Source organism: Microbulbifer maximicatervae (SeqCode), assembly GCF_052467955.1.
On sequence record NZ_CP174329.1, the window covers coordinates 2,358,768 to 2,416,438 of the forward strand.

The 57,671-nt window shown below is 46.3% G+C and carries 44 protein-coding genes and 2 pseudogenes (1 of these 46 only partly in view); 37 read left to right on the forward strand and 9 right to left on the reverse strand.

The annotated features are described in order from the left end of the window. Positions 1–210: 210 nt before the first annotated feature. From ACJJI5_RS10185 to ACJJI5_RS10200, 4 genes and pseudogenes are all read left to right on the forward strand, one after another. Positions 211–357, forward strand: a pseudogene (locus ACJJI5_RS10185) (hypothetical protein); the annotation flags it as partial. A gap of 55 nt (positions 358–412) precedes the next feature. Next, the gene (locus tag ACJJI5_RS10190; RefSeq protein ID WP_445356183.1) at positions 413–808 is read left to right on the forward strand and encodes an acyltransferase family protein; all 396 of its coding nucleotides are present in this window, start codon (positions 413–415) and stop codon (positions 806–808) included. An 18-nt stretch (positions 809–826) separates the two neighbouring features. Then, the gene (locus tag ACJJI5_RS10195) at positions 827–1,570 is read left to right on the forward strand and encodes a hypothetical protein (RefSeq protein WP_445356184.1); all 744 of its coding nucleotides are present in this window, start codon (positions 827–829) and stop codon (positions 1,568–1,570) included. Positions 1,571–2,430: 860 nt separating this feature from the next. Further along, on the forward strand, positions 2,431–3,486 hold the full coding sequence (locus tag ACJJI5_RS10200; protein WP_445356185.1) for an acyltransferase family protein: 1,056 nt from the start codon (positions 2,431–2,433) through the stop codon (positions 3,484–3,486). A gap of 528 nt (positions 3,487–4,014) precedes the next feature. Here ACJJI5_RS10200 and ACJJI5_RS10205 read toward each other — a convergent pair. The 4 genes from ACJJI5_RS10205 to putA all read right to left on the reverse strand — a co-directional run bounded on the left by ACJJI5_RS10205 (position 4,015) and on the right by putA (position 11,730). After that, on the reverse strand, positions 4,015–4,692 hold the full coding sequence (locus tag ACJJI5_RS10205) for a hypothetical protein (RefSeq protein WP_445356186.1): 678 nt from the start codon (positions 4,690–4,692) through the stop codon (positions 4,015–4,017). Between the two features lie 714 nt (positions 4,693–5,406). Next, positions 5,407–7,386 carry an alkyl/aryl-sulfatase gene (locus ACJJI5_RS10210; protein WP_445356187.1) on the reverse strand — a complete coding sequence of 660 codons (1,980 nt, stop codon included), beginning with the start codon at positions 7,384–7,386 and terminating at the stop codon, positions 5,407–5,409. Positions 7,387–7,940: 554 nt separating this feature from the next. Then, the gene (locus ACJJI5_RS10215) at positions 7,941–8,330 is read right to left on the reverse strand and encodes a hypothetical protein (protein WP_445356188.1); all 390 of its coding nucleotides are present in this window, start codon (positions 8,328–8,330) and stop codon (positions 7,941–7,943) included. Between the two features lie 253 nt (positions 8,331–8,583). Further along, positions 8,584–11,730 carry a bifunctional proline dehydrogenase/L-glutamate gamma-semialdehyde dehydrogenase PutA gene (putA, locus tag ACJJI5_RS10220; protein WP_445356189.1) on the reverse strand — a complete coding sequence of 1,049 codons (3,147 nt, stop codon included), beginning with the start codon at positions 11,728–11,730 and terminating at the stop codon, positions 8,584–8,586. Positions 11,731–11,871: 141 nt separating this feature from the next. Between putA and ACJJI5_RS10225 the strand changes: the two genes are divergently transcribed. The 5 genes from ACJJI5_RS10225 (at position 11,872) to ACJJI5_RS10245 (ending at position 18,317) form a co-directional block, all read left to right on the forward strand. Then, positions 11,872–12,381, forward strand: a complete 510-nt coding sequence (locus ACJJI5_RS10225) for an Lrp/AsnC ligand binding domain-containing protein (RefSeq protein WP_108732847.1) — start codon at positions 11,872–11,874, stop codon at positions 12,379–12,381. Positions 12,382–12,635: 254 nt separating this feature from the next. After that, a complete protein-coding gene (locus ACJJI5_RS10230) occupies positions 12,636–13,790 on the forward strand; it encodes an acyl-CoA dehydrogenase family protein (protein ID WP_413665396.1) in 1,155 nt (384 codons plus the stop codon). Between the two features lie 176 nt (positions 13,791–13,966). Beyond that, complete coding sequence (locus ACJJI5_RS10235; RefSeq protein WP_445356190.1) at positions 13,967–15,973, forward strand: alkyl/aryl-sulfatase; 2,007 nt, start codon at positions 13,967–13,969, stop codon at positions 15,971–15,973. A 407-nt stretch (positions 15,974–16,380) separates the two neighbouring features. Further along, on the forward strand, positions 16,381–17,874 hold the full coding sequence (locus ACJJI5_RS10240) for a hypothetical protein (protein WP_445356191.1): 1,494 nt from the start codon (positions 16,381–16,383) through the stop codon (positions 17,872–17,874). Between the two features lie 101 nt (positions 17,875–17,975). Continuing rightward, positions 17,976–18,317, forward strand: a complete 342-nt coding sequence (locus tag ACJJI5_RS10245) for a hypothetical protein (protein WP_445356192.1) — start codon at positions 17,976–17,978, stop codon at positions 18,315–18,317. Between the two features lie 170 nt (positions 18,318–18,487). Here ACJJI5_RS10245 and ACJJI5_RS10250 read toward each other — a convergent pair. After that, positions 18,488–19,472 (reverse strand): annotated as a pseudogene (locus ACJJI5_RS10250) (helix-turn-helix domain-containing protein). Positions 19,473–20,026: 554 nt separating this feature from the next. Here ACJJI5_RS10250 and ACJJI5_RS10255 point away from each other — a divergent pair. After that, positions 20,027–21,001: a DJ-1/PfpI family protein gene (locus ACJJI5_RS10255; RefSeq protein ID WP_445356193.1), complete on the forward strand. Its 975-nt coding sequence runs from the start codon at positions 20,027–20,029 to the stop codon at positions 20,999–21,001. Between the two features lie 643 nt (positions 21,002–21,644). Here the strand turns inward: ACJJI5_RS10255 and ACJJI5_RS10260 are convergent. Continuing rightward, on the reverse strand, positions 21,645–23,174 hold the full coding sequence (locus ACJJI5_RS10260) for a flavin-containing monooxygenase (RefSeq protein ID WP_445356194.1): 1,530 nt from the start codon (positions 23,172–23,174) through the stop codon (positions 21,645–21,647). Positions 23,175–23,289: 115 nt separating this feature from the next. On the opposite strand from ACJJI5_RS10260, the gene ACJJI5_RS10265 reads away from it, so the two are divergent. Continuing rightward, entirely contained in the window at positions 23,290–24,327 is a 1,038-nt protein-coding gene (locus tag ACJJI5_RS10265; RefSeq protein ID WP_445356195.1) for an AraC family transcriptional regulator, read from the forward strand. A 22-nt stretch (positions 24,328–24,349) separates the two neighbouring features. Here the strand turns inward: ACJJI5_RS10265 and ACJJI5_RS10270 are convergent, their stop codons facing one another. Next, positions 24,350–25,882 carry a DUF1254 domain-containing protein gene (locus tag ACJJI5_RS10270; protein ID WP_445356196.1) on the reverse strand — a complete coding sequence of 511 codons (1,533 nt, stop codon included), beginning with the start codon at positions 25,880–25,882 and terminating at the stop codon, positions 24,350–24,352. An 882-nt stretch (positions 25,883–26,764) separates the two neighbouring features. Between ACJJI5_RS10270 and ACJJI5_RS10275 the strand changes: the two genes are divergently transcribed. From ACJJI5_RS10275 to ACJJI5_RS10355, 17 genes are all read left to right on the forward strand, one after another. Continuing rightward, a complete protein-coding gene (locus ACJJI5_RS10275; protein ID WP_445356197.1) occupies positions 26,765–28,240 on the forward strand; it encodes a class I adenylate-forming enzyme family protein in 1,476 nt (491 codons plus the stop codon). A gap of 92 nt (positions 28,241–28,332) precedes the next feature. After that, a complete protein-coding gene (locus tag ACJJI5_RS10280; RefSeq protein WP_445356198.1) occupies positions 28,333–29,481 on the forward strand; it encodes a type III PLP-dependent enzyme domain-containing protein in 1,149 nt (382 codons plus the stop codon). A 3-nt stretch (positions 29,482–29,484) separates the two neighbouring features. Next, positions 29,485–30,525, forward strand: a complete 1,041-nt coding sequence (locus ACJJI5_RS10285; protein ID WP_445356199.1) for a hypothetical protein — start codon at positions 29,485–29,487, stop codon at positions 30,523–30,525. Next, complete coding sequence (locus tag ACJJI5_RS10290) at positions 30,522–31,355, forward strand: hypothetical protein (RefSeq protein ID WP_445356200.1); 834 nt, start codon at positions 30,522–30,524, stop codon at positions 31,353–31,355. Before ACJJI5_RS10285 ends, ACJJI5_RS10290 begins: the two co-directional genes overlap by 4 nt. Continuing rightward, on the forward strand, positions 31,352–31,882 hold the full coding sequence (locus ACJJI5_RS10295) for a hypothetical protein (RefSeq protein WP_445356201.1): 531 nt from the start codon (positions 31,352–31,354) through the stop codon (positions 31,880–31,882). Before ACJJI5_RS10290 ends, ACJJI5_RS10295 begins: the two co-directional genes overlap by 4 nt. Positions 31,883–31,884: 2 nt before the next feature. Further along, positions 31,885–32,904, forward strand: a complete 1,020-nt coding sequence (locus ACJJI5_RS10300) for a hypothetical protein (RefSeq protein WP_445356202.1) — start codon at positions 31,885–31,887, stop codon at positions 32,902–32,904. Then, on the forward strand, positions 32,897–34,759 hold the full coding sequence (locus ACJJI5_RS10305; protein WP_445356203.1) for an acyl-CoA dehydrogenase family protein: 1,863 nt from the start codon (positions 32,897–32,899) through the stop codon (positions 34,757–34,759). Before ACJJI5_RS10300 ends, ACJJI5_RS10305 begins: the two co-directional genes overlap by 8 nt. Next, positions 34,756–36,723 carry an NAD(P)/FAD-dependent oxidoreductase gene (locus ACJJI5_RS10310; protein ID WP_445356204.1) on the forward strand — a complete coding sequence of 656 codons (1,968 nt, stop codon included), beginning with the start codon at positions 34,756–34,758 and terminating at the stop codon, positions 36,721–36,723. Before ACJJI5_RS10305 ends, ACJJI5_RS10310 begins: the two co-directional genes overlap by 4 nt. Next, positions 36,720–37,634: an alpha/beta fold hydrolase gene (locus ACJJI5_RS10315; protein ID WP_445356205.1), complete on the forward strand. Its 915-nt coding sequence runs from the start codon at positions 36,720–36,722 to the stop codon at positions 37,632–37,634. The genes ACJJI5_RS10310 and ACJJI5_RS10315 overlap by 4 nt, the downstream gene beginning before the upstream one ends. Further along, positions 37,631–38,761, forward strand: a complete 1,131-nt coding sequence (locus ACJJI5_RS10320; RefSeq protein WP_445356206.1) for a hypothetical protein — start codon at positions 37,631–37,633, stop codon at positions 38,759–38,761. Before ACJJI5_RS10315 ends, ACJJI5_RS10320 begins: the two co-directional genes overlap by 4 nt. Before the next feature lie 2 nt (positions 38,762–38,763). Beyond that, on the forward strand, positions 38,764–39,018 hold the full coding sequence (locus tag ACJJI5_RS10325; RefSeq protein WP_282933202.1) for an acyl carrier protein: 255 nt from the start codon (positions 38,764–38,766) through the stop codon (positions 39,016–39,018). Positions 39,019–39,037: 19 nt separating this feature from the next. Continuing rightward, on the forward strand, positions 39,038–39,772 hold the full coding sequence (locus ACJJI5_RS10330; RefSeq protein ID WP_444894156.1) for a tetratricopeptide repeat protein: 735 nt from the start codon (positions 39,038–39,040) through the stop codon (positions 39,770–39,772). Further along, positions 39,772–40,476, forward strand: a complete 705-nt coding sequence (locus ACJJI5_RS10335) for an ABC transporter ATP-binding protein (RefSeq protein WP_444896901.1) — start codon at positions 39,772–39,774, stop codon at positions 40,474–40,476. Before ACJJI5_RS10330 ends, ACJJI5_RS10335 begins: the two co-directional genes overlap by 1 nt. Next, positions 40,473–41,192, forward strand: a complete 720-nt coding sequence (locus ACJJI5_RS10340) for a hypothetical protein (protein WP_445356207.1) — start codon at positions 40,473–40,475, stop codon at positions 41,190–41,192. Before ACJJI5_RS10335 ends, ACJJI5_RS10340 begins: the two co-directional genes overlap by 4 nt. 2 nt (positions 41,193–41,194) lie before the next feature. Beyond that, the gene (locus ACJJI5_RS10345) at positions 41,195–42,424 is read left to right on the forward strand and encodes an ABC transporter permease (RefSeq protein WP_445356208.1); all 1,230 of its coding nucleotides are present in this window, start codon (positions 41,195–41,197) and stop codon (positions 42,422–42,424) included. A 12-nt stretch (positions 42,425–42,436) separates the two neighbouring features. Continuing rightward, positions 42,437–43,189 (forward strand): outer membrane lipoprotein-sorting protein, encoded by a 753-nt coding sequence (locus ACJJI5_RS10350; RefSeq protein WP_445356209.1) that lies wholly within the window; start codon positions 42,437–42,439, stop codon positions 43,187–43,189. Positions 43,190–43,201: 12 nt separating this feature from the next. Continuing rightward, positions 43,202–44,545 (forward strand): hypothetical protein, encoded by a 1,344-nt coding sequence (locus ACJJI5_RS10355; RefSeq protein ID WP_445356210.1) that lies wholly within the window; start codon positions 43,202–43,204, stop codon positions 44,543–44,545. Here the strand turns inward: ACJJI5_RS10355 and ACJJI5_RS10360 are convergent. Beyond that, on the reverse strand, positions 44,542–46,806 hold the full coding sequence (locus ACJJI5_RS10360) for a tetratricopeptide repeat protein (RefSeq protein WP_445356211.1): 2,265 nt from the start codon (positions 46,804–46,806) through the stop codon (positions 44,542–44,544). The genes ACJJI5_RS10355 and ACJJI5_RS10360 overlap by 4 nt on opposite strands. A 106-nt stretch (positions 46,807–46,912) precedes the next feature. On the opposite strand from ACJJI5_RS10360, the gene ACJJI5_RS10365 reads away from it, so the two are divergent. The 3 genes from ACJJI5_RS10365 to ACJJI5_RS10375 are packed head-to-tail and all read left to right on the forward strand — an operon-like array spanning position 46,913 to position 49,935. Then, positions 46,913–47,962 (forward strand): HAD family hydrolase, encoded by a 1,050-nt coding sequence (locus ACJJI5_RS10365; protein WP_445356212.1) that lies wholly within the window; start codon positions 46,913–46,915, stop codon positions 47,960–47,962. Between the two features lie 42 nt (positions 47,963–48,004). Then, a complete protein-coding gene (locus ACJJI5_RS10370; protein WP_444894149.1) occupies positions 48,005–49,567 on the forward strand; it encodes an arylsulfatase in 1,563 nt (520 codons plus the stop codon). Between the two features lie 41 nt (positions 49,568–49,608). Next, complete coding sequence (locus ACJJI5_RS10375; protein WP_445356213.1) at positions 49,609–49,935, forward strand: VOC family protein; 327 nt, start codon at positions 49,609–49,611, stop codon at positions 49,933–49,935. Positions 49,936–49,952: 17 nt separating this feature from the next. Here ACJJI5_RS10375 and ACJJI5_RS10380 read toward each other — a convergent pair whose 3' ends face one another. Beyond that, on the reverse strand, positions 49,953–50,933 hold the full coding sequence (locus tag ACJJI5_RS10380; protein ID WP_445356214.1) for an integron integrase: 981 nt from the start codon (positions 50,931–50,933) through the stop codon (positions 49,953–49,955). A gap of 727 nt (positions 50,934–51,660) precedes the next feature. Here ACJJI5_RS10380 and ACJJI5_RS10385 point away from each other — a divergent pair. From ACJJI5_RS10385 to ACJJI5_RS10410, 6 genes are all read left to right on the forward strand, one after another. Next, complete coding sequence (locus ACJJI5_RS10385) at positions 51,661–52,047, forward strand: hypothetical protein (protein WP_445356215.1); 387 nt, start codon at positions 51,661–51,663, stop codon at positions 52,045–52,047. Positions 52,048–52,547: 500 nt separating this feature from the next. Next, positions 52,548–52,856 (forward strand): immunity 53 family protein, encoded by a 309-nt coding sequence (locus ACJJI5_RS10390; RefSeq protein WP_445356216.1) that lies wholly within the window; start codon positions 52,548–52,550, stop codon positions 52,854–52,856. Positions 52,857–54,025: 1,169 nt separating this feature from the next. Continuing rightward, complete coding sequence (locus ACJJI5_RS10395) at positions 54,026–54,373, forward strand: hypothetical protein (RefSeq protein WP_413662916.1); 348 nt, start codon at positions 54,026–54,028, stop codon at positions 54,371–54,373. Between the two features lie 546 nt (positions 54,374–54,919). After that, entirely contained in the window at positions 54,920–55,315 is a 396-nt protein-coding gene (locus tag ACJJI5_RS10400) for a hypothetical protein (RefSeq protein ID WP_445356217.1), read from the forward strand. A gap of 1,282 nt (positions 55,316–56,597) precedes the next feature. Continuing rightward, entirely contained in the window at positions 56,598–57,335 is a 738-nt protein-coding gene (locus ACJJI5_RS10405) for a DUF2971 domain-containing protein (RefSeq protein WP_445356218.1), read from the forward strand. 230 nt (positions 57,336–57,565) lie between these two features. Then, positions 57,566–57,671, forward strand: partial view of an IS4 family transposase gene (locus ACJJI5_RS10410; RefSeq protein ID WP_507018116.1) — the start only. 1,259 nt of this gene lie beyond the right edge of the window; only the first 106 of its 1,365 coding nucleotides appear in the window; its start codon is at positions 57,566–57,568; its stop codon lies beyond the right edge, outside the window.

Genomic DNA, 57,671 nt, shown 5'->3' on the forward strand with positions numbered 1-57,671 from the left:
AACAGCAGATTTGCGGATTTAAACTGTTGCCTGATAAGCAGTAAGAGTTAGGCGAGTCGTGCTCACGGATCTATGTCGCTAAGCTTATGCAATAGGAGCATAGACTAATAGTTCACTCTGACAGGGGTGTGTAATATTGTTCGGATAAATGCCAGGATCTCTTGTCTGAAAGCAAGTGTAAGCCGAGTATGAGATGCCAGGCTAAAAGTCGAGTTGGTCTATGCCGGAACACTCGAAAGCGAAGAGCAAACAAAATCTGAGGTGTTTGAATACATTGAGGTTTCCTACTATAGGATTCGTGGGCACTCTGCATTAGGCTATATGGGTTTAGTAGAGTATGGGAGTAAATGCACATAGTTAGAGTGTATACTTTTTGTGGGAAAGTCCAAAGCCAATGGAAGGTTCGGGTTAAATGAAAGAAAGAAGATATTCAGAATTAGACTGGTTAAGAGTTTTTCTAATCTTGGCCGTCTTCTTACATCATGTGTTCATGCCGTTTAATGGGGATGGTTGGCATGTGATGAATGGAAAATCAAGTAAGTTACTTGATGATATCATGGTGTATTTTGAGCAGCTAAGATTACATACTCTCTTTTTTATCGCTGGAGTAGGTAGCCTGCTTTTACTAAAAAAGATTAATACGAGAACATTTATCGTCAATAAGTTCCATCGGCTTTTTGTCCCACTAATTGTTGGCATGGTACTCATAGTGCCACCTCAAAATTACTTCGAAAACATAAATGACTACAAAAGTATAATTGATGCGTATCAGCATCTATCTCTGACATTTGAATCTAATCATCTTTGATTTATCGAGTTCCTTATTGTGTTTATGCTACTTGCCGTGCCTTTTAAGTCAGGGCTCGACAGCCAAGTGGGTAAAGCCTTTATTATCAGACTTGAGCGGCTAGCGTTATTTAAGCATGGATTGTTTTCACTTGTCCTTGTAGTTCTATTGTTGAGATGCGGCCTTAAACTTCTAATGCCTGCTCAAGATAACAGTATTGATAACTTATCTGTATCGTTGTTTTTCTTGCTGTTCTTCATGGCTGGTATGTGTTTCATGAGTAGTCCTAAAATATGGCAGTCTGTGACTAACAACCGGTCAATCAATTTAAAATGGTTCATATTCAGCACTGTTCTATTTTATGGTTACTACTTCAAACCTGATATTAGCGAATATGTACCACTAGCGGTACGTTGGCAGCTTTGGTGGTTAGTTTGTACACTTGTTTCTTGGTCTGGGCTGTTGGTATTAGTGGGGTATGCAAGTGCGTTCTTCAAGCAAACACCCAAATGGCTACATACCGCAAATGAATTGATTTATCCATTCTATATATTGCACCAAACAGTTATCGTTGCGCTTGCCTTTTATATAGTGCAATGGGATGCAAGTATTGCGGTAAAGTCAATGAGCCTATTACTTGGTGCGTCCCTTGTATGTATTTTGCTATGTTATTTTGTCGTAAAGCCTGTAGGTATTTTTCGTTATCTGTTTGGTTTAAAGTCAAAGCGTGTAGTTTATAAGAGTTTAAGTCAGCAGGGCGCTGCAAGCGATGCCTCAGTTTGAGGTGGTCATTTTTTAGATGATTTGTAGTTGCAAGCACCACTGAACACACATCTCAGAGAGTTTTTCTGGAAGCTAGCATAGCCGTTTCGTTCGAGCACCTACATTTTGAGCTAACAAGCTCCACAAGTTATCAGCGCTATTTGTCAGGGACTGTCAGGTAGTTAACTGAGAAGCAAAGTATGGTATTTTCCCTGTAAATCTATCTGACAGCGGTTAGCCAAAGGCGGTTGGCAGAGTATGTAGGTCGTTCAAAGGTCGTCAGCTGTAACCAGGCCAGGCAAGATCTCCCGCCGGAGACTAGGTTGGACAGCCTACGTTCCTCTTTGACTGCCCTTTATTGCAACGTTATATGCATAGGTAGCAAAATTGAAAAAGCGTTCTTAATCCCATTCATATTAAGCATTTCTTATTACATTTCCTGATGTATATTCAGAGCTGCTAATTTGCACTGGGATAATGGCTACAATATCCCTGGCTTTCTGATACTAATACTATCATACCCTTGGACCTTAATTACCATTTATCAGTCACCAATATTATTTATGGATAATTTTGTTGACTTTTACCCAAGAGCATTAATTTTAGATATCATTGCTAGCTTGGGTTTTAGTTCAATTTTTTACCAGTAGTTTACCTAGGTAGATTATGTGTTCGTAAAGCATATAATATGCTGGCGCATTTGAAAGCGAAGAGTAAGTAAAATCTGAAGTGTTTGAATATATTTAAATTTATACAATAAGATTGATGGGCAATTCTGCATAGGGCAATGTAAGTCCATCAGGGCATGAGCGTAAATATACATAGTTAGAATGTCTACTTTTTGTGGGCATGACTAATGTCTTTCTAGTTAGGAGTAGATTTTGGAAATTAGGAAGCTTAATACATTGCGGGGATTAGCAGCTCTAATTGTTTTTGTTACCCATTTTAGCGACATTACGAATTGGTTTGATGGCGTATTGGGTGGCGGTTCTGGAGCATACGGTGTAATGCTATTTTTCTTGCTCAGTGGCTTTTTGATGTCATATCTCTATTTGGAGAAAGACTTCACAAAAGCCAACGTCACATATTATTTTTTAGCGAGAATGGGAAGAGTTTTACCTTTATACTTGGTTGTGGTAGTTGGATCTTATTTACTATCAATTTCAGGTGACAATACTCTTTACAGTATACCTGATCTTAATGCGCTATTAGGTCATTTGCTGTTCTTGTATGGAGAGAGCATTCTATGGTCAATTCCACCAGAAATACAGTTTTATTTCATTTTTATAATTTTCTGGGCATGTGCTAGGAATCGGTCTGGTTATATTTATCTTTCTATTTTCACTTTAATGATTTTACTATTTTTCTCCAATTTCCCGAGAATATATGGTGAAGTTTATGGTATTCCATATAATGAGTTTAATGTGCTTAGGGGTTTGCCGTTTTTCTTTGTCGGCGTTATATTCGGGATGAACTATAAATCTCTCAAAGTTCCGCGGTATCTTAGAAAGCACTGGTTTATATTAGCGCTTTGTTTAATTCCTCTGATGTATCCTGATTTAACAATGATTACCTCTGATGCAAAACAGAAAATGTGGCTAAGTTACGAAGTGTTACTGGTAATGAGTTGTGTTTTCTTTTGTGTAGTGTTTTTAGTTCCGAATAATAATATTCTACTAGCTAATAGGTTTGGCGATTTTTTCGGGAAGATTTCATATTCTTTGTACTTGCTGCATATGCCAATTATTGTGCAAGTAAATAACTTAAATTTATCTGTTGAGCAAAAGTTGACACTATCTTTCTCTTTAAGTGTACTGGCTGCATACATTTCTTTTCATTTTTTTGAGAAGCCTATTGCTAAGAAAATACGAAGCATGTCATCTGACAAGTCAAAGCAAAGGGCGAAACAAGGCTGCGCCTCTGCTAAAGGAGTTTGAAACCTCTCCTTATCGAGTAGATGCTTTCCTTTTGAATAGGATAGAAGAGTGCGCATAAAATAGTAAGTGAGAAACGTGTGATTGGATACGCATCAGAGCTCAAAGTTGGAGTTGTAGCTCCAGCAGAAGATCTTCAAGTCGACATGGTTACTATTGCCAAATTAATGAGAGCGTATCCTGTGGTGATATTTACGAGGCGACAAATAACTTAAGTTATCGATACTGCCCAAATCCTAAGCATGGATAGGCAAATAAGGTTTGGCTTTCAGTTAGTAAATATATAATCAGATGACTTACTGAATGTTAGTTAACAGTTCTTGCAAAAGCTCTCAGTGCAGTTAGGTGGATTTATTTATAGCTTGCCTTGCAAATAGAATCATAGAAATATAGATGGAAACTGACAAGGGCGCTCAGTGCTTTATCTCTGCCGCCCTTGCCACTAGCGATAACTCATGCAATTAAGTTGTACTCTAATTCTTAACTGCATACCACAATGAACTCGATGTATTATTGGAGTTGTTAATTATGTTAGTCCTCAGGGGGTGGTGGTGGAGGGGGCGGCGGTGGTTCGCTAGGGCTGTGCGGTGCGAGGGTAATTAGTAGAGTAACAACGCAGATTGCCTTCATTGTGAGGCCGCCAAGCAAACAAAAAATCAAAGCAAGAGAGTCGTCGTGAAGGTAGGTTAAGACGGGAAACAGCTGTGGTCTTTCCGGTGGTCGACCTTCCTGAATAGCCTCAACTAGGCGCTTTCCTTCTTCACTAATTTCTATTCTGCTTACAAGTGCTTGTCGAAGAGTTAAGAGCCATTTCTCCGTTGTGTCATACTTTTTTAATCCCTCTTTAAGAGCTGTCGCCAATGTTTCATCGACCTCTGTATTGGCGCGTATCTTTATTAAAAGAGAATCCGCATCAAGCCTTAGAATTTCTGAAAGACTCTCCTTGAGTTGATCAAGAGATTCAAGTGCAGTCTGAGACGCTTCAATCATGCACTCAAGTGATTGAAGTATATACAACGACCAGACGTCTAATGTCCCAGAGGAAGTTAGTAACTCATCGTAGTATTTTGAATCTACCGCGAGACTATCTTCAATCCGTGTTGCTGCAAGGATTTTAGCGCGAAATGATCGATAAGACTTAAAATCCCTGACTGTCGTATCTGTTGCAGCAATCGTTGTTGCTGCCGTAAGTTCCATTATGTCTTCCATTGTCCATTTCCATTGTCCAATATGATTTAATAATGCGGTGGGGACAGTAATTATTTTATGTGGGCCAATCAAGCTGTTGTAAGGTTTTGTAATTTCCGTTGTTGACGGCTAGAAGAACTATTACGTATTTGTTGTTTGGTGCGTAATATCAATAAATAGTAATAGGTTTGATTTGTGAATGTTGTCTATTTCTATTGTGAGTAAATTGAGGGTTTTTAAGTTGGATTTAATATATGGTTGGCTTAGGTTGTGATTCTGCGGTTATAGGTTTTTATGCGTGGTTTATAGCAGATTGGCTTTTAGGGCGGAGTGAGGTGGGTGGTGAGTAATCTTATTATGTGCCGAGATTATCTTAATCACTGCAGAGGCTGTTTTAGAGACTCTTGTAAATTAATCTATCTAAGAAGTTTCCTGCAGAACTTTGCATTCTGTGTGTCATGATTTTCAATTGGGTTGAACAGTTGTTGAATGCTGATGCAGGTTTGAAATAGGCGAATGGTAGTTAGTTTGACAGATGGGTTCACGTGCTATGCGGGGTACATACTATCAATCGGTAGTATGACTTTCTTGGGTAGGGAGAATTTGGCCTTGTAAACATACAGAGCCCAAAAGGCTCTGTATTGTTTGGGTTGGTATGGGTCAGATATCTGCTGTTATCAGGCGTATTACAGTTTGTAGTTAGTTAGAATTTTACACGCTGGCCGCTTAACTTCTTCAAGGTGTTACAAGGCTAAAATTACGATCAAATTTATCAAATAACCGCCCAAATTTTATTAGGGCCAAAGGATTTCCGCTCACCTTGAGTCGGCCATCTTTGATTAGAGTAGGGGCGCCTACTAACCCGCTAAACATCATACGTAAGTCGGTACTGTTAAGAGCGAGGCTGGCAGAGGGCTCGCTACTGTGTCGGCCGGGGTAGCCGTGCAGTACCCCATTTTGTACTATGACTAAGTACTTTTCTCCAGTGTCAGTCATATCAATATTTAAGCGGATATCTGCATCTGCCGCTTTCTCACCGTTAAGGCGCACCGCCATCGCGTCGAAAAGCAGCTGGAGAGGGACTCGCGCTACTATTTCTTCATCGGGCAGTATTTCTTCACGGTATTCGATACCATGACGTAATTCCTTGGCTCCGGAGAGATAAAAATTACGCCAGATACCAGATTCTGCCTGGTAGCCGAGTTGTTCCAAGCTATCAGCCAATAGATAACGGGCTTGCTCGTTCTCAGGTTCAGCGAAAACCAAGTGCTTTAGCACCATGGCTACCCAGCGATAATTGCCCTGGGCAAAATCCTGCCGGGCCCGAGCCATAATGGCTTCTCCCCCCCCCATGTAGTCGATGTAGTGCTCTGCAGCTTCTTCCTGAGGAATAGGGTGGAGGTTTGCTGGGTTGCCATCGAAATAACCCAGATAGCGATTGTAAACTGCCTTGGCTCCAACATTGACAGTGCCGTAGTACCCTCGATTGGCCCAAGCCTGAGAAAGGTTCTCGGGCAGCTCAAGGCGCTCTGCAACCTCGACCATATCGTAACCGTGGTTAGCTAGGCGCAGTGTTTGGTCGTGGATATATTTATAAAGATCCCTTTGCTTAGCCAGGTAATCCATAGCTTCATCTTTGCCCCAGGTGGGCCAGTGGTGGCTGCTGAAAACCACCTCAGTCTTATCGCCAAATTTCTCCATGGCGTACTCAATATAGCGACTCCAGGCCTTGGCATCGCGGGTTTTCGCACCGCGCAGAGTGTAAATATTATGCAGTGTATGGTTGGCGATCTCACTCATGCAGAGTGCGTTAAATTGAGGGAAGAAAAACACAATCTCTGCGGGTGCTTCGGCCCCGGGCGTGTTAATGAAGACGATGTCCACTCCATCAACTGTCATCTCTGCACCGGTTTCAGTAATCTCTATTGTTGGCGTAGCTATTCCGTGCTCACCATCTGATACTCGGTTGCCTAAGCCGGAAGAGACGAAACCCTCCGGACTGGAGGGCAGTAAATTTCCAAATTGGTATAACGCACGGCGCTGCATCACATTCCCAGTGCGCACATTCTCGCTAATCGCCTCCTCAGCAAAACCCTCTGGTGCAATAATGTCGATAGAACCGCTCGCGAGTTGTTCTTTAGTCAGAACTCCAGTTATTCCAGCGAAATGGTCTGCGTGGCTATGGGTAAAAATAACGGCACTTACCGGTTGCTCTCCTAGTGCCTTGTTGGCCAGTGCGAGTGCTGCAGCTGCAGTCTCTGCGGAAGTGAGAGGGTCGATAACAATCCAGCCGTTTTCTCCTTGCACCAGAGTCATATTGGCCAGATCCAGCGAGCGCACCTGATAGATACCATCTACCACTTTGAACAGGCCGTTATTCAGGACGTTGAGCTGGGCCTGACGCCAAAGGCTGGGGTTGACGGTATCAGGAGGGGTGCCCTGTAAAAATTGCATCTGGGATAGCCCATAGACTTCCCGACCTTCGGTATTTTTAACTTGGGCGCCGGGAATAGATTCAATAAAGCCTCGTTTAGCCAGCAGAAAATCAGTTTCATCGCCGAAGGGGAGTTGTTTTGCCAGGGATCTATTGTGGGAAATAGTTGCCCTGGAGGCGGGTTTGATTTCGGTATTTAAATTTTCTGTGTGAGTTTTCGGTTCACTACCACAGGCAATCAAAAAGAAGGACAGCAAACACATCAGTATCAGCGAGCGCATTGAGACTCCCCAAAATCGGTGTACATGAAACTTCATTTTTATACTGGGACAGGGTTTTTATTGCCCAGAGTGGCCTTAGCTTCTCCCACCTGCGGTGGCGCGTCAAGACAAGAACTATCCCTTTGGCGGCGTAAAAGTCTTTCTGCAAGGGAAACAGTTTGATGTTACCCACTGGTTAACCAGTTTTGTCATTGGGCTTTGTATTTTCTACCAAGACAGTCACGATTGTCGGCACTGTGATGAGTGAAGAGTTTGTGGTTCTTGAATCGAAGACGCTGGATTGTCGTAGCTGATAGTTTAATCTGATCTGTTTTTATATGCCCTTAGGGATTTTATATTTAGCAGGTTTAGGAAGGTTTCTATGGTAGTGAATGGTCGTAAAGGTAAATTTATTTTTAGCTTTTTTCTGTTGGTACTAGTACCAAGCTGGCCATTCAAAATAGGGTGTCTTATTTATCAAATTCTATTTTAAAAATAAGACACCATCTATTGGAGTTTGAGCAGGTCGCCGATCAAAAATTCTTTAACTTCTATTAATCTAAGTCGAGAAGTAATTAAACGGCAGGTGATATATTTGCGCTCTTCTTAGAGAGCGTTGCGCTTAAGAATGCGAAAAATACTAGAGCTACGATATGAGGCAGGTAAAGTGTGTATTCACTGGTGTGGAAAAAATACAGAGTGGCTTCGCAGGCAATAATGGCAATTGCTGCAGTTGCCCATGGATGCAGTTTTATCAGCCTAGATGCTAAGAAAATGAGTGTGAAAACAATTAGTCCATATCCTAGTAAATGGACAACAAAAATTTCCCAAAGGACAGCCCCTTCGTCTGAAAGGAATGCTTTGAAAGCTTCGGGTATAGCGATGGCTGCAGAATATTCTGTAATTAATGGGCCTAAGTATCCGGCGACTAAGCCTATTATTATTCCAGCTATTGTATTTTTCATTGAATCCATTCAATTTTTATAGAGTTGGCCAACTATACCTTATGTGGAGCTGTAAAAGAAAATACTTGGTTGTTGCCGCAAAAGACTGCGCTTGAAATTGAACTAATTGCCATGATTCATCCGATTAATTTACAGGGGCTGAAAAATTTACGGGGAAGGGAAGTTTGGAGTTGGTACTTTGTGGGTGGTTAGCGAAATGATTCTCCACAAAAAAGCGGGCTAAAAGCCCGCTCTCTCATTGTTTTATGGGAGCTTATTGCCCCAATGTAAACAGTGCAGTGTTACCGCCAGTGGCAACAGTGTTAATAGTTTTGGTTTTCTCGCTGGCGAAACGGAATAGGTAGTGCGGGCCACCGGCTTTGGGGCCGGTGCCGGATAGGCCGTGGCCGCCGAAGGGGTTAACACCTACTACTGCACCAACCATATCGCGGTTTACATAGCAGTTGCCGACGTTGATACGCTTAAATACAGCGTGGGCACGGCCTTCGATGCGGGAGTGCAGTCCGAAGGTAAGGCCGTAGCCGGTGGCATTAATGCGGCGGATTACGTCTTCCAGCTCGTCTGCCTTGAAGCGAACTACATGTAGGAAAGGTCCGAAAGTCTCGCGCTTGAGCACGGAGAAATCTTCAATCTCTACTACCTGCGGGCCGAAGAAGGTGCCTTTGCTGGGCTTCTTCGCTTCCTCAAATGCAAATAGCGGCTTGGCTTCTCTCGCCATGCGCTCGCGGTGGGATTCCAGCATGCCGAGGGCTTTTTCGTCGATAACCGGACCGATATCGGTATCCAGTTTACCGGGATCGCCGAGGGTCAGTTCTTCACACGCGCCTTTCAGCATATTCAGCAGGTTATCGGCGATGACATCCTGTACACACAGGATACGCAGAGCGGAACAGCGCTGACCGGCACTGAGGAAGGCAGACTGAATCACATCGTCTACCACCTGCTCGGGCAGGGCGGTGGAGTCTACGACCATGACATTCTGGCCGCCGGTTTCGGCGATCAGCGGTACAATCGGGCCTTCTTTCGCTGCCAGCTGCTGGTTGATCAGGCGTGCAGTTTCGGTGGAGCCGGTGAAGGCTACACCGCCCAGGCGGGGATCTTCGATCAGCAGTTTGCCCACTGCGGCACCGGTACCTGTGATCAAGTGCAGTACTTTTGGCGGCACGCCCGCATCGAGCATCAAGCGCACGGCGTGTGCAGCAATGATGGGGGTTTGCTCTGCGGGCTTGGCCAGTACGGCATTACCGGCGGCGAGTGCGGCAACCACCTGGCCGGTAAAGATTGCCAGGGGGAAGTTCCAAGGGCTGATGCACACGAAGGTGCCACGGCCACTCAAATACAGCTGATTTTGCTCACCGGTAGGGCCTGGTAGTTCGGTGGGCTCACTGAAATGCTGGCGTGCGCCGTTGGCGTAGTAGCGGCAGAAGTCGATAGCTTCGCGCACTTCACTAATGCCATCATTTAGGGTGCGGCCCGCTTCAATGCAAATAATTGCAGCCAGTTCATTGGCTTTATCTTCGTAGAGATCAGCAATTCTGTCGAGAATATCCGCGCGGTGTTTTCCGCCCTGGCGATCCCAGTCGATCTGCGCCTCAGTGGCGGAGGCATAGGCCTGCTCAATAAGGTGCTTATCAGTATTCGCGGTGTGTCCAATTTTTTCGCCGGTTGCCGGGTTGTAAACCGGTTCTTCCGCTTCGCCCATGGTGCCGTTGACGATAGGGCCACCGAGGAAGTGCTTTTCGCGTTGCTGTTCAAGCTCTTTCAGCAGGGGATCAACGGAGAGTGGATCAGTCAGTTCGATGCCGTGTGAGTTTTTCCGTGGCAGGGCTTCTGCGCCCATATAAATATTCTCCGGGACAGGAATTTGCGGGTGACGGTAGGGGTTGCAGGCTTCGCTTTGTTCCAGGGTGTCCTGGACCAGGGCTTCAACCGGCGTTGCCTCGTCCATAAAGCGGTTAACAAAGGAGCTATTAGCTCCGTTTTCCAGCAGGCGACGAACCAGGTAGGGCAGTAAGTCACGATGTGCCCCCACGGGTGCGTAGACGCGCACGGGCACACGCTTGCCGTGTACCGCTTCAATTTGTGCGTACAGCAAGTGGCCCATGCCGTGCAGGCGCTGGAATTCAAAGTCGGTGCGGCCATTGGCTAACTCAAGAATCAGCCCGACGGTGTAGGCGTTGTGGGTGGCAAATTGCGGATAGATTGCATCGCCAGCTTCCAACAGTTTTTTCGCGCAGACCTGGTATGACAGATCGGTGTGGCATTTGCGCGTGTACACCGGGTAATCCGGCAGGCCCATCTGCTGGGAGTGTTTGATTTCACTATCCCAGTAAGCGCCTTTAACCAAGCGTACCATTAGCTTGCGGCCGGTATCGCGGCCCAGGGCAATCAGCCAGTCGGCGACATGGGGGGCGCGCTTTTGGTAGGCCTGGAGTACAAAGCCCAGTCCTTGCCAGTCTTTTATTTCGGGGTCGCGGGCGAGCGCCTCGAAGATATCCAGTGAGATATCCAGGCGGTCTGCCTCTTCTGCATCGATATTCAGGCCCATATCGTATTGGGCTGCGGCGACACAAAGACGCTTCACCTGGGGCAGCAATTCGTCCATTACGCGATCCCGCTGCAGCACACTGTAGCGGGGGTGCAGGGCAGAAAGCTTGATGGAAATACCATTGGCCTCAACCACATCCCGCTGGGTGTTGTCTTTGCCGATCTCTTCGATAGCCATCATATAGGCATCGAAGTAGCGGTGGGCGTCGGCCATGGTGCGGGCGCCTTCGCCCAGCATGTCGAAGGAAAAGCGGGTGCCCGGGAGGTTTTCTTTGGGGCCGCGTTTCAGGGCTTCCTTGATGGTGCGGCCGAGTACGTACTGGCCACCCATAATTTTCATGGCCTGCATCATGGAGGTGCGCACCATGGGCTCGCCGATACGGCTAACCAGGCGTTTCATCCAGTGGGAGGGACGCTCGGTGATATCTGGGTCCAGCTCCACCACGCTGCCGGTGAGCATCAGGCCCCAGGTTGAGGCGTTCACAAACAGGGAGTCGGACTGGCCACGATGGCTGGACCAGTTGCCGGAATGCACTTTCTCGGCGATTAGTTTGTCGGCAGTATCGGCGTCTGGTACCCGGAGCAGGGACTCTGCCAGACACATCAATGCAACCCCTTCCTTATTGGAAAGGCCGAATTGCTGAAGGAAAGCGTCCAGCGTTCCGCGCTTGCTGCGCTGCTGTCGCGAATGATGAACCAGTGCGCGCGAGGTGTTCAGAATTTTCTTGCGCATCTCGTCGCTGGGGCGTGGCGCAGCCAGCAGCTCGCTCACGCAGAGGTTTTCGTCGGCGTGCAAATACTCGCGTGCCCGGTCTCGGGCATTCTGGAGGTCTCCGGCGAAGTTTGTCGACATATCGTCTCCCAAGCTCTATATCTAGGGTCAGAATAAAAAACCGGATTATGTGCGAAAATCGTTAGAATTAATCGCCATAATGTCGCGAGTTGTGGTTAAATATCACGCCTAATTGCGTGATTACCAGTAGGGTATTTTGTAATGTCTCGACAGTTGGAAGATCTTGATCGTATTGATCGCCAAATACTGCGAATTCTGCAACGTCACGGCCGCTTGCCGAATGTGGAATTGGCGCGCCGGGTTAACCTTAGTCCCACCCCATGCCTGGAGCGAGTCAAGCGGCTCGAAAGGGAAGGATTTATTCGCGACTATGTAGCGCTACTCGACCCGCTCAAAGTTCATGCGGGCCTGGTGGTCTATATCCAGGTGACCCTGAACAATACAGCAACTGAAGCATTGGAAGCCTTTAATGAGCATGTGGCTGGACTGGAGGAGGTCCAGGAGTGCCATATGGTTGCCGGTGGTTTTGACTACCTGGTGAAAATTCGTATTAAGGATATGCTGGGTTATCGCCGCTTCCTCGGTGAAAAGCTGGCATCCGTACCGGGAGTACGGGAAACCCACACCTATGTGGTGATGGAGGAAGTGAAGACTGATACCGCTGTAGCGGTACCGGACCCAGAACCCAGTGTGAAAGGTTCGCGGCGCTAATTGAGCGCAGTCAAATATCCTGTGCGGAGTGAGAGAACTGTAGCGATTTTGCTGGTTGGCTTTTTTATGAACCTGGGTGGAAATCTGAATTCTCTCCTCAGGCCTCAATCATAGGGATTGATTGCTGATTTCATGGATGAACAGGTGGAATTGGCAACCATTGTCGGCGCGGTTTTTATTATGCTCGGCATAGCGATGCGGTACCAAGGTGGGTGCCGTGTGATTTGTCCGTAATAACTATAAGTAGGTACTGTATGGATTTTTCACTGAGCGAAGAACAGCAGATGATTCAGGATGCGGCAAAGCAATTTGCTGACAGTGAACTGAAACCCATTGCTGCCGAACTCGACAAGACCGGTAATAGAGAGCTCTTGTTGGAAAAGCTCAAGCAATTGGCAGAGCTGGGCTTTATGGGAATCAATATTGATCCCAATTACGGCGGTACTGGTGCTGGCACTGTCGCATTCTCCCTGGCGATCGCCGAGCTGGCGCGGGGCTGTGCCTCTGTTGCAACGACCACGTCCGTAACCAATATGGTGGCAGAGGTTATTCAGGCGGTAGGTTCGGAAGAGCAGCGCCAAAAATACCTCCCCAAAATCTGTAGTGGAGAATACCCGGCGGGTTCTTTTTGCCTCACCGAGCCCGGTTCCGGTTCGGATGCGGCCTCAATGCGCACCCGTGCAGAGAAGCAGGGTGATGAGTACGTTCTTAACGGCAGCAAGCTCTTTATCAGTAGCGCCGAATTTGCTGGTATTTTTGTTGTTTGGGCGGTGACAGATTCTTCCGCGCCTAAAGGCAAAGGTATTTCCTGCTTCCTGGTTGAAGCCGGCACACCTGGCCTGGTGATTGGCAAGGCCGAAGAGAAAATGGGACAGAAAGCCTCTGTTACCAATGAGGTTTCTTTCGACAATTGTCGTATTCCTGCCTCCCATCTTTTAGGTGAAGAAAATCGCGGCTTTCGCATTGCTGCAGGTGAACTCGCTGGAGGCCGAATCGGTATTGGCTCCCTGGCGCTGGGCATCGGCTTTGAAGCTTTGGATTGTGCCCGGGCCTATCTGCATGAGCGGGAGCAGTTTGGTAAAAAACTGGCGGAGTTCCAGGGGCTGCAATGGCAGCTTGCCGACAAATATACTGAGATGGAAGGTGCGCGACTCCTATTGCTGCAAGCCGCTTGGCAGAAAGATGCCGGAATGCCGTTTGGCCCTGCCGCTTCAATGGGCAAACTGTTCGCTAGTGAGAAGGCTAACGAGGCATGTTATCTAGCTCTGCAAATGCACGGTGGTGTGGGCTATACCCGTGAATATCCACTTGAACGTATGAGTCGGGATGTGAGAATCACTACAATCTACGAAGGTACCAGTGAGATCCAGCGCCTGATTATTGCCAGGCATTTACTGGATGTCAGATAATATTTAATGACACATAAGCCGGCGCTCTTCGCCGGCTTTTTTGTTTCTTTCCCCCTAAATTTGTCAGTTATTCTCCTGATGCCGGCATAAATACCCGTCCGCTTAATAGTTTCCTACCTATCCTCTACAAGGGACTCTGCCGCATCACTTTGCGAATCATGGAAAGGAAACAACTGATGAACGTTAACAAGCTGCCGCTGTTTTCGCTATTTCTAGTATTCCTTGCCTGTTCGCTAACGACCGTAAGTATCATGGCGAAAGAACCCAATCCCGCCAGTGTCGTCACAATGAAATCAAACCAGGCTGTACTGAAAGAGCTCCCCTTTGCAAATCGGAAGGACTTTGAGGATGTAAAGCGGGGGTTTATCGCTCCTCTACCAAATAATGGTGTTATTAAAAACAGCAAAGGCGATACGGTATGGAACTTGGAGCAATTTCAATTTGCTCGCGATAAAGAGGCTCCTGATAGTGCCAACCCCAGTCTGTGGCGGCAACTGCAATTAATTTCGGAGGGCGGTCTCTATGAGGTGATACCGCGAATCTACCAGGTTCGCAGTGCGGACCTCTCCAATATAACTTTTATTGAGGGCGATACCGGGGTCATTGTTATGGACCCGCTGATTTCTGCCGAGACGGCTGAAGCAGCGTTGAACCTCTATCGGCAGCATCGCGGAAACAAGCCTGTCGTTGCTGTGATCTACACCCACAGTCACGTTGACCACTATGGGGGTGTTCGCGGTGTTATCGATGAAGAAGATGTAAAATCAGGCAAGGTTAAGGTAATAGCCCCGCAAGATTTCCTAATTGAAGCTGTTAGTGAAAATGTCTTTGCAGGAAATCATATGGCGCGTCGTGCCAGTTTTATGTACGGGAACCTGATCCCTAAAGATCCCAAAGGTACCTTAGGGGCTGGCCTCGGTCTTGAAACCTCCACTGGCACCATCACACTGATAGAACCGACAGACTCCATTGTTGAGACCGGGCAAACTTTGGAACTGGATGGACTTATCTTTGAGTTTCTCTTGGCGCCGGGCTCTGAAGCGCCGGCAGAAATGCACTTCTATATTCCTCAACTCAAAGCCGTAACCGCTGCTGAGAACGCAACCCACACTTTGCACAACCTCTACACCTTGCGGGGAGCAAAGGTCCGAAATGCTCGTGACTGGTCTCGCTACCTCAATGAAACCGTGCAGCGCTGGGGTGGAAAAGCCGAAGTCCTGTTTGCACCCCATCACTGGCCAACCTGGGGGCCAGAGAATGTGGTGAATCACCTGAAAAAGCAGCGCGACCTATACAAGTACCTCAACGATCAAACCCTGAGATTAGCCAATCACGGGTACAACATGGTTCAAACGGCTGAGCTGATGGAGTTGCCTCCAGAACTCTCACAATATTGGGCCAACCGCGGCTATTACGGCAGTGTAAATCACGATACCCGTGCGGTATGGAACTACTACCTGGGGTTTTTCGATGGCAATCCCGCTCGCCTATATCCAATGCCACCGACGGCAGCGGGAATAAAGTACGTCGAGTATATGGGCGGGGCAGCCAATATTATCAAGCAGGCAAAGAAAGATTATGAGGCAGGAGAGTACCGCTGGGTTGCGGAGGTGCTCGATAAATTGGTTTCCGCAGAGCCTAATAATCGTGCAGCAAGAGACCTATTGGCAGATGCGTTAGAGCAATTGGGTTATCAGCAGGAGAATGGCACCTGGAGAAATTTTTTCTTAAGTGGTGCCAGGGAGTTGCGGGATGGTATCCAGAGATACCCTGTCCCTCTGACTGCGAGCCCGGACACTATTCGCAGTATGCCGGCTGGTTTGATTTTTGATTATCTGGGAATTCGACTCAACGGCCCAAAGGCAACTGGCAAAAAGCTCTCCATCAATATCAATATGCCGGACGTAAAAGAAAAGTATGCGCTTGTGCTTGAGAATGCGGTGTTGAACTATGGCCCCCCAGTTGAGAATCCAGGAAGCAGTGTGCAGATAAACCGCTCAGATCTCAATGATATCATCTTGGGTAGTGCATCTATCCAGGAGAAGATGGAGGATGGGAAAATCAAAATTGAGGGCGATGCGGGAGAGTTGAAGATATTACTTTCTTTAATGGACCGGTTTGATTTCTGGTGGAACCTGGTTACGCCTGAACCGATGGATAAGATGTCGACATCAGACTTCTAGGCATTAGCCTCAGGGCTTTTTAGTTTAAATGCGAAGGCAAGGTGGCCTCCTGTATAAGTGGCATTTTTAACTGTGTTTTCATGTCCGTTTAGTTGCTTCTAGTGCATATTTCAACTTCTTTGATTTATAGTTCTGAGAGTGAGTGCTAAATAAGTAGTTTCCAATGAAACTTGATGTATTTTAGTTATTGATTCCTAAGCCCGTTTGTATCTAATAGTAAAAATTTACAGTGCTGTTTTTCTCATTTTTAAGCTTCCTTATTGTGTTCATATTTTTTTAAGTTACGCACAGAATTAAATTTCGTTTCCGCTAAAATTCCGCCCACTTTTGCATTTCATGACTGTCTGGAACTTATATTTTGGACAGTACCTAACACCAAAATAAAAAACACGGCACTTAAGGCGATTATGGAAAAGTTATTCGGGCAGAAATTATTGGTACTTGCACTAACAGCGGCACTTGCAGCTTGTGGTGGAGGAGGTGGTTCGTCAGATTCTGACACCGATTCACCACCTGTGAACGATGGTGGGGATGATAATAGTGGAGGTAATCAAGGTGGAGGAAGTGGTTCAGGTGGTAGCGGAGATGACTCGTCATTGCCTGATAATGACCCATCGACTGTAACCGTTGGAGATGTGTCAACAGCTGAACTCGGGTTTGCGACAATTACCGCTACAGATATCACTTTGCCTAATGCAATGGTAAATGCTCAGGAGGTTTACCAGCTGGCCCACTATATTGGCCGTACGGACAGTGAGCAGGATGAGGAAAATATTGATATTCCTATCCGTAGCTATACGGCTTCCTGTGCAACGGATACTGACCAGCCAAAAATGTATGTATCCACAACTTTGTCAGAGGGGAATAGTGCCTCTGATACAACCTATGGGTCCGTTTACGAGCTTCAATATAACCCTGATACCATGAGCTTCGAGCAAACAGGTAACGCCACCATTCTGAATCAATGTTATGAGTCACATGGTATTACGGCCAGTTCGGATTGCTCCAGGGTAGCTGTTTTATGCAATACAGAATATAAGGCCAGTGAGCGATATGATATCGAGAAAGATCTGGTAGAGGAGTACGGTACAACCTGGATGAAGATTGAAGATAATCTTGACAGTGTTGCAGGTACCGATAATGAAGAGAAGTATAATGACCAGATCTGGCTAATGGAGTGGGATAACAAGCCTATAACAGAAACTCCAGATGCCTATGTTGTCAATAAAATGCATGGCGGCACTCATTTGGGGGCTCAGGAGCTATTGTACGTAGAGGATGATAGCCAGGGGCGCACAAGTTATGCGTTTTCCGTAACTGCTCGTGTTCTCGTTAGCGGTTCGCATTATTCGGCAGGGTTGACGGTAATCAATCGGGATGACTGGTCAATGTCTTTTTCTGGAAATGATCACCGGGGATGGTACTGGGCGTGCGGTCATGGCCATGTTCTGAATATTCGAGCTTTTTATAATCCGGGGAATGAGATGTACGGGGCTCTGTGCACCAGCGATGGAAATGATTACTACCCCTCGCCCGGCCTGCATGCAATCGCCATTAAAATGGAGGACAGTGGATCCTCTGTTTATGAAGGCACCTATAATCATTTAGTGCCCTCGACAAGTGCGATGATATCCAACGGTGGTGGCCATACAGTTGTCCCGGTCGATGCCGATACAAACCTCTCAGTTATTGTCTCTCCGAAGTATATTGAAGATGCAAACATGGATATGTTCTTACAGGACGAGCTAGGCATCGATATTAGTGGCGATGGACCCTTCGATGAGCAATGTGCTGATAACGGCATTCGCAATTGCTTCTTCTCATATATCGACAGTGGTGAATATCCCGTAATTTCCAGGCAGGGTCTCTACTCTGGAGATGCCTGGATACTACTTCTCTGACACGTGTAGGTATTGCAAAAGTTGACGGGGAAGGCAGTATTGAAGGTAATGGCATTGAATGGCTGGCAACGGATTCTGATTGCCAGATTAGTGATCCCCAGTTGGTTGATCTAAAAAATGGCCGTTACTTATTTGGTTACGCGCAGTTCCAGTGTATCTCCGATAACCTCCCGTACAATCGCAGTTACAATAAGAGTGGTGATGCGATGCGTATGCTGGTGCCAAAAGCCTACTATGTAATGGAGATTGATGCTGACTTAAATGTACTTGAGGGTCCGGTAAAACTGACTGACTACGGTTGGGGTGGTTTGGATGAGCCTATGTACTTGGGTAATGGTAAAGTTGCCTGGAGCTATATTAAGAATCCTACCCTGGATAATTATATAGGTGGCCAACAAAATGTTTGGCAGGCAATTGTCTATCATTCTGATAGTGTAAATTAATTGTGCTGATTTGGGGTAAGCTCAGGCTTGCCCCAAATTAAATTATACTTATATATTTGTAGTAGTTCAGACTTTATCCGACAGTTACAGATTTTTCAGGAAGTGCTCTTTTGGGGCAAATTTAGTTTATGAGTACTTCCCTCCAGCTATTTTTCCATCTTCAAAAATTGCTATTGAGTGGTTCGATCGCAACACATCTTACCCCGATGGCATCCCTCATTATTAGAATATGTTATCCATTCGTTCAGATCCTTTTGTAACTCTTCTATTGATACATAGATCTTGCGGCGTAATGAAGGTTGGTAGATTTCTTGTAAAATGGTCTTATGGAAGCGCTCACAGATCCTGTTAGTTTGTGGATGCCTGGCTTTTGTCTTGGAGTGTTCTATTTCGATTATACACTGATAACTGGTAGTCGTGCTGCTCTTACTTGCCACAATATTCAGTACTGCGACCGGTAAGGATACGCGGCACAGGTAGATCATGTATGGCATAAAACGGCAGTACACGGTTATTCGGAAGGTCCGCCGCAGTGACTGGAGTTTTGATGATACACAGCTTGCAGTGAGCCACCTTTGCATAGGTATCGATGTAAGTTTGTTGGTAAACACGTCCGCCGCCGTTAAATGTTCCTACATAGAAAGTATCTTACGAGCCCAAATAGCGTGGGTGTTGAGTATCAATTTCACTATAGGCTCCATCATCATGCCATTTTCTCTCTAAAGCTTGAACCTGTGATTCTGTGAGGATCAGTCCCTCCTCAGCTTCCTTGGCCTCAGGTGCTATTAATCACAATTTGAAGTTAGCTAGGTCATGCAGTGACCAGATACTCCGAACGCCACTAGGGGACACAAATACACCGCGTTTACGCAGTTCATTGGAAACTCGAACTTGTCCATGGGTAGGCTCTTAGAGGGCATAAGTTAACACTGTTTCTTCAATGATTGTTTCAACATAGTTCTTGTGGATGGGCATACGCCGGTTCTTCTCAAGAAGGGCGTCCACACCGCCACTTGAAACAGCTTCCTTGTACCGATAGAAAATGTCTCTCTATACTCTCAGCATCTTGCAAGCTTTGGATATATTGCCGAGATCTTCTGCCAGATTTAGTAATTGGATCATGTATTTGATGATGCGATCATTAGTATGGAGTATGGAGTATGGAGTATGGAGTATGGAGTATGGAGTATACTCTTGGTTTTACTTGTAGGTTTAGGCACCTTCATCAAAACCGGTAAACCCTTCTTTTTCAAGTGAATGTGTCAGATTTGGTCTGAACTAATTCATTTTAGTGTTAGTTGTTCCTCTGTGTTTTTCTCTTGCTCTTAGAAGAAATAAAATCCTGAATGCTTGTAGTGGCCGATACGGCTATTTTAATTAATTTAATTTTGGTTTGAAGATTTATTTGGATATCTCATAGGAAAAATACTCACTTTGGAAAATGTTCTTCGCTGTTGAGATATATAATGCAGTAGAAAGTGTGTAAGCATTGGCAATATCCATCTAAATATTATTTTTTAAATAAAAACTTATCTTACCTAATCGTAGATGTCTGAATTTGTCGACTTTATGTCATTTGTGACCAACTCCGCTAACTTAAACTTCTAGCTGTACCCCCTAGAAATACCTCGTCTATATGTTTGAGCTTTGCATGAGATGTCCGATAAGCATTTAAGTATGTATCTCACCAAAATAAAAAGGAAATAGCCATGCGTTCTTTAATCTGGGCTGGCCTATGCTCGCTGCTTTTTAGCAATATGGTCTGGGCCCACTCCACATCAAAAGATGCCTTTCATATTGGAATATTATTGTACGATGGTGCACAAACTATTGATTATGCCGGTCCCTATGAAGTTTTTGGGCAAGCTAATTATCGTTTGACAACGGTTTCGGAAGATGGTGGAACCATTACTTCAGCCATGGGGCTTAAAGTGGCTCCAGATACCAGCTTCGATCAGGACAATCAATTTGATGCATTAATTATCCCTGGGGGCAGTATTAATGAAGCAATGGAGAGCCCGGAAGTATTACAGTGGATTAAAGAGCAGTCCAAACAGGCTCAGTATGTTCTATCGGTATGTAACGGTGCTTTTATTTTGGCGAGTACCGGACTCCTGGATGGTAAGAAAGCAACCACCATTCGCGGAGCATTTGATTCTTTCGAGAAGAACTTCTCAGATGTTGAATTGGTAAAGAATAAAAAGTTTGTTGATAACGGCAAGTTTATTACAACAGCTGGCCTTTCATCTGGTATAGACGGCGCTTTATATCTGGTAAGCAAGGTTGATACGATTGAAAAAGCCAAAAGTGTCGCAGCGAAGATTGAGTATCTGTGGATGCCAGAGGGCGGCTATATCCGGGGGATGATGGCGGATAAAATCATGCCAAACCTTGGTGACTTGCCTGAGTCAATTAAGTTTGTTTCTAAGGAGTATAGCTATGGTAGCCTGGAAGAATGGTACACCGCGTTTCAGCTTTCCGGTGATGTGGAAACTGTAAAAGCCTGGTTTGGTGAGCAAATGAAAGGAAATCCCGAGTGGAGGAAGGGGCAGGGTAAGTTTATTGACAATAAATGGGTGTATCAGTTTTCTGATGATCGTACTGTATTGCAAGTTGACTTCGTTGCTCCCTCTGATATCAATCCTTGGGTGCTTAAGTTCAGCATATTGGATCAAGCGTCATAATTTGGTAGCTTTCGTTAAAGGTGGAGACGATAAAACCTAGAATATAGGAAAAGTATTTGCTTTCTGGTCTTCAGATTGAACATACCGTTTGCACCGCCACATCGTCATTTTTGAATTACATTGGGAAGGTTCTTCATTCCGGCGATAGCATATTTGATAGGGCTTGGAAATTGACCAGCCTCTTTTAATGTTATTAAAAGTTTGGAAATTTGTGAACGACGGGTTTTTTCCGCCAGTAACTTGAATTTGACAAATGCTGTCCCAGTTTTCTAGTTGTATACTTACAGAAGACGCCATTGAAGCTATTGATAGCGAGGACAAAATTAAAAAAATACTCACAGCTCTCACAATAAGCCATCCTGTCTGGTGACCTAATATTCGGATTTGCTACCCCATGATTATATGGTTTCGTGAAGCCCGTAACGAATTCCTAGAAGGCATCGGTGGCGGATTAATTAGAAGTGTTTGTTACTTTTTTGTGAGGCGGGACTGTTAGGTCAAATAATGTTGATTGCGGTTGTTCACTTTGGGGTTTTAGTCTGGGCTTGGAGCTAGGGATCTTGTGCAGTATCTATATCTGTCTACCTGATGAAAGGTAAAATAGAAGCGAGCCGAGGCTCGCATTCTTAATGCTGCCTGAAATTTAAATACTGCTTACTTCGATAGAGGATGTGTTGTTTTTATCTTGTGCCTTTTGAGTTTTCTCGGTGTCAATTTGGTGGGGCAAAAAAGTTAAAAATTCATCCTCAATCGCTGAATCAAGGAGTATCTTACAGTCCTCTTCATAGTTATTTAACAGGCGCCATGGATAGCGCTTACCTTGCCTGGGAAGTTCTCCATTTGCCCGTTTTACATAGCCAGAGTCCAGGCTGCTCATTACCGAACCTTGTTCAGAACTGCCTTCGCTATCTATCGCTGTACACACTTGAAAGTTATTTGTTTCCATATACTTGAATAATCGGCAAATATAGCGAGCGGTAATGTCTGCTTTAAGAGTCCAGGGAGCGTTGGTATAGCCGAATACCCATGAGATGTTAGGAACCCCCTCCATTAGCACTGCTTTGTAAGTCAGCTTTTGATTGACTGCTACCGGTGCACCATCAATACAGAGCTTGATACCTCCTAGCACTTGTAACTTTAATCCGGTCGCACTGATAACAATGTCTGCGTCTAATTGTTGCCCTGACGTAAGCAGGATACCCTTATCTGAGAAGGTTTCTATTTCACCGGTGGCAACAGAAGCTTTCCCTGAGCAGATTGAAGAGAACAGATCTCCGTCAGGTACAACGCAGAGACGTTGATCCCAGGGGTTGTAACTGGGATCGAAGTGACTGAGATCGTAATTAGCTGGAAGGCTTTTTCTTACATCTTTTAATAGTAACTTTCTAATAAAGTTAGGCCAGCGCTTAGCAGCTTTAAAAATCCAGCGCTGCAATTTGATATTGCGCCAGCGTCCTAGCTTGTGGACCCAGGGTGCTGGCAGAAATTTTGATAGTACACGAGAGATTTTATCGATAGATGGAACTGAAATGATATAGCTTGGGGAGCGTTGCAACATGGTGACATGTTGGGCGGTGGTTGCGAGCGAGGGGACCAGGGTAACAGCGGTAGCGCCGCTGCCGATCACGATAATACGCTTGCTGCGGTAGTCCAGATTTTCTGGCCACTGTTGGGGATGAATCAGTTTTCCTTGATAGTTTTCTATACCTGGATATTGCGGCAAGTAGCCCTCTTTATGGTCGTAATACCCAGTACAGGCAATCAGAAAACTACAGGTATATCTCACTGGGCTGCCAGATTCGGTGTTGTGACCTTCCAGAGTCCAAGCTCGGTCTGTACTGGACCAGTTCGCCGTAGTTAAATTAATTCCAAAGTGAATTCTCTTTTTAACGTCGTATTGCTTTGCGGTGGTTTCAATATATTTTTGGATAGATGGGCCATCCGCGAGTATTTTCTCGCCGGACCAGGGCTGGAAGTCATAGCCGAAGCTGTACATATCGGAATCAGATCGAATGCCTGGGTATTTAAAGAGGTCCCAGGTGCCGCCGACTTGTGCCCGCCGCTCGATAATGGCGAAGCTGCGCCTGGGGCATTCGCGACTCAAATGACAAGCCATTCCTACCCCTGAGAGTCCCGCGCCGATAATTAATACATCGAAATGAGTCGATTTCACAATCCCTATCCCTGCAAATTTCTATGCCTTATAGACTGGGTAGATGTGCCCATGATTTATTGTTAGATTGCGACAAATAATTGTCTTTCCGCGCCACAAAGATGGGGAGCAAGTTATGGGTAGCCTTGTACGAGTCAGTATTCTTTCCGGTTTCAGTGAATTCGTGGAGCAGCTTGGGAGCAGGGGGGAAGCCTTCTTGGCTGAGTTCGGTATGCCAGGTGATATCAGCCCGGCGGATTCCCGCTTGGTATCATTTGTTGAGGTCGCGCGCCTGCTGGAAACTGCAGCATGCCGGTTAGATCGCCCCGATTTGGGGCTATGCCTCGCATCGCGACAAGGGGTGGACCGCTTGGGTGGGATAGGTGTAGTCGCATGCAACGCGGCCACTCCACGGCAAGCCTTGCTATCCGTTAGGCGCTTTCTTTCTCTTCATAGCTCATCCCTCAGTATGCAACTGGAGCCATTAAGTGAGGGAGATGTACTACGTATTGTTTTTGACTGGCAGGACCCAGCTCTAAGTAGCTATCGCCAGATTCGGGAGCAGGTGCTGGGAAATACGCTGACGATGATACGGATGTTGGTAGAGACTGAGTGTTGCCCGCAAAACGTACTGCTGCCTCATGGTCCTCAAATGGCAGAGGGTGACTACTGCAATTACTTTGGGTGTGAGGTTCTGTTTAGCTCGGGCTATTGCGCGATGGACTTCCCAGCTGAATTTCTGGATACACCACTGAAGTCTGCCGATCCAGTGGTTGAGCGATTGGCCATTTACCATTTGGAGGAGCAGAGTGCGACGCTGCCCGTTCCTCTAACTGTAGAAATTCGACAATTACTCAGTGAAATATTGCCCAGCGGCAGATCTCAGCTCGGCACTGTGGCAGGCGCGCTGAAGCTCCACCCCAGAACTTTACAGCGCCGCCTGGCTGCGGAAGGGCTTAGGTTCGAAGAGCTATTGGATAACGTGCGGCGGGATCTGGCGACTCGATACTTATCCGATCCGAATCTGGCCTTGGGGCAGATTACGGGTTTGTTGGGGTACTCCGAGCAGAGTACATTTCAGCGAGCTTGTCGACGTTGGTTTGCGGAGACCCCCCGGAATCACCGCATACGCCTTGCAGGCAGCGCAATTGTGGGGCGGCCAGAATCTCCGTAAAAGCCTGGAGGGGTCAGTTCTTTCAATATTCAGTAGGCTCCACCTCTCCAGGACGCCAGGTTTTCTCCAGCCATGGCCCCAAGGGTCCATACAGTCTCAGGATTACGAAGAAACCTTTGTTGGGTAAGGTCTCCAGCCAGTTTTTCTCAAACCCTTTTGGCGCCTTGGGTCCAAAATAAACGTCATATGAACCATCGGAATTTTGTCTTATCCCTTTCGACTGGCTGCTTACTGCGGGAAAGGGTTGGCTGGTTTTTAACATTGAGCGCGTTTGACTGTCGTAGATATTTACTGCCCAAAAGGCATTGACCGGTACATCGGGGGGCAGGTGCAGTTTGTATTTTCTAGAGCCGTCAAAGGGTTCTTTATTTTCATCGACAAAGGCAATGGCATAATCAGAACCTTTGCCAGGTTCAATAGCAGTCATTGCTGGGCTGACACCGGTATAGGGGTAGAAGTAGCTGACCCGAGCGTCACTATTAATGGTTTTGCCATCGGGGCCATTGAAGAAGATGTTCTTGCCGGGAAACGCCATTACCCAAGCGCTATCTGTGCCTGGGTAGATTTTGATATCGGAGAGGGATTTGTCTGTCCGTGGATACCAAACAATTGAGCGGGCTATACCATTACCAATTGCAACTGCGTCCGTAAGGATTTTGGTCATTCTTTTATCTGGACTGAAGGCTTTCCCTTTTTCAATGCCTATTGAGGCAAAGAGGCCGCGCGTTTCTGGGTTAAGCATCCCAACCCACTCGTATTGAACGACTTCATTGAGGTGCTTATAGAATTGATAGTCATTGGGGTGGATGGTGTTGAAGGCCTTTCCAGACGCACTGATAAAGACCATCCTTGGCGGGTTACCTTTTTGAGCCAGGGGGTAGATTCTCAAGTTGTCTTTGATGTTTTGCACGGCCTCCGGCAAAGGCTGGTTACTTGGCGAGCGCATAAACACCCACAGTCGGAAGGAGCGAGGGTAGATGGGAATGTAGCCGAAGGGAATATTGCCTTTATAGTCTGGTGGCAGTAACAGAAACTTTCCCCCGCGCCCTTTATCCGGGCCAGAGGAGCCTATATCTTCGACGAAGCGGAACCAGGCATCATTGAATGCGCCCATAACGTTGGGAGGTGAGTGAAACACGGTTGGCCCGTCCCGTTTCAAATCCAGAAAAGCCAGCGTATAGATAGTCGAAGTGTTACCAGTGAGAAAAAGAGACTCGGAGCTCATTAAGCGGTCGAAAATTAAGACCTCATTGGCAGATTTAGCGCCAAGCTCTTTCCCTCCTTTCATCAGTGCATGTACTGATGCTCCCTGAATCCCTTTAAGGAAGCTATCTACTGCGCGCATATGGTCCAAATAGTCGTAGAGCTTTTCTGCGGTCTGGGGGTAGGGAGCGCCATCGCGGAATTCGAGAGTGCCAATACTACTGTCCACCTTATCTGGAGTACTGATTGATTTCAGAGTCTCTGGATGTAAATCGGCGCAAAGCGGCAGAGAGCTGGTTAACAGAAGAAAAATTCCGACAGACCCAAATGCGTACTGAAGTAATCGAATCAAAATAGCTACCTCTATATGCAAGGCGTGCGTGATACGTAAGTGTGTGGTATTGCTTCCTCTATTGGGGTTATTTCGTGCCAATTTTTTGTGTTAACTGGCGGATTATAAAGATGGCTATCCCCGGGCGTAACTTGGGTATCTTTAGCGATAAGTTTGGCTTAATTTTGATCTGATGAGGCCGGTGATTTAAAAGGTCAACTTTATTGTAATTATTGGTCTGTCACATTTAGGCTGGCGCCCATGTTTTGCCTGGCAGACCTGGATTTAAAGGTTTACTTGAAGTCAGTAATTTCACGCCGCTACTGATCTGACTCTCCTGTAACCGAAATTATTGTATTAACTTGCATTCAAATATTTATCTGGCTTTCAGTGCAGGGAGCCGATCACTTGTAAAAGAAATCTCTCAAGGTTTCATGGTTCTCAAAAACCACCTTCAGAAATAAGTTTGAGTAATTTTTAATATTTGCCCATCCTATTTTGTGACCATCCGGTTCAAATTTTTTGGGCTTTATAGGGTTTTACTACCAGAAAAATTATTTTCTTTTTTTTGGTCATTTGATGGAATTAAATCCTGAATAAATTGGTTTTTCATTGCCAATTTTTTTACTTGGTAGTGGTGCGAGATCAGAAAAAGGGTTTATTAACTTCTTGATTTATTTGTCTTTTGGAATGTTTGTAATGTTTAGTCAGATCGAATAATTTCTAACAGGATGAAACTTTTCATGGATTGATAAAGAGGTTGTCATAAGCTTTACAGAAAATGCTTGTCATTATTGGGTCATCCGATTTATAAAATGATCGTCCCATGTAGCCGGTTTGAATAGTTTTTTTTAGGCTTATTCGGACTAGATCAAAAATCTTAGAATAATAAATGGACTAAAAATGTTTTCTCTTGCCAGCCTGTTCGAGAAAGTTGTGGAAAAATGTTGGCAAGGTCGTCTGGAAAATCTGGATGGCGAGGTTTTGACCGCGGCTAACTGTGAGGATGCGTGGCTCTCACTTACAAATGACGAAGTTTGTTTCAGTGCTGGCGACCGCATTTTAGTGTGTACTCAGTCTGAAATAGAGGCGGTCGCCATTATGTTGGCGGCGTGGAAGATGGGGTTGGTGGTTGTACCTGCAAAAGGGGATCTGAGCCATTCTTCAATTAAAATGATCGCTTCAGACTGCAATGCCAAGGCGATATGGCGTGCTGGAAAAATTGAGGCCTTGCCTGATTATCAGCAGGAATGCTCAGAGTTTGAGGTGTCTTCTACTCCAGTGGTCACAGGCGTAGATCTGGCTCTGGTGATCTATACCTCAGGAAGTACTGGTAAGCCAAAAGGCATTATGCTTACCCATCAAAATGTTCTGACCTCCTTGGCCTCAATATCCCAATATTTGGGCCTGACAGCACAGGACAGAATTTTGTGCTTATCCCCTTTATCATTTGACTACGGTCTTTATCAGGTACTATTTGCGCTATATAGCAACTGTACAACCATCCTCTACGACAAACCATTTAACCCCATACAAGCCCTTAAAACGATTTCAGAGCGGGATATATCTGTTCTTCCGATCGTGCCAGCAATGGGGGCTGCGCTGGTGAAACTGGTGGGTTTGGTTAAACCTGACCTCAGCAACCTGCGCAGTATCACCAATACTGGGGGCCATTTATCTGAATACATGATTCGTGCCTGGAAAGAGTATTGCCCAAGTCTAAATGTTTTCTCTATGTATGGTTTGACTGAGTGCAAGCGAGCTTTGTACTTGGAGCCAGAGCTTTGGGAAGAAAAGATGGGTTCAGTTGGCAAGCCGATCCCTGGCCTGGATGTACGTATATTTATCCCTCACTCAGAGGTCGGTAAATTTAGAGAAGCAAAAGCTGATGAGGTAGGTGAGCTTTATGTTCGTGGGGTGGCAGTGATGCAAGGCTACTATAACCCGGCCGCTCAAGGTGGTGCAGAAATCGTTCCGGGCAGATATCGGGACGACAACTGGTTGGCGACGGGAGACCTTTTTGCCCGTGATCAGGATGGATTTTTCTATTTTAAAGGGCGTTCAAAAGACTTAATAAAACAAGGTGGATTTTGTCTGTTTCCAAAGGACTTGGAAAATCATATTGATATGTGCCCATTGGTGCATATCAATGCAGTCATCGGCACCAAAGATAAGCTCGAGAGTGAAGTGGCTACTTGTGTTGTGGAGCTTCATGAGAATACCGCTGACAATCAGAAGCAGTTTCGCACTTGGCTGAAAGCAAACATAGATACTGACTACATGCCGAGAGATATCAGGTTTGTTGATGGAATTCAATTAACCGCTAATAGCAAGGTCGATAGGAAGCGCTTAGAACAGGATTTACAAGTCCATGCCTAATGATCTGAGTATATTTAGGCGGGATCCCGCCTAAAACATAAATCGCTAACTTAATAAAAATATAAACGATACGTTTAACCCTTGGGGGAGTTATGGGTGCACTGTCAGATGCGCTGGTTCAACAGTTGGGCCAAAACAAGAAACAGCTATCTACACCTTGTTATATCTATTCCGTTAAAACTGCTCACGATAACTACAAGCAGCTGAAGGAAGCTCTGGGCACGGGATTGATATACTCTCTAAAAGCCAATAGTTGTCTTGATTTAATACTTCGTTGTGGGCACATCTTTGAAGACGGTATTGAGATTGCATCTATAGGCGAACTAAATCTACTTCCCAAAGGGAATAGTCCCCGATTTGTCAATAACCCATCGGCTGATAAGGCCTTTATACGCGCTGCCATTGCGAGTAAGTGCCATTTAATTATCGACAACCTGAATCAATTAGCTTTGGTTGAGGAGTTGAAGGCAAGGCGGCCAGTAAACCCTGTCGTTTTAAGGCTTAATCCCTCAATCTTGAGCCACTTTGATAGAAATCAAAAGGGCCTAAGAAAAGATCATTTTGGTTTCGACTGGAATGGCTGTCTTGAGGCTTTGGATTTTTGTAAGAAACATGAAATTCCGGTTTTAGGTTTTCATTTGTTCAGGGGCTCATACTCCTTTAATAAAGGTGCTTTCGACACTGCCAAAGTGGCCTTACAAGTTGTTTATGAGTTTGAGGAAATACTGGGATACCCTCTGTCATTAGCCAATCTAGGTGGTGGGTTTGACCCCAATTGGCGGGAGCAGGAGTTTGATTTTGAGCAATATAGAAATTTGATTGCTGAATTTCCTGATCATATCAAGGTAGTTCACGAGAGTGGTCGAGCAATTATGGGCTCAGCCGGTTATTTCGTCACGGAGGTTCGCTATAAAAAGTCCATTAACGGTGACAAGTACGCCGTATGTGATGGGGGAATGGCCCAAAATTTCCTGTTGGCAAAAACGGAAAGTACCTTTAAACGATTCCAGCAACCTCATGTTTTACGTAATGGGACTCCAATAAAAGGGAATGATGAGGGGCAGAAAGTCCTTTTAGTGGGCACTTCTTGCAATAAGGAAGATGTGATTGGGGAAGTCAATAATATTGACCTTCGAGAAGGGGACTTAGTCATATTTGATGGATGTGGTGCCTATAACGCAAGTTATACCGTAGCACCTTTCCTCAAGTTGCCGGCTCCGAACTCTTATCTGGTGGAGTAGATCATGGAAATGCAATCGGTTGTAGGTGGTTTTGTTCTCAATCAATTATCCAGTATTTCACCAGTGCCCAGCACGTTGAAGTCGCTGTTAGAAAATTCTTGTGCTCGGCTATTCGATGCATCAATGATTATCGAAGATCCTTTGACAGGGCTTGCACCACTTAGGGAAGCTTCGGTTCAGCAGCCATTAGAGCAGTTTGAGCAGACCTTTGTTATCGATCAAATTATTGACTCAGTCCGGGACGAAGGACTGGATAATCACTTTCACAATATGATCGGACTATTTGGCTCGATTATGTTGAGCCTGACTGCTACAGATGATCAGCTTGCCCAGGTCAATAAATGGGTGGAGCAGGGGATTTTCGGCCACTTCCTTATGACAGACCCCGGCGGCCCGAGTCTTATGGGTTGGAAGACAGAGCTGGTTGAAACTGATAGCGACATGCTACTGAATGTCGACAAGATCCACGGCATTGAAGCACATAAGCTTGGCTTTGCCATGGTAGTTACCAAGCAACCGGGAAGGCCTTTTCCCCTGACAGTGATGTTGCCACCAGAACTCTGTAACCAACTACGGCAGAGTACTGTAGGAGAGCCTTTTTTAAATGGCACCTTACAGCTGGGAAATTGTAAGGGTAAAGTATCAATTACCAAAGATATGTTATTGAGCAAAGGTGGGTTGGGTAGCGTCAATCGATTTTTAACACTGGTTCGCCCGCGCTTTGTCAAATCACTAATGCACTTTGTACTTTGGCTACATGATTGTAAAGAAGCTCATTTAACCAGCGAAGATCAGGCTCATATAGAGTATCTAATTCATTTGTGTAATGAGCAGGTAGTTGCAACCACTTTCTCTATGCACAGTGTAAACCGTGTTCTGGCAACGAAATTTACCAGCAATGAGCTTTTGCTGAACCTGGTCTTGTCAGGAAAGATCAAATCCGTGAATCGACAGCGCGATCTGTTGGCTTTCACAAAAATGGAAGGCAGTTCATATCGATGCTTCTTTGAGATATATAGCAAATTTAAGGGGCTGCGGGTATGAGCCTGTATTTACGATCTGCAGCTTTTATCCCTATAGAAGGTATCACTGTCTCATCCAGTAGTGATGTATCAACTGCCTTTGGTGATATTGCCAGGATTATCCGAAGACAGACAGATAGTGTATTAGATGCTGCTCCAGAGATAAAAGATTCGCAAATAGATCGCCATTTTTTATGCTCTACAATGATTGAACTTCCTTTGAGTTCATCGGCGATTAGTGAGCAGGACTTCAATTACGGTGATAATGCAAGAGTACCAATTACCAGTTTTGTGAATACCTATGAATGTGCATCTTGGGGTTATAGCCTTCGACATTACCTGACACAAAATCCGGAGTCGCGCTACTTACTGGTTAGTATTCTTGACGCCAATGTTTTAGATCTAACGTTTTGGCGAGAAAATGAAAATTGGGGTGATAGTGGTTTTGGTCTCTGTACACTATTGTTTGAAGTGCGGAATCTTGACAGTATAAACCTTAATGCATCCTGCACGATCACTTATAATACAACTCCGGAATTTGCCACTGTCATTCGAAAAATGGCTGTTGGACGCGATGACCTGACTTTATCTTTGCCATTCTTTCCAGAGAATATTCGCCAGATTTTCTCCAAATTGTTGTCGGCCAATCAAAAGCTACCAGACTTGCACGATCGGTGGGGGCATTGTTTTGGTAGTGATCCCTGGCTGAATATTATTTGCCAAGGCGCTGAAAAGGGCTTCGACAAGTCAGAGAATTTCCTAGCCTGTTCCATTGCATTGAATGGCTATTATTGCACTGTAGAAGTTACCGTTGATGAACAAAGTCACTTCTATCTAATGGAGGCCGCGTGATGAAGACTGTTGAGCTATCAACGTGTCTCGAACGTAACCCCTATCCGGACACATTGAAATCCTGCTTAGCACAAATGCTGCCCTTGAGTACTGAACAGGACTATCTTGCATTATCCAACCTGCCAGTTAATTCCAGCCCGGTGCTACTGAATCATTCGGAGCACTATCAATTACTGTTGGATATTCTGCGATACTTTGAAGATGCTGAACTGGATAGTGACTTAGTCTTGATAAAAATGCAGATGCCCGCTGGTGGGCGTATGCCAAGTGCACTATTGCAAGATACCGTTTTAATGCTTCATGACCTGGCTGGTGAAGAAGCAATATTGGTTAGAGAAGGAAAACGATATATAGCTATTGAAGATAGCTTGGTTCGCCACCCATTTGAAGCGGGAACAAACCAGCTAAAAATCAGGTTGGCAGTGGATATTGATTGCCATGATCTCTTAATTGAGGGGCTTTCTAAACTACTTATCGAGTGCGGTTTCGGTGATATAACAATAAACACCATGGACGGGACAGCATAAAGATGTTTATTAAAAACCTATGGGTAGACAGTGGCGGGCAGGTTGATCGATTACTTGATGCCTTGAGAGGACACCTGGATCAATATGATCTGTTACCAGAGCTTATCTTTGTGGTCTCTGCAGGAGAGGCTAACACTCTACAGGATAGTCGGGTTGTAGAGTATATAGCAGACCTTGAAGATGCTGGGCATAATATTCGATTTGTGGGTAGCGCCTGCACCAGTTTCCACGCTGCAGTATTGAGTTTTTCAAAGTGTAGTGAAGCTGAAGCTTTGATCTTAAATCTCGAACTGGGTAAAGAGCGGCAACAAGAGTGCCTGGATTCATTGGGTATTGGAGTTGGACCTGATCAAGATGGCTTAGATGTTCTTGTAGGTGTGGCGGCTACCTGGATCTGTCGAGAGTATTGTGAAACACATCTCTGTCAAATATCCAGCTGCGATATTCTCTCACAAGCGCCATCTTTATCTGGCGCACCAGATTTAGTAAAGAGTATTAAGCAGGTAATCTCAACCAACGCTAGTGATGATACTCGAGTAGTTTCCTTTGATATCCACTCGAAATGGGCCAAGGGGCTCCTGAAAGGATTTTCGAACAGCGATAAGGCCTCATGGTTACCCAGTATCGAAGAGGACGGCTGGCACTATTTGAGTATTAAACCTCTGTCTGAATTGATCAGCTATTACATTGAGGAAACGGTGACTGATTTATGGCTGTTAACTCTAGGGGGTGGCGGCAGGGTAGGTTGCCTGAAAATAGACATTCCTTCGCCCAATTTTCAGGGCTTTCTTTCAAGATTGGTAAATGTTGAGAAATTGGTGTTGGAAGACGCCTATATAGATTTTAGTTCCGCCCAGCATCTGGGTGACACTCTAGGCCAGGATTACCTTTCGCATATTCGTGAGGCATTAAGGTATCCCAAGAGGATTTACCGGGGAAGACACAACCAGATATTTGACTGGGTATTAGGTGCAGGTAGTTGGCGTACGCTGTTGGAATATCAAGGAGCAAGACATGGATAATAATATTTATAAAACTGATATAAGAGAATTTCAATTCCTTATTGAAGAACAGTTCCATGAAGCCAAAACGCTGTTCAACGACCAGATGTTTAAAGGGTGCTCACCAGAGATTCTCCATGAAATTTTAGTTCGGGCTAAAAAATTCTCTTATGAGGTTCTCGGGCCGGGATATCAGGATTCAGATCGAGAGGGATGCCAGTTAGAGAATGGGAAAGTGAAGCTCCCGAGCGCATTCTCTGAGATGTGGCAGAGGTTTAAGGATGACTGGGGGAATATTTCCTCACTTGAGGGCGAACAAAATACAACTATTCCGCCCTTTGTAATGCAAATGCTCCTGGAAATGTTTATGGGGGCAAATCCAAGTTTTATGACTTATGGTGGTTTTTGCCTGCCGTCCTCCACCTTGGTGGAAAAATATGGAACCGATCTGCAAAAAGACCTGTTTAGGGACAAATTAGCCACCTCAGAGTGGACATCTTGTCTCTGCCTCACCGAACCCCAGGCGGGAAGTGATGTATCCCTTGTAGAGACTCGCGCTGCGAAACAGGAAGATGGCACTTATTTGTTAACGGGCGAAAAATATCTGATCAGCGCCGGTATGCACGACCTGACAGAAAACACCATTTATTTCGTTATGGGTCGTGGCGAAAAAAGCGGCTCGGGCACCTACGGTTTGTCCTGCTTTATTGTGCCTAAGTACTGGGTTGAAGAGAATGGGAGTCTCGGCGAGTTTAATAATATCGAATGCATTTCTCTAGCTGAGAAAATGGGCTTTAAAGGGTGTGCAAACACTCACCTTCGCTTTGGTGACAATGGCCCCTGTAGAGCTTACCTACTGGGGAATCGTGAGAATGTAGGCTTGTTGCAGTTTCTTACCTTGATGAATCAGGCACGAATCAGCACAGGTGTTTACGCCTTGGGTATGGCTTCCTCAGCCTACTACAATGCACTTTCCTATTCGACAAAGCGCTTACAGGGCAAGAGATTTCACGAGAGCTTTAGCTCTACCGCAAGCCGGGTCAATATCGTTGAGCATACCGATGTCCAGCGTATGTTGTTGGAAATGAAATCCAAGGTAGAGGGCTGTAGAGCACTGATTGCTAAACTGACATTGTCAGAGAGCTTAGTCAAAATCTACCAGGGGCAGGAAGACAAAAAGGATCGCATTGCTCACTACCAGGGTTTAATGAACCTGCTAACTCCAGTTGTTAAAGCCTATATCAGTGACCAGGCTTGGCGTATCTGTGAATTGGCGATCCAAACCTGTGGTGGTCAGGGTTATCTCAAGGATCTGGGTATAGAGCAATATGCCCGGGATATTAAAGTGCTGGCAATCTGGGAGGGAACGAATTATATCCAGAGCCAGGACTTGATCCGGGATAAGTTAGGATTGGGTAATTCCAGTAAGCTATTCCAATTCTACCAGGCAGAAATTGACAATTTCCTCGATCGGGCCACGGACTACCCTCAGTTTGAGGTTGAATTTGAGCGCTTAAAGACCTCGTTTGGACATTTCGAGGCAGCACTGAAAGCTGTGCAGGTATGGGTGAAGACAAAAGAAATGTTCAAAATCCCTGCCTATAGCACACGTATTCTACATATGCTTGGTGATATAACCTTAGCCTGGCTTCTATTGGAGGCTGCATGTGCGTCATCAGATAAGTTGAGTCAGGACCTGAATGATACTGATGAGGAATTCTATCGCTCGAAAATTGTCAGTGCTAAATTCTTTATTCGCAATGAGTTACCCCGTACCAAGCTGGTGCTGGATATCCTTCAGGATCAGGACTCTTTTTGTGAAATGGACGCTTCCTCCTGGAATTCATTATTATCAAATGTGGAGGCTGTCTCATGAACAAGCTTGATCAGCTGGAATCCAATTACGATGTAGTGATTATCGGTGGTGGATGGGCTGGCTTAACCCTGGCCCGTCAACTTAAGCTCAATGATGGTGCTTTAACCATATTGGTTGTTGAGGCAAATACTGAGTTTAAGGCCAAAGTTGGTGAAGCGACAGTGGAGATGACCGGCCATTACTTTATGAAGCAGTTGGGTTTGGTGAATTATCTCTATAGGAATCACTTGCCTAAAAATGGTCTGCGTTTTTTCTACGATAATCCTGAGCATACACTGTCATTAACAGAGATGAGTGAGCACGGAACCACCAGTATTCCGCCTCATCCAGCTTTTCAAATTGACCGGGCCAGATTGGAATCCGACCTTGTCGATATGAATAGGGCGAATGGCATAGAGGTTATTCAGGGCGTAAAAGCAAAAAATCTCAACATACAACCAGGTGATGAACTCCATTCTATAGAGCTTATGGAAGATGGCGCTAGCGGAGTGGTTAACGCCCGCTGGTTAGTAGATTGCAGTGGTCGAAATCGGGTTGTTAAGAAGCATAAGAAGCTTACCCGTGTTGAGAATGTCCCTAAACACTTCTCTGCCTGGGGTAGGTTTAAAAATATACAGGATATCGACTCCATGGGAGATATGAATTGGAGGAAGAAGGCCTTTGGACGCTTTCTTTCAACGAATCATTTTTCTGGAGATGGTTACTGGGTTTGGTTTATACCCTTAAGTGGTGGCTATACCAGTGTAGGTATCGTTGGCGAGAATAGTAAATTCGACAAGCCGCCCACAAAGAAGCAAGATTTCCTAGATTTTCTGTTGGCTTATAGAGCTATTTCGGAGCTTCTGGAAGGCGCCGAGCTTATTGATTTCGAGGCTTGGGGGCAGCTTGCCTATAGAGCGGATGAGTTTATCTTTGAGGACCGCTGGGCTACCTCCGGATTTTCCTCGATGTTCCTTGATCCTCTGTTTAGTGGTGGGGGCGATATGATAGCCCTGTTTAATGACCATATTTGTAAGTACATTGTTGCCGATATCTCAGACAATAATCGTGATGAAGCTCAGCAGCGGCTTGCAAAAGAATTGCCGATCGCGAATCAAGTGGTCACAGAATTTTACCAGGGCCTCTATGCCCATGTAGCAAATGTATACCCGGTTATTGACTCTGCTGAACTGTGTTCTCCTTTGCTTGCCTACAATACCGCTGCTTATTTCCTGGAGAGTGCCTGGGATTATATGTCAGGCAATTATCTGGATCAGGAGTACTGGCTACGCAAGAGTTACCTGCGCCGTGGATATATGGCCCTTGAGTTAATCCTGCAACGCCTGTTAGTTGAAACGGCAAAAGAACTTAAAGCTCAGAATCGATATTTTCGCAGAAATAGTGAAGGTTTCTTTGAGTCCGGTGCCGATCACTATAAGTACTTTGTATATTTAATGGGAACCCAGGGCCGGGACGGTTGGCGAATCGATCTGCGGGTCAAACTTTGGGTTGAAGTTTTCCTGAGTGTTGTCCAGGCGCGACTCGACCTCCCTAAACTGGCAAACCGGATGGTTGTTCAGCAGGCTATTACCCTGCCTGATCTTTTACAAAAGCCAAATATGAATGGGGCTGACCTCAACTGGTTGCTTGAGAAGTTATCTATCAAGCTTACAGATCTAGTCAATGAGGATATGGCAGATCCAGTGAGTGTTATTGTATCGGAAGAGTCCTTCCACACAGATACGATTGAAGTTATGGATCTTGCGGGTAGCTACTCCAATAAAGAACTTGCTGAGGTTAACAAGAAAGCAAAATCTATCTGGGTGCAGACTCAGGAGTATATTGCGATTCCCAGTATGGTTTCTGTATTTCTTGCTTTTGCACGCAGTCAGCCGGATAGCATAATGGATTCGGTTATTGACCAGCGTGAAGCTATGCGCACAACTGAATTAGACTCTGCCCATGCGGATTCGGAGGTCGTGTGATTCAGGAGTTCTTTCAGGCGCGGGATGGAAAAAACCTTTCCTTTCGGTGGTTGCCGTGCGATGAATCTGACTTGGTGCTTGTCTGCATGCACGGGAGCACGTTCAGTAGCCAGTGGTATCTGATGTTTGGACGGATGGTACATCGTAACGGTATTAGTGTGTGTCTGCCGGACTGGCGAGGCCATGGCAAGAGCGAAGGTGTTCCGGGGGATCTCGATTATTCCGACCAACTGCAAGACGATCTTGCCGACCTATTAAAACACCTCAAAAAAAGAGGGGCTAAAGCCTTTGTACTTGGGGGGCACAGCGCGGGATCATTGGTTGCACTTAAATATCTGCACCTATATGGCAGTAAAGATATTGCAGGTTTTTTTGCGATAGCACCGCCTCTGACTCAGTCAGAGGAAACAAGAAAGTACGATATTCCCGCATCTGGCTTTGAGTATTACATTCGTTACGGAAGGAAGCGTCACTATACGCGGCCTAGGGCATCGGCTGGTGATCAGAATCTGCCAAAAATAAAAATGCTGAAATATTGGCTGGCACTTTTGTTCCCCCCATTGAGGAAGTTATCAGTGCTGAGCTTTCCCCCGGTGGGATCAGCAGCGGGGAATCAGGGGCGAGTTCTGGACTGCACGTTTAACTTACTCAGTGCCTATAACGTAAAGAGATACGCAGATCTCTTTGCAAGTTTAAATGTACCCTGCCACTTTTTTGTTGGAGAGAAGGACGAAGTGCTTGATACCCATGTGCTCCACACCGTATTGAGCTGGTATCTCTCTCCCAATATTAGGGCTGGACTCACCGAGCTGCCCAGAGCTACTCATATGTCAGCTATTTCTGCTTCGGCGAAGCCTATTTCCAGCTGGTTGACAACTTTGGTGCGGCAACCTGAGGGGGCTGTTGCATGAGACCTAGCAAAGGCAAAACTCCCCTGATGAGAGAAAAAATGTTGCCCGTCGGTGGAGAGGTTTCACTGAGTTCATTTTTAAATGATGCCGATTGGGGGGCAGGGCATGGCGAAAATTGGACATCTTTAGGAACTATAAAGAGAAGTGATAAAAACACTTTTCACTTGCAAGTTGGCAATGCATTTCGATTTCCCCTTTATTATTACCTGAAGGACGATCGTCTATTTGTTGGTCAGGATTTATCACTGTTTCCTGCTGTTGGTGCCGATACGGTAGATTGCCACTACTTAATTGAAATTGAGTATTTTGGTTTCTCCATAGAAAGAAAGAGCCTTTTGCAGAATGTTAAAATGCTCTTTCCAGAAGATGATGTTGTTATATCAGCCAGAGAACTGATTTGGCTCTCAGCTGAACATCATCAATCTGGGTCATTTGATGCCGCTCTGGTAACTCCTGAAGAAGCTACCGATAAACTCTACAACAGTTTACCTGAAGTAACCTCTAAGCTTTTCTCGCCTGTTGATACCACTTTTTATGCTCATATTGCCAATCGTTTGGCGGAGTCAAGCGGCACCAAATTAAAAGTGGGTAGACAAAGCCTGCCTTTAACCGTTGGCTATCAGGAGAAGCGGGCAAAGATCTTTAATAAGGCTCATAAAAATAGAGTCGTAGAAGGGATCGATCTACAAAGTTACACCGTCATGGTGCAGGAAGAGTTGGATCGAGCCTGGAAGGACTCAGAATCAAGTCTCGATAGGGAAGATTATACTTTCCAAACTTTCTATCTGCCTTTTGCCCAGTTTTTACTCAATATACTGGCAATGAATACCAGCAAGATGGTGGAGATTGTTGAAGGTCCGGGAGATGAGGGTGTAACTCCCCCGGCACTGTCAATAAGTGATAAACCTATCTGTAATATTTACGAATCTTTTCAGCGGGTGTTTTTTTATGGACACCATTGGCTTGCAAAAGTCTGGTTCTATATACCGCCCATGATCAGTTCTGCTGCCATAAAACAGCAGCAAAAATACTCAGAACGAGAGCAGCATGTTTGTGTTTTTACTTTAACATTGGACTACTTGCTGCGATTTAATAACTTAAAAATAGGAAATGTTACTGGAGAGTAATTATGTCTACAGCAGTTGTAGAGAACAAGGTACAAGAGCTTTGTGAGCAAATAGCTCTTATGCTGAATGTTGATGCTGTCGATGCAGATACACCCATTGCAGAACTCGGGGTGGATTCCCTGAATATTGTCGAGGTGATTCTAATTTGCGAGCAGTTATACCCGGGGGTGATGAGCCCTGAAAATCTTGTTTTCGACGAACACACCACCCTAAGGGAAATGGATGGTCAACTACTTGAAAACTCGGAAGAAGTCTAGCGTACTTCGGGAGCAGTCAATGTTTAAAAAAGTACTTACCATTCTTATCAGTAGTTTTTTTATTGGAAATGTTGTCGCCTGGTTTTCAGGTGCTGCTCCCATCGAGTTTGGCAAGATTGCCTATTCAGAAGGCGAGATGGAGCAGGTGGAGTTTCTCCAGCAGGAGATTGGTGAAAATAGTACAGACCCCGACTTGATGTTGGAGCTTGGGCAGTTATTTAGTCACCATAACGAGCTTGAAAAGGCTGCACACTTGCTGGAAGCCGCGTATCAACAGCGTCCAGACGACATGCTGATACGTGCAGCGTATTACTCCAATGAGGGCAAGCGCGCAGGTGCAATGTTTGATCCTGCGATGGGTCTTTACAAGCTTTACCGTCTGCGGCATGCGATGGATGAGGTGGATCAGGCAGGTCTCAGTGCCGACTCAGACTTTAATGTGCGCCTGATACGGCTGATTACTTTTTCTTATGTAGGAGAAGTAAGCGGCCACTTTGAGCGGGTGTTCGAAGATGAAGCCTGGTTTAAGAATCTGATGGATTCAGAGCCCGATCTATTGCCGGCTGCTATGCAGCAGGTGGTGTATTTGTCTTTGGCTAATGCCTACTGGGTGAAAGCTGGAGAGGGCACTGAGGATTTGGCAGTGGCCATGGATTACTACCAAAAAGCAATAGCAATGGCTCCTTGTCCTGCCACGATGCAAACCTCTTGTGAGCAACTGGGGCAAATGGCAGTCACCCTGGGTAAAAGTTAATGTTGGTTGAGCTAAAGCGTGTTTCAAAGCGCTATCGATTGGGCGATCTCTGGGTTGACGCCTTGCGGGATATAGATCTTGCTATCGATCGAGGTGAGTTTCTGGCTGTAAAAGGACCCAGCGGTAGTGGTAAGAGCACATTATTGAACCTTCTATCCGCATTGGATCAGTGTGATTCCGGATCAGTTCATATTGATGGCGTTAATCTTGGGAGTTTGGGAGAGCATCAGCGCTCCCTGTTCCGAGGTCGTCATATTGGGATTGTTTTCCAGTCTTTTAACCTGATTCCCGTGCTTACAGCACTTGAGAATGTGATGTACCCGCTGACACTGCGGGGGGCTAACAATGCCAGGCAACTAGCGTTAGACGCACTGGAAGCAGTGGGGCTTGCCAAGTTGGTTAATCAGCGTCCTACCCAGCTTTCGGGAGGGCAGATGCAGCGAGTGGCGATTGCCAGGGCAATTGTCAGTAAGCCAGATCTGGTGCTTGCGGACGAACCTACAGCCAATCTGGATTCGCGCACGTCGGAGAGCATTATGAGCCTTATGAAGCAGCTCAACCGGGAGCAGGGTGTCACTTTTATCGTAGCCACCCATGATGATTATGTAACCAGCTTGGCATCTCGTGTTATCACGGTGCGAGATGGTCATTTGGTAGAGGATACAGCTTCGCCTCAAGGTATTGTTCAGGAGGCTATTGCATGACAGCAATCATGAAAATGTTGCTGGCTAGGGGCCCGCTAACTAGAGCGGCTTTGGCTATTTCAGTTGCATTCTTAATTTCTGCACCGGCTTTGGCTGAAGACTTCGTCTTTCCAACTCCGATTCCATTCACCAATAGTGAAAGGCAAGCGCTGTTTGCTGCTGTTAATGGAGAAACGACCAGTGAGCAGAGAAAGCAGGCCTACTTGGCTCAGCTTGCGCGCCTTACGTCGATGGAAGATGCAGAGTTGCAGGATGTTGAGAAGTTAGAGGCTCTAATGCAGTCACTGTTGAAGAGTCTCCCGGATGACCCGGAACTCAATGCTGCATTGGGATCGACAACTTCCTTTAAATCCAGCTTCTACCTTGATCGATTGGCAAAACTATCGCTGTTCTCCAGACGAGGCAATCGCATGATGGATCGGGCTGTTAAACAATCTCCATTCAATCTGGGCGCCCGCCTTCAGCGGGGAATCAGCTGTGCCAATATGCCGGCCTTTCTAAAAAGAGCGCGCTACGCTGTTGAAGACCTGGAGCTGGTTAGGGAACAGGTGGGCAATCGGTTCGGTAAAGAATTTCTCGGCTTTGTAGAGTTCTACCTTGCCCAGGCTTACGAGCGCAACAAACAGCCCGATGATGCCCGGGTTCTTTGGGGAAAGGTGGCCGAGTCGGATACCGACTGGTCCGCTAAAGCCAAGCAGGCGCTTCGGAGTATTTAGTCATGGGCTTGGGTTGGAAAGTTGCACTGCTGAATATTATGCGTAACGGGCGCCGCAGCCTGATTACCTTGGCTGCGATCGTTTTCGGTTGTACCAGCCTGATTATTTTTGGCGGTTTTGTACAGTCGATGTATGAGGGGATGCGGGAGAGTATGATCCGCTCGCAGCTTGGTCATATACAAATCTATGCCAAAGGCTACAACCAGTTTGGCAAAGCGGAACCGGAAAAATACCTGATTGCTGATGGGGATCTCCAAAAGATTTCCGAGCTGGTAGAAAATGAAACCGATACGTTGGTGGTAGCGCCTCGCCTTAATTTCAATGGCCTGCTTAGTGATGGCAAGCAATCGATAGCCATCACTGGAATTGGTATCGATGCGGAGAAAGAAGTGATGCTTTCCTCTGCAATTCAGATTGTTCAAGGGGACGATCTATTTCCAGAGGATATTTCTGCTGCTCACCTTGGAGAAGGCTTGTTCAATGCCCTGGATGTTCAGATTGGGGACTACTTGACCCTGCTGGCAAGCACCCAGGATGGGGCAATCAATGCTGTCGATGTACAGGTGATGGGGGTAATCACAACCGGTGTTAAGGAGCTGGATGATCGCTTGCTCAGGGTGAATTTGCCTCTGGCCCAGGAATTACTCTATACGTCAGATATTACACGGCTAGTGGTTTTATTGGAGGAGACCGAACTTACATCTACCTCAATTGCGACTCTGGCCGGCGTATTTGAGCAGAACAATCTGAATTTAGAAATAAAAAGCTGGGAAGAACTGGCGGGTTACTATCATCAGGTTGTTGGCCTGTTTAACGGGGTTTTTGGTTTTATTACCGTCATTGTGTTGGTAATCGTCGCGTTGAGTATTTCCAATACCATGTTGATGGCAGTCATGGAGCGCACCCGTGAGCTGGGTACTATCCGGGCAATGGGTGGCACTCCTCGCCAGGTTGTAAACCTGATTTTACTGGAGTCGGTATTTCTCGGTTTAATCGGAAGTTTGCTGGGGCTGCTGATTGGTGCACTGGCAGCCAAGGGAATTACCTATGCTGAATGGATGATGCCCCGGCCACCGGGCAGTACCCAGGACTATCCTATCCGTGTGTTTGTCGTGCCGGATATCTTATTGAAAACATTCCTGTTGGGTTTTTGTATTTCACTTGTTTCCAGCCTTTATCCAGCGATAAAAGCATCCCGGCTGCCGGTAGTAAAAGCACTTAGGTTTACTTGATTTGGGTCTTCTATGTATAAGTTGAATTCTTTTTATGGGTGGGTGTTGGCGATAGCCTGCCTGCTGTTTAGCTACTCAAGTTATGCATCGGTTTCGGCTGAGTCACTGGTTAATAAGCTGGATGACTTTCGCGGGTTCAGGGATCAGGGCTTTAGCTTTGATATCACCAATATCAGCTATAAAAAGGACAAGGAGCCCCGCACCAATAAGCTCAGTGTCAAAGTATTTAATGAGCAATCACTGATCCAGTTTTTGGCACCCGCCCGGGAAAAGGGCAGGGCAATGCTAAAAGAGAGCGCCAATATGTGGCTCTATATTCCCGGCACGCGCAGGGTTATCCGGATTGCACCCTCACAGCGATTAATAGGCGAGACCAGTAACGGTGATGTAGTGGGGACAAATTTCTCCAGGGATTACACTGCAGAGCTGCAAGGGCAAGAAACTGTTGATGGGGAAGATTACTGGGTGCTGTATTTATCGGCAAAATCCTCTGGTGTTGCCTATGACAAAGTAAAAATTTGGATGGCACAGGCTGAGGGAAACCTGCCTTTAAAGGGGGAGTTTTATACCCGATCCGGGCGCCTCCTTAAAACAGCGCACTATAAAGAGTTCAAGCAGTTTGAAGGCGAGCTGAAACTGCATAAATTACTCTTGGTGGATGCACTCATTGACGAGAGTTATACCTGGATGAAATTCGATGACTATCGTCTTGAGAGCCTGGACCCGGCAATTTTCCAAAAAGGCTCCCTTGGCAGGCTGAATTGAGGTGAGTCGGTAATGGTTATCAGAATCAGGACAATTCTCCCATTTATACTCCTTCCTCTCGCTTTTGCTGAAAAAGTTGCCGGTGCCGAAGGCTATCAAGATCCTTTCGAGACCAACCCGGAACTTTTCGATGAAGTGAGCACTGAGGAAGGGCTTTCTCGAGTTGTTTGGGATATTGATGCTTCGCTACTGGGGTATCACCAGCAGAATGAAGTTCGGGATGATCCCTATTTCGATCCGGGTCTGTTTGTCTTTGATGAACAAGACTCTTTACTTGCTCTGGATCTCAGTGGCCAGTTTTCCCTGGGAGCACACTTCTCAGTTTACTCGCGGTTTGCGGCGATAGAGCACTATCGGTCTAATGAGGCTGGAACATCTGAAAAAGAGACAGAATCCCATCTGCTAGAGGGATATTTCTCTTCTTACACTGACAACCGAAGGTTTGGTATTAATGTCGGTCGGATAAAACCTCAGTGGAGCAACGGTTACAACTGGTCTCCGGCAAATCTTTTAAAAGCCACTTTTGATCGCCCCAATCTGGATGCCGATGAACTTACCCAGCAACTGGGCTGGGATATGGCCCATCTCGATTTCCGCTATGGTCGCTGGAACACCGGCATTTATATGGCTCAGGTTGAGGACGATCTGGATGGTCACTTTGACACTAGCGTAAATGACCATGAGTTTCAGTACGCACTCGTGGTGAATCGTGAAGGTGACTTGGATACCCGCTTGGTATTACATCAGATAGAGGGGGAGGCAACCAATGTCGCTCTCGGGTTGAGTACTTTGGCTGGAGACAGTGCCACACTCAGGTTGGAGGGGGCTTGGGAACATCAGCGGGAGTTACCGCAGCCGGGCGAACTCTCCTATTTTCCAGCAGAGGACGATGGTTATTTGAAGCTGGTACTTGGTACTCAGCTCAGCTTCAACCAGGGATGGGATGTTACTGCGGAGTATCTGTATAACCAGCATGGATTCGATGATGACGAGTGGGGTTTGGTTCAAACGCAGGTAGATAGTGCAAAGAACGGATTGAACAGCGCGCAGATTTATGAGGCGATTTCTTTTCTGTCTGACAGTTTTAACCTTTTATCTACCGGACAACTACGGCAGGAGTATTTGTTCTTGATGTGGGGTAACACCCGGCTGGATAAGAAGTTTCAATATCGCCAGAGTGTGCAATACAACCTGGATGACAAGAGTCAGTACCACAACCTGGAATTGATTCAGAACTGGACTGAGCATTTTAGTACTCGACTGCAAGCCCAGTTTTTCCGGGGTTGTGAGTCCTGTGAATTTGGTCTGCTGCCTACTGAAAGGCTTCTTAGGTTAAGTCTCTATTATGATTTTTAGCGCTTGCTGGCTAAAAGTGCTTCATATTTTTGTGCGATTTCCCGCTTGCCGGATTCCCTGCTAATAGAAATTAATGCCCGCAAAATATCTAGGTCCTGCGGAAACTGGTGATAGCCGTCTTCTAGAATATCCAGGGCGAGTTCGCTGTTGCCTTCTGAGTGAACGGCTATGGCGTATACGTAGAGATAGCGGCTCTGGGTTTGCTCATGCTCAGCCGCCGCCTTTAGAAAACCCATTGCCTCCTGGTGGCGGTTCTGACGAACCAGGGAAAGGCCTAAGGCATGCTGGATTACGGCGATATCCTCACTCTTCGATAGTGCCCCTCTAAGTAATAATTCCGCATCGGTTTCACGTCCACTTGCCCGGTAAAAGTCGGCCAAGTTGATATAGGCGGGTGTGTAGTAGGAGGCCTTGGTTATTGCCCGGCGATAGAAGGCTTCCGCTTGTTGCGTATTTCCTCTCTGGAAATGGAGGTTGCCCAGGTTTACCAGGGATTCCGGTCGGTCGCTGTTGAATAACTCTGAGGTGGTATAGGTTTTAAGGGCCTTGGAGTATTGCTGCTGTACTTGCGCGGGCATGGTCCCGATCTGAGCATCGGTAACGCCATTGGCAGCCAGCGACCTTGTTACGGCCATTTTACTGAAAAGCAGCGGTACACCGATCATCAGTCGCAATTGCTCTGGTAGTTCATCCAGAGACTGTGCAAGGGCCAGGTTTAATAATGGTTCTTCGCTCTGGGCAATTTGTTGGAGTAACTGAGCGGAATTTATCGTCAGGTAGCGCGGTAACAAACGGATTGCGCTGGCCCGAACAATCTCCGGTTGACTGCTGTCCTGAATAAGGTTCATTAACATCTTATCGGCCTCGCTATCCCCGCGCATAGCTGCGTGCAATGTCTGCCCGTAGTGAGGGGGAGGTGAGCCGTATTTGCCTTCCAGTATTTTCGCCGCCCACTGGCTCGATTTATCTTGATGGCAGCTGTTGCAAGTATTGGGGGTGCCCAGCGCCTCGGAAAGGTCGGGTCGGGGAACGCGGAAACTGTGATCCCGACGTCCATCCACCTGCATGAAATTTTTCTCCGGCATATGGCAGTTTGTGCAGCGGGCACCGGGGCTTTGAGTTGGGTGCAGATGGTGGTCAGTACGGGCAAATCGCGCCGGCATATGGCACTGGGCACAAACTGCATCACCAGCTGTTCTCAGTTGTAGGCTGTGGGGGTTATGACAGTGGCCACAGGTAACACCTGCTGCGTACATTTTGCTTTGCAGAAACGATCCGTACACAAATGCCTCGCCATCGGCCTGGCCATCTGCGTGGTAGAGAGGCTCTTGCAGAAGTGTGAGGTTGAAATGATCCAGTAATTCGCTGTTAGCCTGCGCCCCCGGTAAATGGGTACTCCTCCGAGAATGGCACTGGGCGCAAGTTGTTATTTCACGCTGGATGGCTGCCGATGGCGCAAGCTTGGCAATCCCCGTTTGCAGATCCATTTCCCGGAGCTGTTGGGTTGGGTCAATAAGATGGGGGGCAAGCCCTTTATTCTGCAATGTCTCATTCTGTGTTTTTGCCCACTGAAGGTGTCTCGATCCCGGGCCATGACAGGATTCGCAACCGACACTGATTTCTGACCAGGATGTCTGGTAGCTATCGGTTTGTAGGTTATAGGCCTTTTGCAGATTGGTGGAATGGCAGTCGGAACACATAAAGTTCCAATTCTGGTTTATGCCGGTCCAGTGCAGGGGATGTTGATGGTCTATCGCTTGATCGGGATAGAGATGGAACCAGCGCTGGCCACCGATAGATTTGTCCCGGCTATCCCAAGCGATACTCAGTGCCTGAAGACGACCGCCTCCCAAATCAATCAAGTATTGCTGTAAAGGGTGGACACCAAATGTATAGGCAAGGGGATAGTCCTGGAGGTCTTCACTGGGCCCATCAGTGCGTACGTAATAGCGTCCTTCCTTTTGATAGAAGTGAGATTTCTGCCCCTGATACTCAAACATCACCCCGGAGAAATCACCTAGAACGCTGTCACTATTGGCGGCCTGCATTGCCAGCTGGTGGTGGGAACCCTGCCAGGCACTGGCCTCATCTTTGTGGCATAGGGCGCATTGCGCGGAGCCCACGAAAGTGGCTTCTGAGCTGATTGCTTCATCCTGGCGCTTGAGAGGTTGGGTATCAACCGGCTCTTCGTCACTACAGGCCACCAGTACGAGACAGATAAGGCTGATTTTGAGGAGGCTAGTGCCAGCTATATTTATCACGGTTTTTTTATTGTGATGAGTTCTTATCTTAGGGAGTTATTCAGAGGCTCCCTAGGCCAAAAGATTAGTTCATGTGCCGTAAATGTCATTTTGTGAGAGGGCCAGAATGCTGGATTGGAAATTTAGGGTTGCCCTGAGCCGAGGGTGTCTGCTGCTGGTTTTGGCAATCAGCTTACCGGCACTCAGTTCTCCCTTGCCATCCTGGCAAGATGGCGTTAAAGCCCAAATTATGGCCTTTGTTGACAAGGTTACCCGTAAGGACAGAGCCGACTTTATACCTGTCGGTGAACGTATCGCGGTATTTGATAATGATGGCACCCTCTGGTCCGAGAAGCCCGTGTACTTCCAGCTGCTCTATGCCGCTGATGAAGTTAAAAGGCTAGCGCCCCAACACCCAGAGTGGAAAACGCAAGAGCCCTTCGCTTCGATCCTAAAGGACGATTTATCAAACCTGTTGGGGCAAGGCAGGGAAGGTTTGGAAGTAATGCTTACTGCGACTCATGCGGGATTGAGTACGGATGCCTTCCAGCGCTCTGTTGCCCAATGGCTCAAGAGTGCTAAGAACCCGGAAACTGGCAAACACTACAGTGCGATGGTGTTTCAGCCCATGCTGGAGTTGCTGGAATACTTAAGAGCTAATGGTTTTAAAACCTACATTGTTTCGGGGGGCGGCACTGATTTCATCCGAGTGTTTTCCCTGGAGTTATATGGAATCCCCCCAGAGCAGGTTATCGGCAGCCGCCTAAAGTCGCGCTATGAAAATGGGGGTGGGCATCCCTATATTGTGAAATTAGATAAATTGGCCTTCCTCACCGATAAACAGGGGAAGCCTATCGCAATCAATGACGTGATTGGCCGGAGGCCAGTTTTTGCCGCAGGCAATTCCGATGGTGATTTACAAATGCTGGAATGGACCACCGCCGCCAAGGGGCCGCGTTTTGCCATGCTGATTCATCATACCGATGCCAAAAGAGAATGGGCATACGATAAGAACTCCTCAGTGGGGCGCCTGGACAAAGCGCTACAAGCCGCTAAGGCAAATAGCTGGTTAGTGGTAGATATGGCGAAGGACTGGCGGACGGTGTTTCCGCCAGAAGAGAAGGATCAATCAAGCCAGGGGCCGTTGATTCCTCAAGTTCCCGCCTACCAGGACTAGTCTTAAAGCGGTGTATTGAGCCTGCCAATATTGAGGTGTGTAATGCTCCTGATCTCCCAATCCCGTCTCCGACAGTTCCTTTTGGTTGTACTGGCTGCTGTATTCCTTTCCCCTGGTAGCCTCTTCGCGCAGACCAAACCCAATATTTTGGTGATCTGGGGAGATGATATTGGCATCTGGAATATCAGCTTCAACAGTCGCGGCATGATGGGCTATACCACGCCCAACATTGACCGGCTGGCGGTAGAAGGGCTCTCTTTTACCGATTACTACGGCCAGCAATCATGCACAGCAGGCCGCGCAGCTTTTTTAGCGGGTAATGTTCCAGTGCGCACTGGCATGACTAAAGTGGGGCTTCCAGGTGCCAAAGAGGGTTGGCAGAAGAGTGATGCCACTATCGCCACAGTAATGAAAAGCCTGGGTTATGCCACCGGCCAGTTTGGTAAAAACCACCAAGGGGATAGGGACGAACACCTGCCCATCAACCATGGCTTTGACGAATTTTTTGGCAATCTCTATCACTTGAATGCGGAGGAAGAGCCTGAGAACCGGGACTATCCCAAAGACCCTGAATTCCGCAAGAAGTTTGGCCCCAGAGGAGTGATTAAGGCCAAGGCCGGCGGACCAATCGAAGATACCGGCCCCCTCACCAAGAAACGGATGGAAACCATCGATGATGAAACCCTAGCGGCAGCTATCGACTTTATCGAACGCGCACACGCGGCTAAGACCCCATTCTTTGTCTGGTGGAACGCAACCCGGATGCACTTTCGCACTCATGTCAGAGAGGAGCACACAAACCTTGCGGGCCCCAACAGCAATGAGTATATGGATGGCATGGTTGAGCATGACATCCTGGTAGGAAAGCTGCTAAGTGTGCTTGACCGCCTGGATATCACCGACAATACCATCGTGTTTTATTCCACAGACAATGGCCCCCACTTCAACACCTGGCCTGATGCTGCAACTACGCCATTTCGTAGTGAGAAAAACTCCAATTGGGAAGGAGCTTATAGGGTGCCAGCCTTTGTACGCTGGCCGGGCAAATTTCCAGCGGGTACTACGCTGACAGGTATTGTCTCCCATGAGGACTGGCTGCCGACCCTCGCTGCGGCCGGGGGGAATCCGAATATCAAGGAACAGCTCAAGGACGGGGTCGAGCTCAATGGGCGCGAGTACAGAAATTATGTTGATGGCTACAACATGATGGATTACTTCACCGGCAAAGCAAAACTTTCACCAAGAAAAGAATTTATCTACGTAAATGATGACGGTCAAATTGTAGCTATGCGCTACGAACCCTGGAAAGCTATTTTCCTGGAAAATCGCGGGCGGGGTTTTGAAGTCTGGCGAGAGCCCTTTACTGAATTGCGAGTGCCACTATTGTTCAATTTGAGGCAAGATCCTTTTGAAAAAGCCCAACACAATTCGAATACCTATAACGATTGGTTTATAGACAGGGCTTTTGTCTTGGTTCCCATGCAGCAACTTGCAGCAAAATTTTTGCAAACTATGAAAGAATATCCACCCAGCCAGGTACCTGGGTCTTTTAATTTGGATAAGGTACAGGAGCAGCTGGAAGCTGGAGCGAGTGGTAGTAACTAAAAATATAGATATCAACACAAGTATCAATAAAGGTAGGGCCCATGGATAAAATTCATATAGCACTGTCGACTAATCAGATAGAAGAGTCAGTTGCCGACTACAGTAAAAGGTTAAATGCTGCTCCCTGCGTGCATGTGCCCAATGAATATGCTTTATGGCGAACTGCCACTGTTAACTTATCGATTCGCCATGATCCAAACTGTGAAAGCGGAACGCTTAGGCATCTAGGGTGGGAATCAGATGGTGCCGATACATTTACCGCAGAAACTGACATTAATGGCATTACCTGGGAACACTTTAATGCAGAGCTTCAGGCAGATGAAATCAACAAGGCTTGGCCCAAAGCCAGCTACCACCCAAAGACATAGCTGCCGGGGGACCGAAATCAGTCAAGAGGGCTGGTAACACCGCGCTCATGTACGCCTATAACATGGGTGTAAATCATGGTTGTACTGATATCGCTGTGGCCAAGCAGCTCCTGAATATTGCGTATATCAGTACCAGCACGTAAGAGGTTGGTAGCAAAAGAGTGGCGAAATGTGTGGCAACTCGCCTTCTTACGGATATTGAGGGCTGAAACGGCCTTGGAAACCGCCCGTCTTACTTGTTGCTCACCAATATGGTGCCGTCGCATTATATCGCTGCGAGGGTCTTGCGATCGAAATCGAGCAGGGAACACATATTGCCAAGCGGCACTTGTAGCCGCGTGTGGGTACTTTTTTGACAGTGCGAAAGGTAAATAGACATACCCATAGCCTTCTGCCAAATCCTGCTGATGTAGAGAGAGCGCATGTGCAATCTGCACCTTGAGGGGCTTAATCAGAGACCGAGGCAGCAGTGTTCTTCGCCACTTCTCCCCCTTGGATTCCCGTACTATCAAGCATTGATCACTAAAATCAATGTCCTGCACCCTGAGCCGCACAGCTTCCATAACTCTAAGGCCTGAGCCATACATTAATGAAGCGGCAAGCTTATATGGGCCACTAAGGTACTCTAATACTGAAGTTGCCTCTTCATGGCTAAAGGTAACAGGCAATCGCTTAGGCCGATGGCTTTGTTCGAACTGTAGTTGCCCTAATTCAATATCCAGAAACTGCTTATAGAGAAAGACAATTGCATTTAAAGCGGTTTTTTGAGTATTGGCTGACACATTACGATTAGTAGCAAGGTGACTTAACCACTTATCTATTTCAGCTTTTCCGAGCTCCTGCGGATGTTGCATCCCATGAAAGCGTATAAAGTCCTTCACCCAAAAGCAGTATGTCTTTTCTGTTTTGTATGCCAAATAGCGAGACCGTATAAAAGCCCTAAAACGGTCCATAAAGCGGGATGGTCGCTGGGGTAGCGGAATAGGGATGTCGTCCATTTTTACAGTCCGGGTACTGTATGGATTAACAGTTTAATGAACATTTGACTGGGAGTCATCAGGATTTTCGATCAGTTTGCCCGTTATTTTTGGCCTAGGTCCAGAATGTTTGAAAACCTATTGTATTTCAATGGATTAGGGAGCTCGTATAAAATGGGGATAGTAGTCAAAGTGATCGTTTTTCCATTTGGTACAATGGTCCTGAATCATGAATAACATATTGATGTTACTTGGGTTTTGTGTGTTTTTTCGTTAGATTGATTCCAGGATAGTAATCAGGATAATAGTGATCAGAATGATTACTATATAAATGTTATTGGTCACTCGCTCCAGTTTTGCGGGGGTTCAATAAAGGATAGCAGGTAATTATTAGTTTGCTGTATAAAAAAACAGTATTGGCGGGAAAGCCCATAGTCAACGGTTCGACCTTCATGTAAGCTTCGAAGCTTCAGCGACGCTCGCATAACGAAGTTAATGCGGACGGCGCAGCCGCTTCGAAGCAAGGCCGCGAACCTAGTGCTGCTAGTTTCTCTCTCCGAATCGTGGTAGAAAACAAAAGAAAGATATTTGTAGTGAATTTGTACACAGTGCCACGAGCAACAAATAACAACCCGATTATGCGGAAACCTAAAAGTTGTCATTCCCTTTGCTTGCGCAAAGGCACTGCCAACTTTCTTAACGGTTCCGCATATCTATTTTCGTTAGGCTCTCTAAATAAGGATGTTACGTGGTCAAGCTAATAGCATGGATCGTAAATATATTACTGTTGGCCCTAGCCATGTACGGCATGTCCAAAGATGTTATCGATTCAAGCGATCTTATCGGTACGGTTCTCTGGTGTACTTGGGCTCCACTAATTCTTGCTGTTGTACTTAGCTTTTTCAAAGCATCATTAAAACAACGGTTTTGGTTTATTACAGGCGCATATGCGGGCACAGCTCTTACAGCACTAGTTTTGCTTTCATTCATTTCTTATGCTGTTTACGCAACGGGGCCATTGGATGAAGGCGCAATTGTGCTTATAGTTTTTCCATTGGCATTTTTTAAGGCAGGCATTGTTGGTGGTGTAATTGGCTTGGTATCAAACTATGCTTGGCAAAAATACAAAGCCTAACAAAGCTAGGCTGTCCAGCCCACCCCCTACGGGGCTGGGCTGGACAGCCTACGCTTTGCTTCGGCTGCCCTTGCTAGCGGCGTTATTGTGGCGGTCGGTTTTATTGATTTTCCGTGGTAACTGAAGGTTTAGTGCTACTAAATAGCATCCGGTGTTGAGCAATTTTACTGATTGCTATTCAAGCAGTTTCGCTCCTAGAGTGTTCGCTCGGGTGTTGTAAAAAGAGGCAGTCCGGTGCAATTTCGTGGAGTGCCAGTAAGATAGGAATTGGTTGGGGAAAGTGCGGTATTCTTTCCTCGTAAATATTGGGCAGCGGCCAGCCAAACAATGGCTGGCAAAGTGCTAGTAGCCGGTCTCGAGCGCGCCAACCATAACCAGGCTAGGCAAGCTCGCCCACCCCCTACGGGGCTAGGCAAGCTCGCCCACCCCCTACGGGGCTGGGCTGGACAGCCTACGCGTTGCTTCGGCTGCCCTTGCTAGCGGCGTTAAGCATCAAAAACATGGAAGCTCTCAAAGAACTTGAAGAATGGTATTTTTCTCAGTGCAATGAGGACTGGGAACATACCTATGGCATTGAAATCGGTACTCTTGATAATCCAGGCTGGTTTCTAAAGGTAGACATCACCGATACAGATATAGAAGAAAAGAAATATGAAGGTTTTTCCTACGGTGTAGGTGATGACGCCGAAGCGAGTGGTTACGACTGGATTATTACAAAACTAGAAGGCGGTAAGTTTGTTGGCTATGGTGGCCCTCACAAACTAAGCGAGCTGATAAAGCTCTTTCTAAAGTGGGTAAAAAATGCTTAACAAGTGCCGGCACAATCGCACACTTCGTGCGCTGGACTCGCAACAAGTTGCTCGCCTGTGCGGCAGGCGTTAAATGCCTGAGAAAGAATGAGAGAAATTATCGATTTAAGTACGCTGCCGGAAATTGAGAGAGATATTTACCTCTGCGATTCATGGTGCGATAAGTGCAACGAAGCAGATCTCGGCATCGTTAATCCAGAGCTATACGTTGAAAGTGGTCGGAAGTATATTAGTGGCAGTTGCAAAATTTGCGGCACAGAGTGCATTTCTGAAATCATAGAAAAACAAGTGGAGTAGCTGGCTATGTGCCACCTGCATTTAACAAGTTTAGGCAGCATCGCCCCTTCGGGGCTGGACCGGCGTACCGCCGGCCGCTGCTAAAGGCGTTATTGGTCACTCGCTCCAGTTTTGCGGGGGTTCAATAAAGGATAGCAGGTAATTATTAGTTTGCTGTATAAAAAAACAGTATTGGCGGGAAAGCCCATAGTCAACGGTTCGACCTTCATGTAAGCTTCGAAGCTTCAGCGACGCTCGCATAACGAAGTTAATGCGGACGGCGCAGCCGCTTCGAAGCAAGGCCGCGAACCTAGTGCTGCTAGTTTCTCTCTCCGAATCGTGGTAGAAAACAAAAGAAAGATATTTGTAGTGAATTTGTACACAGTGCCACGAGCAACAAATAACAACCCGATTATGCGGAAACCTAAAAGTTGTCATTCCCTTTGCTTGCGCAAAGGCACTGCCAACTTTCTTAACGGTTCCGCATATCTATTTTCGTTATTGTGGCGGTCGGTTTTATTGATTTTTCGTGGTAGCTGAAGGTTTAATGCCGCTAAATAGCAGCCAGTATTGAGAAATTTTTGCTGGTTTCAATTCAAGCAGTTTCGTTCTTAGAGTGTTTGCTCAGGTGCGGTAGAAGCCGGCAGTCCGCTGCAATTTCGCGGAGTGCCAATTAGATAGGAATTGGTTGGGGGAAGTGCGGTGTTCTTCCCTCTTAAATATTGGGCAAGGGCCAGCCAAGCTGTGGCTGGCAAAGAGCAAGTAGGTCGTTCAATGCGCGCCAGCTATAACCAGGCCAGGCAAGATCGCCCAGCCGGTGGCTGGGCTGGACAGCCTACGCTCTGCTTCGGCTGCCCTTGCTGGCAACGTTATGTGAGCAGGAAATAGAGCATATGGACATCGCGATACAAATGATTGATCAAGCTTGGCAATTACTTGTGCGTATTCCATTTTGGTTGTTGTTGTCCACACCATTGATAATCGCTCTCTACTTTTATGCAAAGAAAATCAGAAGCGTGCAGTGGAATATGGCAATAAAACTGTTGCTTTTTGTTCCACTTTCGGCCGTCTTACTTGCTCCAATGCCGGTTGGCATGTTCATAGCACTCGTGCCTAATGGTTTTTTGCTCTTTAGTGGCCTTGAGTACTACAGTAGGGTTTTTGCCTGGTGTGTTTCATCCATACTCGTATCAATGATAGTTTGTTACTTCGTAGGCAAGAAATACCTGAGACCCACATAACAAGGTGCGGCAGCTGACATCTTACTTTGTGCACTTTTTGCACGGTCGCTGCGCTCCCATTTTCGTGCAAAAAGCACACAAAGTAAGCCGCCGCTGCGCACGGCGTTAAGAGCCATAATCGAAAGATCGAGTTATGAGTGAGTTTATTAAAATAATGAATGTATTTCATGCTAAGAAATTTGCATGGTTTCCATTTACATTTCTCTGCCCAATGCAAGGGAGTAGATTTGGTGTTGCGCGCTTTATAGGTACTGTCATTCTGAACACCTCGTTCTTTGCTTCACTTTTGGTATTTTTGTTGTATTCCAAATTTGGTAGTAGTGCTATAGATCACGTGGGGTTTACAATTATGTGGATATACGCCCTATTTGGTAGCTACTACTTGTTTGTGTGTTTTTGTTGGAATCAGGAACATGGTGCCAATAACTCTTAACAATCACAGGCACGCTGCTTCGGCCCTTCGGGCCTCCGCGGGACAGCCTACGCTGCGCTTCGGCCGCCCGTGCTGTGGGCGTTAGGCATACAAGAAAAATCGAGTGTAATTACATGTTGTATACAGAAGCATTTGCTAGATACAAAGCAAAGTTGAAAAATGTGAATTGGTCCGTGTCCGCAGAGAACTCGGACGGCGAGCTAGTTATTAGCCTTTGGAAGCATAGATTTACAAAGCCAGAAGGCAATACCATCAAGTACATTGACTTTGTCACAAGATGGAAAGGGCCAGGAAGTAACGAGTTAAAAGCTAAGTTACAAGAGGCACATGCAAATGAACAAGTTATTCGTCCTGTTATTGCAAGAACGAGCGATGTAAATGCGGTAGAAGCCGGTATAGATGCTAGCACACTCAAAAATGAATTCTTCGTTCGTGAAGATTGGTTCGGCACACTAACAAATTGGGACGGTGATAACTTCGAAATCACCTTCGTGCGTCGTAGTGCCTAACAAACAGCGGCAGAGCGACAGCCAACGCTACGCACCTTTTGTGTTACTCGCTGGCGCTCAAACATTAACACAAAAGCTGCTCCGCGCTGTCTGCGCCTGCGCTGGGCGTTAAGAGTCATAATCGAAAGATCGAGTTATGAGTGAGTTTATTAAAATAATGAATGTATTTCATGCTAAGAAATTTGCATGGCTTCCATTTACATTTCTCTGCCCAAGGCAAGGGAGTAGATTTGGTGTTGCGCGCTTTATTGGTACTGTCATTCTGAACACCTCGTTCTTTGCTTCACTTTTGGTATTTTTGTTGTATTCCAAATTTGGTAGTAGTGCTATAGATCACGTGGGGTTTACAATTATGTGGATATACGCCCTATTTGGTAGCTACTACTTATTTGTGTGCTTTTGTTGGAATCAGGAACATGGTGCCAATAACTCTTAACAATCACAGGCACGCTGCTTTGGCCCTTCGGGCCTCCGCGGGACAGCCTACGCTGCGCTTCGGCCGCCCGTGCTGTGGGCGTTATTGTGGCGGCCGATTTTCAGATGTTCTGTAGCTGCTGCAAGCATCAATCTCTATCTGAGCACTTTTTTCTGAGAGTTTTCCTGCAATTTGGTACTATAGTTTCGTTCCAGTGCCATCGTTTTAAGTCAGTAGGCCCTGCAAGCCAGCTACGCCATCATGGAGTGCCAATCAGATAGTTAACCGGTTGGGAAAGTATGATATTTTCCCCTTTAAATTTATCGGGCAGTGGCCAGCCAAAGATGGCTGGTAGAGAGCAAGTAGGTGGTTCAGTGCGTGCCAGCCATAACCAGGCTAGTCAAGCTCGCCCAACCCCTCCGGGGCTGGGCTGGACAGCCTACGCGTTGCTTCGGCTGCCCTTGCTAGCGGCGTTATTGTGGCGATCAGTTTATTGATTTTCCGTGGTAGCTGAAGGTTTAGTGCCACTAAATAGCATCCGGTGTTGAGCAATTTTACTGGTTGAAATTCAAGCAGTTTCGTTCTTAGAGTTTTTGCTCAAGTGTGGTAGATGCGGGCAGTCCGCTGCAATTTTGTGGAGTGCCAGTAAGATAGGAATTGGTTGGGGAAAGTGCGGTATTCTTTCCTCGTAAATATTGGGCTGCGGCCAGCCAAACTATGGCAGGCAAAGTGCTAGTAGTCGGTCCCGAGCGCGCAAGCCATAACCAGGCTAGTCAAGCTCGCCCAACCCCTCCGGGGCTGGGCTGGACAGCCTACGCGTTGCTTCGGCTGCCCTTGCTAGCGGCGTTAGGTGCACAAGGAGTATGAGTGTTATTTAAGTATCTTCCGAAAGAGAGAGTTGATGTTTTAGAAAATCTAAAGATACGGTTTTCTCCGCTTAGATCACTCAATGATCCTTTTGAGTCTTTGCCGTTAATAGATATCGAAGATAAGGTTGAGACTGCTGTAGAGGATCTTTTAAAAGAGCTTGATCAAATTTGGGAAAGAACTCCTATATCTGAAAGGACTCCTGAGAATAAACAGCTACTAGAGGAAAATAGGCAGGCAGTTTATGATGGGGCACGATCTGCCATGGAACCATCAGTAGTTGGCCAAGGACTAATGGACATCATTAGTGATAACCTTGGAGTTCTATCACTATCGAGATCAAATACTAGCTTACTAATGTGGTCTCACTATACGGGCAGTAGCACGGGGTACGTTATTGCTTTTGATGAAAGCCATGACTTTTTCAGGCAGCATGACCTTAAAGGAAATATAGTGAGGCCTAGGCCTGTAATATATACAGAAAAAAGATCTTACGTAAGTGAAAAACACCACAACTGGTATCAAAAGCTGTTATGTGAAAAGCCACTAGAATGGGCCTACGAAGAAGAAGAGCGTTTATTTCTTACCCATATAGATAAAAATTCATCTATCGGAAAAGATGAATACGAAATGGATATCATATTGACTAGTTTTCCTAAGGAAGCCATATCATCAGTGTACTTGGGCTATAACTGCTCACCGGATACGCAAAAAAAGATAGAAGCAGCTTTTAGATAGCAATAATATTGACAAGCCAGTATATAGAGCTGCGATGTCAAAAAGGGAATATAAAATTGAGTTTGAAGCAGTGCAAAGCACCTAACAAGACGCTCAAGCGGGACAAAGTGCTGCGCACTTCGCCCCTTAGCTGAGCGCTAAGTTTTATACACAAGTTTTTCCGGTTTTATTATGTAAATCAATAAGTTACAGTTTGACCTGGCATGAATTACAGATTTGATTGGATTATTATGCAGGACTGGGTCATGGACGAAGTAAAAAATCAGGTTATGGGTGATACACGCTTGAATAAGCGCTTGTCCAATATTCTTAGTAGTTTAAGTTCAGATCCAAAGA

Bases quoted from the DNA above. Each gene is read 5' to 3' on its own strand.
- ACJJI5_RS10190 (WP_445356183.1), top strand. From the start codon at position 413: ATGAAAGAAAGAAGATATTCAGAATTAGACTGGTTAAGAGTTTTTCTA.
- ACJJI5_RS10205 (WP_445356186.1), bottom strand. From the start codon at position 4,692: ATGGAAGACATAATGGAACTTACGGCAGCAACAACGATTGCTGCAACA.
- ACJJI5_RS10210 (WP_445356187.1), bottom strand. From the start codon at position 7,386: ATGCGCTCGCTGATACTGATGTGTTTGCTGTCCTTCTTTTTGATTGCC.
- ACJJI5_RS10215 (WP_445356188.1), bottom strand. From the start codon at position 8,330: ATGAAAAATACAATAGCTGGAATAATAATAGGCTTAGTCGCCGGATAC.
- putA (WP_445356189.1), bottom strand. From the start codon at position 11,730: ATGTCGACAAACTTCGCCGGAGACCTCCAGAATGCCCGAGACCGGGCA.
- ACJJI5_RS10225 (WP_108732847.1), top strand. From the start codon at position 11,872: ATGTCTCGACAGTTGGAAGATCTTGATCGTATTGATCGCCAAATACTG.
- ACJJI5_RS10230 (WP_413665396.1), top strand. From the start codon at position 12,636: ATGGATTTTTCACTGAGCGAAGAACAGCAGATGATTCAGGATGCGGCA.
- ACJJI5_RS10235 (WP_445356190.1), top strand. From the start codon at position 13,967: ATGAACGTTAACAAGCTGCCGCTGTTTTCGCTATTTCTAGTATTCCTT.
- ACJJI5_RS10240 (WP_445356191.1), top strand. From the start codon at position 16,381: ATGGAAAAGTTATTCGGGCAGAAATTATTGGTACTTGCACTAACAGCG.
- ACJJI5_RS10255 (WP_445356193.1), top strand. From the start codon at position 20,027: ATGCGTTCTTTAATCTGGGCTGGCCTATGCTCGCTGCTTTTTAGCAAT.
- ACJJI5_RS10265 (WP_445356195.1), top strand. From the start codon at position 23,290: ATGGGTAGCCTTGTACGAGTCAGTATTCTTTCCGGTTTCAGTGAATTC.
- ACJJI5_RS10275 (WP_445356197.1), top strand. From the start codon at position 26,765: ATGTTTTCTCTTGCCAGCCTGTTCGAGAAAGTTGTGGAAAAATGTTGG.
- ACJJI5_RS10280 (WP_445356198.1), top strand. From the start codon at position 28,333: ATGGGTGCACTGTCAGATGCGCTGGTTCAACAGTTGGGCCAAAACAAG.
- ACJJI5_RS10285 (WP_445356199.1), top strand. From the start codon at position 29,485: ATGGAAATGCAATCGGTTGTAGGTGGTTTTGTTCTCAATCAATTATCC.
- ACJJI5_RS10290 (WP_445356200.1), top strand. From the start codon at position 30,522: ATGAGCCTGTATTTACGATCTGCAGCTTTTATCCCTATAGAAGGTATC.
- ACJJI5_RS10300 (WP_445356202.1), top strand. From the start codon at position 31,885: ATGTTTATTAAAAACCTATGGGTAGACAGTGGCGGGCAGGTTGATCGA.
- ACJJI5_RS10305 (WP_445356203.1), top strand. From the start codon at position 32,897: ATGGATAATAATATTTATAAAACTGATATAAGAGAATTTCAATTCCTT.
- ACJJI5_RS10310 (WP_445356204.1), top strand. From the start codon at position 34,756: ATGAACAAGCTTGATCAGCTGGAATCCAATTACGATGTAGTGATTATC.
- ACJJI5_RS10320 (WP_445356206.1), top strand. From the start codon at position 37,631: ATGAGACCTAGCAAAGGCAAAACTCCCCTGATGAGAGAAAAAATGTTG.
- ACJJI5_RS10325 (WP_282933202.1), top strand. From the start codon at position 38,764: ATGTCTACAGCAGTTGTAGAGAACAAGGTACAAGAGCTTTGTGAGCAA.
- ACJJI5_RS10330 (WP_444894156.1), top strand. From the start codon at position 39,038: ATGTTTAAAAAAGTACTTACCATTCTTATCAGTAGTTTTTTTATTGGA.
- ACJJI5_RS10335 (WP_444896901.1), top strand. From the start codon at position 39,772: ATGTTGGTTGAGCTAAAGCGTGTTTCAAAGCGCTATCGATTGGGCGAT.
- ACJJI5_RS10340 (WP_445356207.1), top strand. From the start codon at position 40,473: ATGACAGCAATCATGAAAATGTTGCTGGCTAGGGGCCCGCTAACTAGA.
- ACJJI5_RS10345 (WP_445356208.1), top strand. From the start codon at position 41,195: ATGGGCTTGGGTTGGAAAGTTGCACTGCTGAATATTATGCGTAACGGG.
- ACJJI5_RS10350 (WP_445356209.1), top strand. From the start codon at position 42,437: ATGTATAAGTTGAATTCTTTTTATGGGTGGGTGTTGGCGATAGCCTGC.
- ACJJI5_RS10355 (WP_445356210.1), top strand. From the start codon at position 43,202: ATGGTTATCAGAATCAGGACAATTCTCCCATTTATACTCCTTCCTCTC.
- ACJJI5_RS10365 (WP_445356212.1), top strand. From the start codon at position 46,913: ATGCTGGATTGGAAATTTAGGGTTGCCCTGAGCCGAGGGTGTCTGCTG.
- ACJJI5_RS10370 (WP_444894149.1), top strand. From the start codon at position 48,005: ATGCTCCTGATCTCCCAATCCCGTCTCCGACAGTTCCTTTTGGTTGTA.
- ACJJI5_RS10375 (WP_445356213.1), top strand. From the start codon at position 49,609: ATGGATAAAATTCATATAGCACTGTCGACTAATCAGATAGAAGAGTCA.
- ACJJI5_RS10380 (WP_445356214.1), bottom strand. From the start codon at position 50,933: ATGGACGACATCCCTATTCCGCTACCCCAGCGACCATCCCGCTTTATG.
- ACJJI5_RS10390 (WP_445356216.1), top strand. From the start codon at position 52,548: ATGGAAGCTCTCAAAGAACTTGAAGAATGGTATTTTTCTCAGTGCAAT.
- ACJJI5_RS10395 (WP_413662916.1), top strand. From the start codon at position 54,026: ATGGACATCGCGATACAAATGATTGATCAAGCTTGGCAATTACTTGTG.
- ACJJI5_RS10400 (WP_445356217.1), top strand. From the start codon at position 54,920: ATGTTGTATACAGAAGCATTTGCTAGATACAAAGCAAAGTTGAAAAAT.